Origin of the sequence: Pseudoalteromonas sp. PS5 (assembly GCF_004103255.1) — a bacterium.
GTDB lineage: Bacteria > Pseudomonadota > Gammaproteobacteria > Enterobacterales > Alteromonadaceae > Pseudoalteromonas > Pseudoalteromonas peptidolytica.
This window is the reverse complement of sequence record NZ_RCSQ01000133.1, coordinates 1-45,434: the sequence shown is the minus strand read 5'-3', so window position 1 is coordinate 45,434 and position 45,434 is coordinate 1. Positions and strand designations below refer to the sequence as shown.

Here is a 45,434-nt window from a genome sequence, read left to right as displayed (position 1 = left end):
GGACGTAGGTACCTCGGCGTGAGCAGGATGCGGAAGCGGTGTTATCGACAAGATCCCCTCACCTCAAAATAGGTCATTTAATTAAGATAATTGGTATATGATATTTTTAATCACTAACACGGTTAATTTAAATAACAAATCAAGGACAAGAAAATGAAACTTAAATTTAAAAAAACAGCGTTAAAACAATTAGACAAACAGCAGGATTTACCACAACAGCAAACCCCTAATGTTGCAGGTGGTGTGAGTGGTTTTCGTTGTCGCCCGCCAATGTCTGAAACAGGCAATAGATATTGGCAATGTGAGTGCTAATAGCTCGCTTTTATAACAAAAAGCTCACTCTGTGAGCTTTTTTGATGGTAAAAATAAAGGTGAATACCTCATTAACCTGAGCTGTAGATAACTAATATCTTTCTAGCAGCCAGTTTTAGCCGCCAAGTGGGTTGAATTTCTCTCAATATCCAGCCGATTCCTTATTCAGCGCTTTGATTAACTCATTTTCATATAATTTAAGGATTTACGTATTTTATAACGTCTAATCAAATTCAAGGGTTTGCGTTTTAAGCCTGTATCAATAACCGCTTCTGTAGCTGCAAGCACACGATTAGCACTTTGCCCGTCACGATAAGGATGAACTTGTAAGATATATTGTTCGATCCGCGCCTTTTGTGTATCGCAAAGGGTTAGTGCCTGCTTTACTGCGGCGGATAGTTGCTGTGGCTCAGTAATATTGATCAGTGCGTCTTGAGGCTGATGATTATTAAAGGTAATCACAGGTTTACCTATTAACAAAGATTCATCAACCGCGCTGGAGGTATCTGAAATCACTACATCGGACTGTTGAATAAGTGGGATCAAGTTATCATCACCCGCAATTTCAAAATCATCGATGGCTTCAAGTTGGGCATATAACTCTTGCCATTGCATTTTTGTTTTTGGGTGAAACTTGAGTTGGATTTTGTAGTCACCAGATTTGGCAAGCAGTTTAACCTGTTCGTATAGTGCCTCTAACGAGCTCAAATTTGGTGAGAATGTTGGCGCGTAAAGTAGCACTGGCTTTTCGTTATGACATTTGGTGTAATCAAAATAAGGATCAAGTTTTGGCCAGCCGGTTTCGATGACAGAAAAGTAGCCATGTTTTTTCGCTAATGCTTCAAACGGTTTGGTCGTTAGTGGACCATGGGTGCAATATAAATCAAAAAAGCCCCGGATCCCAAAATGCCCTTTCTTTTTGTACTCCAAACCATGGAAGACTTGTACTTTTGCCCCTGGGAAAAAGTCTGGTACAACGTTGCCTGGTACAAACACCGCCCTTGGATTAAACGCTTTTACAGCTTCTACAGTAGTGAGCTCAAGCTCATCATCATGCAGTGAACTTGATGCCACTTCTTGGCCTTTTAAAAACCACTTCACGATTGCACCATTTGCTCGGATCGCATCTTGTAGTGGTCTCAAGATAGCAAAGCTATATGGCTGTTCAACATAAAAAAGGTAGTGTTTAGGCATCGGAAGTCACTTTAAAAGATCAATTGATTAATGCAGTTTCGCCGCTGATGATACCGTTTTTATCACTTTATTACAAAGTTTTGACAGAGCCACCGTACTTGAAATCACGTTATATTCACGCTCGACTTTGGTCTTACTTTACCTCGGGTGTCCTTGTAAAACGCTGGTGTGTTTCTAACCCTACTTGAGCTGCTTCTAGCATAATTTTATCCATGAGTATCTGTACCGACTCAATCTCTCGTATTAGACCTTGAGATTGACCAATGAATTGCACACCGTGCTCTAAGTCACCATGGATTGTTGCTGCTTCAAGCTTTTCTGTGGCCGCGCCAAACAGCGAAAGCAATTTGATTTTGTCGAACTGAGACAGTAAACCTAAGAGTAGTTTCCAAAGTGGCATGTCGACCATTTTTGCCGCTTTAAATGACTTCATTACTGCGACGAGAAAGTGCATAGGGCGACGCGTTGCCTTTTCTGCCATGGGCGTTTTCATTACTCGAGCGTACAATCCATCAAAGTTTTTTGAGTAAATTGTTTGCTCTACATCTTTTTCCACAACTGTATTTTTAACATGTTGGTGTAACGGACTTTCTTTGGATGTTGCGAAGCGGGAGCCCATTGCTACACCACTTGCACCCAAAGCCAGTGCAGCGACTAAGCCTCTGCCATCAGCAAATCCACCAGCAGCGATAACAGGAATGTCAACAATATCGACGATACTTGGTACAAGACACAGAGAAGTCACAGCACCACCATGTGCTGCTGCTTCGTGTCCCGTCACAAGCAAGGCATCCACCCCAGATTTTTGCGCCGCAAGAGCATGCTTTTGGGTTACCACAGTGGCAATAACTTTCCCTCCATACTGCTTAGCAGCTTGCACTATCCAGTCTCCTTTACCGAGAGAAAAGTTAATAACAGGCACTTGTTCTTCGAGCGCGATTTTTGCGTTTTCTTTTGCTCCGGGCATCATTAAGGTAACACCAATACCAAATGGTTTATCGGTGAGTGTGCGTATTTTCTTGATAGCTTGACGCGTTTCGTCTTGACTGAGAGGGCCCGTCGCCAGAATGCCTAAGCCACCAGCATTACTTACTGCCGCAACTAATTCGGGTACTGAAATCCAGCTCATTCCTGGTAATATAATAGGTTTTTCAATGGCAAATAATTCGGTAATAGCGGTTTTCATTTTTCTTATTCTACTGGTCTGATGTGTTGGTGAGCATAGCTGGAATTTGCTGTAAAGTGAACATGCAGATACTCTCTTGTTGAAACTTTGAGGAGTAATACTGTTATGTTGCCTGAATACTTTGCGTTTTTATGGTTAATTTTTGGCTCGGAGGGATGATGAACGTTATAGTACTATTAGTGTGTTTAATCGTAGCCTTAGTGATTTTAGTGCCTTTATTAGAGAAGCATCAGCAACGTATGGGGCTGGATAAAATGCAGAAATACAGCAAATATGTATTTCCGCTATTGATGGTAACCTTGGTCATCAAGTTTATATATATGCTGCTGGTTGAGTAATCTTTTGTAATACCGCTATTTACGACGCTTGATGTTTTGTAGCTTTAGCCAGCCAGGCTTTTGTGAGCGATTGAGCTCATTTAAAATAGTAGTCGCTTTTTCAATGGTGATCCGAAAGTCTGCAATATCTTTGTAGATCTGCACTGCAATTTTTTTTCGTTTGACTGCTGCACCTGCATCTAAAAACGATTCAAGAAGCTTACTTAAAAAGTGTGATATTGCAGAGCGCTCACGAGTATCATTATGCTCTTCAAGACGCAATTGCTGTTGTGCAAGTTTGCTTTTTATTTGGCTCAATTCGGCTTGGCTATATTCACTTTGCGCATTTGGTAGATTTGCCAGAATGTCCACATGTTCCGCTAAGTACTGGCACTCAAGCACGCTCAGCTCCTCTTGCAGTAAAATTCGACTCAGTCCATGTCTAAATTCGGCTTGAGTAATATTATGGTGAGTTAAGCGCTCACAATGCTGATGGAACAGATGCCATTTTTGCCACATGTATACATACCCCAAACCCGCCCCTTTAATATTTTGCATACCAACGATAATTTGGTGTGTTTGAGGTAAGGCGAGTTGAGCAATGATTTGGTTCAAGCTATCTGGTTTAATATCACTGTTCTGAACTAAAGTACATTTGCGGGTTGCTAATTGCTGCGCGATGTCATGGGCAAGCGGTTTTTGTGTGGTGAGATCTTCACATGCTAAGAGCGACTGGGCCAACTCGTTTGCTTCAATCTTCTTAAACAGCAAATAATGATTCTGCGTTTCTAAGTCTAACTTGGCCTTCAAAGCGGAAATCTCAGAGGGTGATATGTCACTGCACTTGGGGGCAAACTTTTCAATTAAATCACTTAACGTTTGTGGTGATTGGATGAGGTTGAAACGTGTAAGTAGGGCATACAGAGCTTGTTTATCATTATTGACAAAAATGTTTTCTAACAGATTTTCTAGCGCGGTCAGAAAGTATTTAAAGAAGCCATCAATATTTGTACCGATAATGACAATCTGATCAATGTGTAAGTCATTGGCAAGAATATTTGCAAACACCTGAGAGCGAGCAACCCTATCGTTTCTATTGTTGATAAGGGCAATAACTTGGCCGTTTTTTCCTTGTTCTACAATATTTAAGCGTTTCCAATTTTCGATGGTTGCCAGTTTTTCATTCGCCGACATACTATTAATGAAGGTCTGGCTAACGTGGCCATATTTTGCGAGAGTAAACTGTTGTAATACTCCCACATCAGGAATAACTCGTGATGCGGTTTCTTTGTACACATAATCCTTATTGATGCCAATGTACTGCGCCATTTTACAAACCAACGCGATGTTGTCAGGATGTTCAACATAGGGATATTTTGCAAGAATATCGGCGGTGATTTGGTAGCCATCCCCCCAGTGGTTTTGGATCAAAGAGGTATTCTTTTGTTCTGCCGCCAAATTGAGCACTGATGCCATGTTCTGCTCAGAGGTAAAAACTTGGGTATTGTAGCCAAGAAATGCCGACATTTCTTTGGCCACATCTAGTCCAGTTGGCCCCAAAATATCCTCATGATCTGGGTAAGCATTGGTAATGGTGGCAAAATTGTCTTTCATCCATCGCACAAGAATTTTTACGTATCTCGGTGTTAATCCCATACATTCCCATAAGAAAATGTCTGCTTTGACTTGTTTGGCAAAGTGCAGCACATCGGCTTGCTCCCAAATACTGGCTTTATCAAAAGGTCGAAAGAGCGGGATTTCATATTGCTCACCAGATATTTTGGAATAGATGAGCATGGCTTCACAGCCAGTTGTTTTACTGACAACTTTAAGCGCCATACTGCTAAAAAGTGCCGATTTAAGGCGTTCTGTACCTGATTTTCCTCGAGTACCCCAGCCACCGATTGATACCGGAATATGTCTTCTATTACGCTTGATTTTTTGGCTTGCGACAATGTGTCGCGTCCAAAAATAGCTGATAAATGCCAGCACAAAAAATACCAGTTGAGAGATGCTATTTTGGTAAATGGCATCCATGTATTCTTTGAAACTACTCCATATTGTCAGAAAAACAGAGGTGATATTGGTTCGATTGTAGAGACGGTGAATGTCTTTAGGAACTGGAAACTGTGTCTCAGCTATATCTCCATAGCCAGTAAATTGCATGGTAAATCCCAATTGCTCGAGTGTTTCGAGGTACTTCTGCTGTTCAAGCTCATTACCTTTACGCAGTTGATCAAATTCAGAAAACTGCCATGAAATGACCCAATAAGCTTTGAGACGTTGCCACAGTGTTGGCGGCGGTAAGACCGATAGAATGCCATCTGGCGTGTAAGTTTTAGCGGCCTGTTTGTGATGATCGTTAATCAGTACGCTGAGCATAAAGTCTAACAGTGGTAAGTGAGGGCGACTCGATTGCTCTGTGATATTAAACAAAAGCTCTCCAGGCACTTTGGTTTCACTGATTTCAGCAGTGGTACAACTAGGTACATGAACATAGACACTGGGGTTTTTGGCCTTGGTATGTGAGTGGCTTTGCCTTTTATCTGTGCTTGGGTGTCTGATCTCATGAAGAATACGCCACAATCGACGCACCTGCTTATAACCCTGTTGGATCCGCCATCCGGTTTTTGTGCGGTTGGCGTTGAGACTCTGGCCATGTTGAGCGAGATAAGAAAGCGCCCGACCTAATTCATCCTGGGAGCAGGTAATTAATGTATCGCTTTGTTCATTCGCTTCAAGAGAAGCGTTGAGCTGAGCAACTAGCGCCTGATGGTAAAAGCTACTCAATTGCTCCCTAGCTCTTGTGATATACCGACACACTGCGATATTTTCTTCAGAGGCTAAACAAGCGTTGAGCGTGTCTATAAAGCGCTTAAAGCAAGCTTGTGGTTTTGACTCACCAAGCTGCATATTCAGCATGATCCTCGCACTTTGCTCAAGAGCCAAACGCTTTAAGGGTAATGGTTGCTTACTCATTAACGTTCGCTGCCACCAGTCAAATGAAAAATCATCCTGACAGAACCTATCAGCAGACAGCTGCTTGATTAGTGTAAATCGCACTGCGTTTTCAGTTTCTTGCTCGAACCGCTCCGTCAATAGTGACTTTGCAAACGTGTGAGGGTAAAACTCCACATACTCAATGGTGACCTGACGCACTCGAGGTAATACATGTTTGCTCAGGGCTGTGAGTATCTTAAGGTCTTGCTCAGTGAGGGTGCTCTGGCTCACGAGTATTTTTGCAAAGGTACTTACTATGTAGAGTAATTCAGCATCGATTTTTGACGGAGAGTCGACTTCGTTGGCTTCAGCTAACATTGACCACATATATGCGCGGCTAAACGTTGGGCGCTGATGGATGAGTAGTTCAAGAATGTCAACGACGGCTTGATAGGGCATGTTGTCAGCTTCAAGAAACTCAATGAGCTTGGCTATCAGCTCACCATCTAACTCAGGATCGCCCTCTAGCTTGTTGAGCGTCGCGACCATATTTACCAACGCTCGGATTAAGCCGTGGCGAATATGCTGATTTTGGCTGCTGGCTAATAAGGTTAAACAAAATGGTTGTAAATCTAATCGCTGCCAAGCGCTTTCTAGGTTTGTCTGGTGCATTTGTAGATAACGGTTTGTCAGCGTTCCAAGCTTGGCGATTAGAAACTTAATTTGTTGCCCCATTGTCGCTATTTGATGCTCATAACGAGCCACGACAGCACCTTCATCAAACCAACGTGAAAATGCTTTTTTATCTTGTGCTAGCATTGATTTAGTGGCACCCAGCTCTTTGGCATACGCTAAAATGTGGAGGGCTTTTTCCGCTGCAAATTCGGATTTAGCGATCCTTTGTACAAAGCTGCTATGGGAGACATCTAGCTGCAATATTTGCTCGTGTAGTGTCTCAATCTTATGCCTCAAAAAGGCAATGGATTGCAGGACGAGCCAATCGGTTTCATCTTCGCTTTCGGGACGATTATAGAGGAGCTCCCATGCACATAGCTCATCAATTAAAGCATTATACTTATGTTGATACAAATTAAGCCAAAACTGTTCAGTTTCGGCAAAAAATAAGGACTCTAATTGATTTTTTAACACATTACTGGTCATGTAAATCTTGCTCTAATAAATGGCCTAGCTGCAACGACTCAAAGACGATTTCATCATGCGCGTATGGTGCGAATCCGGTTTGTTGTAGATTGCCTAAATGGACTTGAAAACCAATTTGGTGAGTGTTGTTAAACCAATCTTGTGTCCACGTAAGGCTGAGCCAGCCTGCGGTATGTGTGCTAAAGTCAAAACCCGTTTGCCAACCTACCTGGGTCAAGTACTGCCAAGTCGGGTTTGGACGGTGTTGATCCGCAAATACGTATCTTGATGTCAGACCTAAACGGAAAATATGGCCTTCATGATATTGATTCCAATTAATTGAAAGTAACATATTATCAAAGGTTTGCCAGTCTTGATTAGATGTCAAAGTCGCACTGGAGTCAATATAACTATCGACCCAGGGTTGATAGCGTAGCCCTGCATGTGCTTGCCAACCGTGCCGGTGGTTGTTGCGGTAGAAGGTATACATATCAGGGCTAATTTGCGCATCGGCTATAAACTCATCTTTGTTGATACTGGTGTAAGTATAGAAAGGCTGCCACCACCAAATGCTTCTAAATCCTGAGTTATAGCGATGTATTTGTCCCAGTTTGCTAGATAAACGAGATGTGAGGTGACTGTCGCTTAACGCTGTGGAGTTTTGCCAGCGATTACGTAATTGAACCTCAGCAAACCAATTAGTGTACTGAGATAGCCAGTCATATTTGCCATTGATTGAAAATGTATCTTGATGATGATTATCTAAGGTATAAAACGTGTCCAGTCGATACCAACTATTTTCCTCTTTAAGTCTCAGCGAAAGGCCGAGATCTAAGGTGATGCGGTTGGGGGTTGGTTCTGTTGTTTGGACGATGTCGTCACTATCAAATACTAAAAATCCAGCGATACCCATTTGGCTTTCATCCATTTCGAGGTGAGGATTTTGGTATGGCGTAGGCATCGCGTTAAGATCAGGGCGCACTTGTGTATTGAGATGTACCTCCGGTGTTGGAGTTAAGTTTACGCGTGATAGTGTGGGACTTAAAGACCAAACTGACATCCGCACGAGAGCAGCGGCACCTGTCGCGGTGAGGCTTACTTGCCCCGCAGGGTGGAAGTAATTGGCCTCTTTTCTTGTTCCATTTTCCATGCTTTCGATTTTTATTAAGCTATCTTGCGAAAGCGTTGCAGTGACAGGCGTATGTTTATCTGAGCGATAAAAAATTTGGCGAGTATCTAATTCAATATCATGCCAGCGGCCTCCACTGTAATACTGGGGAGTGATCCCGACTATCTGCCCAGAGATTGGGTTTAGCCAGCGTAATTGTATGTGACTCGCTCTGGCTTCATCCGGTTTAATACCATGAGTAAAAGTCTCACCGGCCTGTAACGTTAAAACAGTGCCAGAGCCATGGCCAATAAGTTCAACTTGGGCGGGTGGTGTACTGACTTGCATTGCATCGGAAAAGCGCAATGTGATGCGAGTTTGCAAGTGTTGATACTGTGTAAAGTCAATGGTCAGTAGCTCATTTGCACGAAGCTGTAACCCTGAAAGCGGGGTTTGTGTGAGATGGGCTGTGATTTGATCTGCATAACTTTTTGCTAAGTCGGCTTCAGTGCTAACTTTTTGAGTCCCAAGGTAACTTGTATATTGCTGGACTGGACGCCACTGCCCATAGCGCAGCAGGCGAGCATATAATGCTTGATGCGTAATATTGTCAGTTAAGCTTGTGTGTAAGCGCTGTAGCGCTGAGTGATATTGCTCATTGTTCAGCGTTTGTTGGCTTAAATGGTATAGGGCGTTTACCGCGACTTCTATTACTGAAAATTCAGCACTGACAATGGATTGAGCATCACTGATAAGTTTCACGGCTTGGTTATCGGCAGGGGTTGCTGCCGCCAGTGGTGGTGTTATCTGAATATCAAGGAAAAGTTCACTATTGCTAAATAAGTGGATACTTTCTCCCGCCGCTAAGTTTATCTGCTGTCGTGTGGCAATAGACAAGCGAGTATTGTCAGACTGTAACTGCATATTAGCAGGAATATCGGCATAGACAGGCAGTAGATTTATTGCTTTATCCTGCTGGTAATATAGCCATTGCGTATTTTTATATTGTTGCCCCTGAAATGCTGTGCGTGCGCTTACTTTCAAAGTAAGGGGAGTATTTGCTGTTAACTGTACCGCTTCACCTCGATCTACACGATATAATTGCGTTGGTTTGTCTATGGTATGGGCAAGGTGCTGACCATGATGACTTAAACTATATTGCGGTGAACTAATCTGATTAGATTGAAGTGTAGCTAGCAGCTGAACTTGATGTTGTGCCAATGACATTGTCTGGCTCATCCACAGCGCTTCTTGATGCGCGCCAGATTGTATCAAGTAATCTAATTCAATGTTGTCACATTGATACTCAGTGATATAGGGGCTATACCCCGCACATAGCCCAGCTGCTTGTATATAATCTGTTGCTTCCACGTAGTGTGTCAGTAATGTATTGGCAGCATATTTCTTTAGCATGTCTGAACTGCTCAGTAGCAGTGACTTTAATAGTAACTCAGCATTTCCTGTGCGCGCCAATTGGTTCAACACATCAATATTAAGCTGCCATGCGAGCAGGGTAACTTGTTCGTTATAGCCATTAAGAAAGGGTTTAACTTTAGCCAATGTCTGTATCGGTAATGTGCTCGCCTGCATGCGCAGCTCAATAAGTGATTTGGTCGCATGAAACTGTGCAGCGCTAGTTAGCCCTAGATTTAGCTTTGGTGGTCTCAGAATTGTCAAAGAGAGATTGTAACTGTTAGCTCTATTGTTCCTGTTATGCGTCAATAATCGACTGATAAACTCACTACTACGTAAGCCTTCTTGAGTCATCGCGTTAAACTTGGGAAATGGTTGTAGTCTATTTACCGCAAGTGCAATATCACGCTTTAGTATGCTTCCTTGAACGGTTATGAATGTTGAAGCCGGATGGATAGGGAGCGTTAAGCGTTGAAAATGCGCACTTGGTGAAAGGTGTAGTCTGTACTGGTCATGTTCTGTGTGTAATAGCAACTGTTGTTGCTGCGTTGCACGAACAAAGACGGTGACGGCATTGTCGATGATAGGGATGTCATCAAGATGATAAGTGAGCGTACTTGAGGATTGCGTATAGGCAATATGTTGACTTCCAGTGACAACTTTAACATCATCGGTTACGCTACGACTACCCAACGTGACGGCGACGTTCGCTGCTTGGGTGGTGAGTTTGTTTGGGCTACTTGGGGAGACAAAGCTGAGTGAAGAGGTAATACCCCGCAGGGCTTGCTTTCTCGCAATTGTTAGCACTGAGTCAGTAGCTGCTGTCTCAACATCGGCTCGGTCATTGCTAAAATACAAGCGCTGAAGTTGACTATCTAATTGTTGGCTCCAGTACGGATTAAAAAGAGTCTCTAGTTGTTTTTGCCCGGCATTGTCATCAAATATCCCACGGTGCATTTGCACTACATTGAGGTAGACAGGTACAGAGCTTGTTATAGTTAAGTAGCTGCCTTGTGGTACTGCGATATAGTCTTGGTTAACTAGTCCTGCTTTTGGTTGTAAGTACTCAGCTGCATGTAGATCTGAAACAGAAATACGACTAATCACTTTACCATTAACCTTCACAGTCACGATACCGTTTTGGATTACTTCATGGAGATCCTTTCGCACTGTTATTTTTAACTTTTTAGCTTGCGTAAAAAAGACCGTGGTTTTGTCGGTTGGTGCAAGGTGATACCACCTCTGCGTACTCTGAGCGATTTGCAATACCTTAGTATCTAGACCTGGCAATGCTAAGGCGCGCCTAAAGGGATCGCGATGACGATGTACATTACCTTGCCAAAGAGCCAATGATTGTGCTTGCTGGCCATGATAAGTCACCTCAATTAAACGATGTTGCCGAGCACTGCCAAGTTGACATCGCTGTTCCATACACAACCACTGTGTTTTATCAATTTGACGCAGAAGCTTTGGTGTTTCGCCTATCCTAAATTGAAAGTTGTCAAGCGCCGCAGGCTTGATCACGAGCCAAGCATGGGCGGGCAGGGCTAGCCATTGACTTTGCTGTGGCTCAAAATGACGCTGAGCACTTGCTTGAAGGTGTGCCATACGTTGCAAGTCTATCCACTGTACACCAGTTTGCACAGCAACTTCTCCTGCGAAGGTGAGCTTGGCAAAGAGCAGTAAAGTGATTAGATAAGTGATCGCACGCATGAATTAAATTGCTCTAGCTGTTGATTATTTTTAGTTAATTGCTTTCTTACTTGATAGCTTAGTTCAATATGGATAAAGCTATATTTGGGCAGATCTAGTTGATGTAAAATATTTTTTGTACCACCGAGCTCTTTAACCTCTTGCGGATATACCATCACGCGATAACCTTCTTTGGCTAGACAGGTCTTTAAGTTCCATAGCGCGGCATTATTCTGTTTTCCTTGGCTGAGTATAATGTCACTGTTTCGACCAGCACCAGTTTTACGTTTCTTTTTACTAAATCCATGAATTTGAAATATCTTTGCGTCTTTGGAGGCTAACATGAAAGCAACAATAGCGGCACTGTGTAAGTTATTGTGCTGTTTTGCATAATCCATTGATTGTTGAGTGTCGTCACGGTCGTATCTATGTTTGGTATTCGCCAGTAGCAATTGGCACGTGCTTTCAAATAGAGACTGCCCGATGACTAGAGTATGTTTATCATGAAAACGGTGTGGTACAGATACAACACATGGCAGACGTTGTGGTGCGTAATAAAGTTCACCGTGCTGCTCAGCGCTTTGCTTTGGCATTAAGTGAAACTGTTCACCTGACTGCACCAGCTGCCACCCATTGAGCGCTTTAGGCTGAATAAGCCACTGCTGCATCGTGGTACTATTTGGTACGGCCGCGCTTGCAGGTAAAATATATAAAAAACAGATCAAAAAATAAATGTTAATGTGTTTCATGCTGCCACCAATTTAGTGTTGAGTTTGGATGGAGGTGCGCCTCTATTACACTTATCCAGACATCATCAGAGAAGGAGAGTGCCAGTGTGTGCGGCTCCTTTATATCATTGAACAAAGGTAAAGTTATACTTGGGTACTCTACCAATTCACTATATTCGGGATTAAAAAACAATCTGCTTGCATCATTACCTGAATGTAAAACATAGTGTTTATTGGTAATAGTGTATTCAGTGCTAGGCATAGAAAGTTTGGTGCTATCTAGTGTGGTTTTCACTCTAATTTCTTCTCTAAAACCCGTGCTAAATACTTTGATGATAACAGCCGAAGGTTGAGTATCAGCATCACCAATAGCAAGTCTTAGCGGGTCTGATTTATCGACCTTATACACTCTTACCTTGCGTAGTGTACGAGGAGATCCTTTATTGATATAGAGTGCTTGTATTGAGCTGTCTTGCTGTTCAAGGTTTAGCGTTTGTAAAGGCGCTTCAAATAGCTTAGGTTTACTTGTTTGTTTCACAATGACGCTGGTGGGGTAGCCGGTTGTATCCGCCAGAGTATAGAGCTCTGAGTGTGTTACTGCTCGATATTCAAACTCTTTATTAGGTACATCGGTGTCAAAGTACGCTTGTTGTATTGGCACCAAGACAATATCCGAAACGGGCAAAATATGGTCTAAATTTTTTGTCGCGTATTGTGGCAAGGGGCTTGGGATCTCGGGAGGTGCTTCAAATAAACGCACCGCGGTGATCTGCTCGTGAGAATGAAAGAGGTAATGATTGTCTGCTTTTTGACTAAACCACGCATCAACCCCTTGATAAGTCGTGTCGGTCGGATTGCAAATGGTTTCGCAGCGGTGTCTTACATAATTGAAGCTAGGGCTACGAGTTTGTAATTTCACCATGGCATTGTCTGCTTCTACCCTAATTTTATTCACTTTGTTAGGAAGAGTTAAATAGCGCTTCTCTTCTTGTGTGATAGGTAAGCGCTCTGTTGACTGCGTGATCAGTCGGTCGTATAAAGACAGTGTTGCCGCTGCGTTAAATGCGTATTTTCCCACCTCTTTGTCATTATGTAACAGGTAAAGAGTGATCTGTGTCCCCGCTGGGGCACGCCAATCAAGAGCAATCTCACTGTTTGGGGTGACATAATAGTACACTGGTAAATCAGCTCGCAGGTCATAATAATAGCTGTGTAGCAAAGGTATTGGGTCGACGTCATTACTAAATACACGTACATTCGTTGGCGCATTGGCACTGATTGTTACCAGCCCCGTGGGCAAATTGCTGAGCTTTAATTTACCTGATGTGGTGAGTGTTGGGTGGAGCTGGCTGGGCGCGCTTATTTGTCTTAAGTCATGCCACTCTAATTCAAGTTTTGCGTCTTCAAAGTTGTCTACTGTGTATGCTTCCCCTTCAAAAACCCGAAAGCTCAATTTCATCTTTTCGGATACGTGTAAGTTATCTAGATTCTGCTGTGCAGAGAAATCATGGTTGAGTACGTTGTAGGGGAGCGACTCATAGAGCAAGTCTGCACGAAAGTCGATATTAGGCACCCCTTGTGGAGCTAGCTTTTGCCAATCCAGCATAACGGAATTATACCTTTCTTCATTGGTTAGCGCATTTTCACCAATGGTATGGTAATTAGTCATGCGTTCTCGCCACTCTGTTGGCCTTTTCAACCATGCTTTTGCAGGATCAGTTATGCTATTGCTAGTTTGGGCATGGACGCGAACCACCACGCCCTTTAGTTGTGGATCCTCTGGAATTAATTTGAGCGTAACGCGACTGGCTTGCTGTAACTCTTCCTTATTGAGGTAAAAAGATTGCCCTGATGATACCGCCAAGGCTTCTCTATTTTCTATGAGCTGTTTAATTTGTTGCTCTGCATCATTTGCAGCGACCTTAGCTGCATGATGGTAAACCCCATGATAAACCAAGGAATTTCGGGCATCCAACAAGCGATATTCGATAGCATAATTTACCGGTGTATCATCACTTGGGGAGGACTCAAATATACCATTTGATAGCACTCTTACCGACATAGTACGAGAAGGTGAAAAGGAAAATGTCAGTGGTGCATCAGTATTTAGCCAGTGCACATTAGAGCGGATATTAAATAGCGTTGAGGTGTTTGTTGGCTCCGCGGATTTTAGCCACACATAAACATTAAACCCTTGCCACATGGCTGCCAACAGAAGCGCGATTAAAATCAAAAGACGTAAGGCAAGGTTAATCCAATACATAACGTCCCTCTTGTACTGCTGCGCTATAACGGGTGATATCTATGACTTTGTTTCGCCTTGGAAAGTAGAGCGCCAATATCAATCCATCTCGTGTAAACATAATGCCAAGTTCAGTGTTTCGCTGCGCAATAAAAGCATGTAGTTGGCAGGTATTTTGTCGAGCACATAATGCACTGAGAGCCGGTAAGTGCTGCGAATGCGTGTATTGTTTTTTGGCACTTTGTAGGGCGTTGATAAATAAGGCGTCTGGGTCATGCCAATCTGTCGGAGAAAGTGTCAGTAAATCAACCTTTTTGAGAGTTGGAGAATGTGATATTGCCAACAAGCGCTGTGCTAACGCATCGTCAGAGACGGCAAAATTTGACTTAAAGTCTGATGCTAACCACAGTGCAGCAAGTTCGCTGTTGGGGGCAAACAGTTGATAGCCAGATTGAGGAGTGGTTCCCAGCTCTAGCCCTCTTGTGGCGCGTTGACCCATGACAGTTTGTGTGTTCACGCCCAGCTTTTTGAGTGCGCGTTTTAACTGGCTGAGTGTTTCATTGTGAATGGGATTAGGTGTTGTAAATTGAAAAGCCAATGCTGAGGGTCTAATGCTTGATGGCGCGCTATGACTACGGATCTGTAAATTTAACAATGGTTTTTCATAGAAGTAGCGTTGAGCACTTTGGTAAACTACGTTGAATAACGAACGGATATTATCAGCGGCCATCACATTTGCCTCTACACTGGTATATGGATGAGCGCCCGCGATAGCAAGTAGCTTTGCCTGCGTGGAAATAAATAGTTGAGTAGAAAAGCCAAGCGTATTGCTCTCGAATAAGGGTCTTGGCACTGCAATTGTCAGAGCGGGTTTTGCGAGCACAGAAATAAAGTAAATTCCTTGTCCTAATTCATAAGCTTGGCTATTTTCAAGTGGTGAAATAGCGACAAATTGCCCTTGTGCACTGTCAATCAGCGCCAGTTGGTATTGGAGTAAATTTGCAATGCGGTTAATTTGGCTAAGCCTAACTTTAAAAGTGTTAGGTGTGGCTACGATATCTGGATTTTGTGTGATGGCAAACAATGGCCTTAACACTTCGTATTCCCAAAGTGCAGCACTGGTATCACTAAGAGGACTGAATGCTCCACTGCCTTTGGCGCTAATATGAGTTGAGAATTCATCGATGAGTGTATGGATGGGAGTATCTATAGTCTTAATCTCATCTTCCGTTATACCAGCATTTTGCATTCCATAAGCGCTAAGCAATGTTGAATAGCTATCCGAGCTAAGATAGGTCTCAATCATTGCGCCTTGGAACTGTTTATGTGGCAGAACCGTAGTCGCAGCAGTACCAAAATAGCTTTGCTGGATCCCCAATAACGAGGCCAATTCTGATTGTTGAACTGAGGCTGGTACGGTATTGAAAATCCACATTTGTTTACTATCTTTTAACTTGTGGCTGTGCATCATCTGACTAACCTGACGGTTAATTTCTCTCAGTTGAATGACTTCAGACGATGACATGGCGATAAAGAAGTCGTGGAAAAATTCACTTTGTTTGCTTTGGTTATCACTGTTTTGTATAGACTTGGCATTACCAAATGCCATGCCGCTACTTTGCCAATAAGAAAACAAAAGGTGTGCAGCTTCGCTTGCTAAGCGTTCAGTTGTGGGGTAAGGAACGCTGATTATATGATTTTTCTTAGCTGCTAGGTTAATGATAAACAAACCTCTTTTATAATTCTCCTGGGTGTCTTTTATTACCAATAACGCTGCGGTTTGTTGTAGTGAAAAACCCGCCTGTTGTAACAAAGCCGCCGCTTTTACAAAAGATGACTCGCTATTTTCTTTGAGTAGTATAATGGCCTGTTTAAATTGATTTCTCTGTTGCTCAGTGACGTACTGACTGACATTTATGTCGGTGGCACTTTGAGTATAAAGCTGACTCTTGTAGTCACTGACTACTTGATTCAAAGAAATATCTTCTATCTGTGAGACCACCGCGGAGCGTTCACTTTTTACAAATAAGCTTGGGATCACCATAATGGCAAAGCCGATACAAATCGCAATTAAACCGCCGACAATGGATGTTTGAAATGTTGCCCGTAACACCAAACCTAAGGCATTTTTTTGGTAGATTTTCAGCGCAAGCAAGGTCGATAACATATAACCAAAAGCAAAAGTATCTGTTACTTTGATGCTAGGAAAGTAAGCGACAACGGCATAATTTAAAAAAAAGTTTGTAGAAAAAACCAAGGTTGAAAAAGAGTAGCATCAACCTTGCGCCCTCAATATTAGCATGCTTTAAACGCGTGAAATTTAAAATGAAATAACCAAGCGTCAGTATAATCGCTGTTTCGGCAAAAGAAGTGAGTAGTTTTGTTGGTTGCATGAGCTGTAGAGCCAATAAAGCTGGCAACATAATGCCATTAAATTCCCAGCCATACTTTAGGTTAGCACGCGAAGCGATAAAGGCTGTTATCACCAATATAATATAGGCTTTAGGCGCGGCGATAATAGAAGCAGCAACAGCTTCATACATTACTGCTAGGTTTGCGATACTAAAGTTAGTGAAGGTCATAAGACCAAAGCGGATGACTACATAAGTGACTACAAGCTGGATTGCGGTTACTTTGATGCCATATCTAAACCCGCCATTCCACATAACGTTTGCTGTCAATGCGATAATGATAAGGCCTAGGCTGTATAGCTGAGCTGCATAGTCAAAGGTAATATCCCACTGCAAAAAGTAGCTTGCGACTTGAGGCCAAAAAAGCACATCCATACTGACACGTACGAGAATGCTAAGGAGCACAATAGCAAAAAATCTATCTCTGCCAAACATTTCTGCGTAGCCAAAGCGCTCAACTAGGGTTTTGGCAAAAAACCGCATTAACCCATATACCACAATGGCTTCAATAATAATTACCCAAGCAGAAGTAGGGCTGACGATAAATAACGGCACCAAATAGCCCGGCACTACGAGTCCCGTTAATGGAAAGCCAAACCTAAGATTAAAAAAGGCAACCACTGCTATGCCTATCCACACACAGGTGATAACCGATTGACCGAGTCCACCAGCGCTTGGAAATAGAGCGAGTGACCAGTCCACTACTGTTCACCCCACTTAAGAAACTGTACTTGGTCGTCTGATGAAAATTGTCGGGATAGTTGGGTTACAAACTCAGTACGATCATCGACTTGCTGAAGCAACTCCCCTAAGTCAATAAATTCAAATAAAACCCCACTGGTTTCGAAGGGAGCGCTTGTATTAAGCCCTGTAGAGCCTTTAACAAGGGTACGGATACAGAGTAGGTATGTATGATTATCGAGATAAATGGGCAACACTACCTTGCCGCGCTGCAAAGTTAAATAGCGTAATTTCCCTTTTGCCACTTCGTTATCCATTGAGGTACAAAAGCACAATAGATCAAGTGCAGACATATCAAAAACTGATAGTCCATGACGCCTAGCAAATTGCTCTAAAGACTCGTTTACCTGCACTATCTGACCAAACAAGTTATATAAAATGCTGGCGCTTTGTAGCTGGTTAAAAACATGCTCAAGCGAAGTCAATTTTTGATCCATCTCGCTCACTGCATCTTTGATTTTATGACTCAATGGTGCTTTAAGTGAAAAAGTTAAGGCGCGAGCCAGCATACCTTTTTGATTTTTACGTTCGGTCGTAAATACTTTATAGTGAAAAAGTAGCTCACCAATTTGATGAGCAAACAGGTTCACATTTTTAATAAAGGCTTGTTCGTCAAAGTGTTTTTGAGGTATTACCGTTAACGCCCAAAACCCTCTAATATCTCCTGCATACATTAAAGGGGCGATATATTGTTGTTCATTTTCAGCCAGATCTTTAAAGAATACCCGGGTAATTTTAATTGTACCAGACGCCTTTATTGCATCGGAATAGGGAACTCGCTCGTAATCACGTCGCATCTCGACAATGTCACTTAGCTGACAATTAAGTGCACGTACCTCCGAAACACGGTGATCTCCTTCAAGGCGGGTAAGAAATATACTTTTATCTAAATTTAATTGCTGGTTTACAAGCTGAATGATGCCATCCCAAGGTTCTGGGTGTTCAAGAAAGTGACGCGGCAGGTAGCGCCCTAACATCCGCTGCTGGATCAACGTGATAATTGATTGCAGGTTTTCTTCTTCCGACCATTTCAATGAAATGAAAACCCACAATAGAGTTGACCATATTAGCGTGATTAGTTCGCCTATTGGTAATAAGACTGCATACCAATAGTGGGCAGCGAACCCCAAGATCAGTAGCAGCCCACTCATACAGGCTGCGATTAGCACATTGATTAGCGTTGTATTTCTTTGATACCAAACTAGAAGTAGTAATGTGGCTATGAATACAAAAGTGATAACAATGCTTTTGTCTAACGGTTTGATAAAACTATTAGCAGCGAAGTTGTTGGCGATGAAAGCTTGCAGGTAAACTGGAGGAAGTGCCTTATCAGTAAAAGTGCGAGGAGCGTTAAGTAAAGCAAAAGGAGAGTATTGCGCAATTAAGACAACTTTATCAGTAACTTGAGAAGCAAACACATCACCATTTAATACTCGTTCAGCGGTAAACTTTGGCAGGGAATAATAAGATAAAGAGTAATCTATGATTTTGTTTTGGTAGGTTCCATGCTCAGGAAAAAGCACGTCCCATAGTACATCACACGGCTGTGGTGGAGGGATAATACTGACCGCGCTGCCATACCAGTTTTGAGTCTCTGGTAAGCATAGGTTTGGGTTATTAAGAGGATAGTAAACAGCATCATGCTTACTGCCTGTGTCTTGTGCTAAAGCTACATCGGAGTACACCACAATACCTTTCGGGTCATATGCAGACAAAGTATTGATTAGTGACTCATGTTGCTGCTGTAAGTTTTTTGCCTCAATGACAACAATCTCTGTGGCTTGTGTTTTATTAAATTTGGAAAACCATTGTAATCCAAACAGATTGATCTGCTTGTATACGCCAGTAAATGAAAGTAATGCTAAAAATGCAAATAAACCAAGAAATAGCCAAAACTCGCGCTGGCGTCTTACAAAGCTTATTTGGCTGAAAATAGACATGTATAATTACTCTTTTACTGCTGACTAAAAGTAAGCACCAATTCGGTTGGAGACGAGGTCGTTATTTTAATAAACTCTAATCCATGAATACCCCCGCTTTGCCATTGATTATTGGTAAGAGAAAGTGAGCGTTGCCAAGAGATCATCGCGACATCATCTAAAAAGAGTGCACTTTCGCCACTTGTAGGTGGCGTCATAGACAACCCAAATTGCACGCCTCTTGCCGGCAAGTTTTCATCGCCTAATGTAACTGAATCATCAGGAAGCGTTATGTCTTGTTGAAATACCTGCCAGTCGTAAGTGCCAGCAGGTAATAATTCAGGAGTGGACTCAGAAAATAGTAGGCTGTCCTCAGATGTCAAAATACGAATATCGGCATTAAATCTCCCTGCATTATTGCCCTTTGCATAGCCGTATAAAGTAAGTTCATGATAGGCCTGAGCTGTGCTTGGAGCAGGGGTAATGGGCATAGTACGAATAGTATGTTTGAAAGGAACTCGTGTTGCTGTCTCATCGAATTGTGTTCGCTGTAAACACAAGCCTTGAACACCACGATATTTTCCAACTAGACAAGGATAAGTATCGTCAGACTCGATAAGCCATCGTGATACTTCGCCTGTTTCAGCGTCGTTATCCCAATCTTCAAAGTCACCGAAAAAGAGTAAATCACGACCAAGAGTTAGCTGTGCCTGAGATTGATTTAGTGCGATGCGACTTACATACTCTGAGCTTTGCGCATATTGGCGCAAGTCAATAATGTGCTCACCTGCAGCTACAGAAATAACACGTTGCTGAGTAGTTTCTACTATTGATGGGGTATCAAAGTTAACTTCCGCAAAGCCTGAATGCAATGAGATACCAACGTCAGGAGAAGAAAACTCTGCAATACGCTTGAGTAGCGCATTTGCAAGATCGCCACTAACTAGCTTGGGAGTATAGTCTTCTAAATACACAGGATAGGCTTTTATTGCGTCTATTTTTGGTTCTCCTGCTGTTTCAAGTTCGACAATAGTGATTAGCCCTAAGAAGGTTTCAAGTCGGTTTTGCTCAAATACAAAGTTGCCTAACCCCAATATTGCTGGAACCCCGTTATATAAACCGAAGCCCTGAGCGACATGTGGATGGTGGGCTATCATTAAATTTGCACCACTGTTCGAGACGACATCGAAGCGATTTGCAATATAAGCAGTTGGGGCGTAGGAGTATTCATCTCCACCATGCAGCTGAGCAACAACAAAGCGACCGTCATTGCTTGCTTGGTTGACGCTTTCTCTTATGGCTGTGGTGTCGGTTAGATCAGCGGCTCCCCCTTTTTGATCTGAGGCTACGTAAGTGATGGTATGTTGATCGCCCGTGATAGAGGTGGCCGAGATAAAATCTATGGTCGTTTCCCCCAGCGTTAAGCTGTATGGCGCTAGGGCTGATTCGGTATCGTTTCCTGCGCCACTGTGGCTTAAGCCTGCTTGCTCAACATAGCGGATGGTATCGCTAAGTCCCTGTGCTTGATAGTCATACACGTGATTATTACCCAGTGCGACATAATCAATACCAAGATCGTTTAAAGCTACTAACGAGGCTGGTAAACTGAAAAATGCAAACTCTTTACTCGGGTGAACCGTTGTTGGATTTTGGAGAATGGGTGACTCAAGGTTTACCGAAGCAAAGTCGACACTGTTAAACAGCGCAGGCATATATTTCACTAGCGCTTGGGCATCAGCTCCGGCGCTTTGGGGTTGGATAAGTCCGTCGCTGGTGCTTGGCAACGAATTGCCCATCGTAATGAGTGAAGGGTTAAAGTAGCGACGGCCAAACATTGTGTCACCCGCGAATAAAAGCGTTTTTAAAGAATCTGAAGACGGCTTTAGCTGCAATTCTATGGTTTGTGGGTCACTATGTTGATTTGCAAAAGTAAATACCAAAGGTAAATAGTCTGGGTGCTGTATTGTCGCTACGTAGGCACCGAAAGGCAATGTGGCAAGATCAATTGTACCGTTTGCAGCAGAAGTAAATTGTAGGCTGTTAATGGTAAGCGTAGCGCCAGAGACAGCGTTACCGTCACGAGTTTGAATCTGAACACTTAGATTGGTCGCTTCATTGTCCCTGTCTTGTTGACTTTGGTCTTCGTTTTTATCTGTGTCAGAGGGACCCGTTTCATTGGGGTCTTCAACTGAACAAGCCGAAAGGGTGAGGAGTAACATCAGCGCAATTATCTTTTTCATTTTTATCGGCCTGCTTTCAAAAACGATACAATATCCAATTCTTTAGTATTGTATCTGTAACTGTTTAGCGGATGCAATCTTATGATGAAAATGTAAGCCACCAAATCAGGAGTTTAACAAATGTGGAAAAACACCTTATAAAACAAATTTTTCCTTACCGTATTAGTATAGGACAAGAATTTAATGCAGCCTCTAAAATTCTGTTCAATATTCTTTACGTTTTTCTAGTCGACTAGCTATTCTTAGAGTATGATCCCGTCAACCGTGTAAACCCGTTTTGAGGAACAAATGCGTCTAGAGATACATTGCGCTGACCGAATTGGTATTGCCCAAGAGATTCTCAACATCTTGGTAAGCTACCGTGTTGACTTAAAAGGTATAGAAGTCGATTCAGTAAATTGTCGGATGTACGTGAGTTTTCCACCGATAGAATTCGAACAGTTTCAAAAGATCATGCCAGAGATACGTTTGATTGATGGTGTAGAAGATGTTCGCACCACGGCATTTTTGCCTTCTGAGCGTGAACATAATGAATTAAATACACTGCTTAGTGCTTTGCCTGATGGTGTTATATCAATAGACGCAAAAGGTTGGGTTCGTCATTGTAATGATGCTGCTTGTCGCGACCTAAACATGGTTGAGACTGATGTTATCGGCGCAAATATTAACAACCTTTTGAAAGGTTTTAATTTTACCCGCTGGTTAGAAGGCAAAGAAGTATTAGGACAAACGACCCGTGTAGAAGTAGGCGGCGAAGACTTTATTGCGGATATTTTGCCGATTTCTGTGCCTCAAGGGGGAGACGGTGACGTTTTAGCCGGAGCGGTGATCAATATTAAGTCACAGTCTAGACTTGGGCAGCAAGTGAGTGCATTTCGTCGTTATGGCCAAGAGAGTTTTGCCACTATCCACAATCACAGTACAGCAATGCGCAGAGTGGTGCGTGAAGCGAGAAAAATGGCTCAACTAGAGGCACCAATTCTCATTACTGGAGAAACAGGAACAGGTAAAGAGCTCTTGGCACGAGCATGCCACTATGCTTCAAATCGTTCATTAAAGCCTTTTATTGCACTATCTTGTGCTTCATTACCTGATGATGTAGCGGAGTCAGAGCTATTTGGTTACGCCGGTTATGAAGAAAATGCGGCACCAAAGCGTGGGGTACTAGAGCAAGCAGATGGTGGTACCGTATTTCTTGATGAAGTCGGTGAGATGTCTACACAATTGCAGACTAAGCTTTTGCGCTTTTTGCAAGACGGTACTTTCCGTAAGGTTGGCGACGAAAATGAAGTAAAAGTGAATGTGCGAATTATCGCTGCAACCCAAAAAGATTTACCAGCAATGGTGCAAGAAGGGGCATTCAGAGAAGATCTCTACTACCGAATTAATGTGCTAACGCTAGAGATTGCACCGCTTAGAGATCGCAAGGCTGATATTGCTCCGCTGGCTGAGCACTTTGTGCAAAAATACGCGCAGCAAAATGGTCATCCAGCGCCTACTTTTGCTAGAGAGTGTATCGAGTTTCTAGAGCAATACCCATGGCCTGGTAATGTTAGGCAATTAGAAAACGCAATTTATCGCGCGGTTTCGCTATTAGATGATAAAGAGCTGCGTACAGAACACTTGAATTTACCTACCTTTACTCATGACTTGGGCTATTTAGAATCAGACTTTGAAGGGACGCTTGATCAGGCCGTTAAGCGCTTTGAAGCGACATTATTACGCAAGCTATATCCAGCTTATCCGAGCTCAAGGCAGTTGGCGAAGCGACTAGGCCTGAGCCATACTGCTGTTGCGAATAAGCTGCGTGAATACGGGATCAATAGAAAAACGGTAAAAGTGTAATATTAGTAGCTGCACGCACACAGCGAGTATAAAGGCTACAGGGAGTAGCCTTTATGATTTTGTGCCCATGTCTTTGTTAACGCCATCAACTTTAATACCTTCTATCCCATCTTCATCAAAAGTGAGCGTGATACTTACGTTATCTCTGGCAAAAAAGTAATCAATACCATTTACTGTGAGTATATAGTTGCCTTTTACGGTACCACTAAATTCCTTTTTCGTTAATGCAATATGATGGTCAGCAATTTGCCACGTAAATTCAGAAATAAACCCCTGATTAAACTCTTGGATCCACACTTTTGCGTCGTCTTTACTCAGCGTGATTGCAACTGAGTAAGACTCCGGAAGCTCCGACATATCATATTGGTTTGCACCAATACGAAACTTTTCGGCTTGTTTATTCCAAGCAAAACCAAACGTAAATGCTTTATCTGCACCGGTAGGGTAAGTTAATGTACCTTCGCCTTTGAAGTCGAAGTCGGCGTAGCAAAAGCTGGAAAAAGTAAAGATTACAGCGCTGACAATGAGGGAAAATATGTTCATGGGCTTCACACCTATTTTGTTTTTTACCTGAGGGCTGAAAAATAAATGGGCTAACTCATCGTATTGAAAGCATGCCTTACTTTTACAAAGCTCAGGTTAGTTAATCTAGTTTACTTGGATGGTTATCGCAAGATGGAGACAGTTCACATCGAGGACATTAATGCAGCGTAGGGTAACAAAATAATCTCTTTAGAATATGAATTGCTATGCTAGAATCGAAAAATTATTTACTGGTAAGACCATTGTTATGAATTTATATTTTCGTTTACTGTTACTGTTTTGGAAAATAAGAAAAAACCAACAACACGCTAACTCTATTCTTGACCCGATAGACATTACATACCGCGCGCTACCTAGTGATTGTGATATTAATATGCACCTCACGAATTCAAGATACTTAGCCTTTATGGATTTAGCTCGGACCTGGATGACTGAGCGAGTAGGTTTATTCGCTGCGGTGATGAAGCGTCGTTGGTTTCCAATCGTGAATGCTACCGCGATCACTTACATTCGTGATATTAAGCCGCTACAAAAGTTCACCATCACAACGAAAGTGGTTGGTTGGGATCATAAGTACTTTTATATCGAGCAAAGGTTCCACTCGTCCCGTGGTTTACATGCTATTGCTTATGTCCGTGGTGTATTCAAACGCAAAGGTGGAATAGTTACCATTGAAGAAATGCTAGAAATTGCAGGATTTAAAGGCGAAGCACCAATTTTATCGCCGGAGATTATGCACTGGAAAGCTATGCTAGAGGCGAAAAAGAGCAGTAATTTGTAACGGTGAACAAAAAGATAAAGGCCACAATAGTGGCCTTGGGGATTGAGAAAGTAACAGTAATTTATTGTCTATACCGCAAAGGTATTAGAATTTGTATTTGACACCAAACATTGCAACAACAGGGTCAATCTCTACATCTGAAGTCAGTGCTTTAGCACCATTTGCATATACAGTTGCGTCAGTATCAATGTCCATTTTAGATATCATACCGTGTAGACCCCACTTTTCATTCAAGTCGTAGTTAAAGCCAACTTGTAACGCAATACCGAACGAACTGTCTAGGTCTACTTCTACATCATTTGTACCCAAAGTTGCTTTTAATGCTGCACTTGGCTCTTCGTCAAAAAATACGGTGTAGTTTAAACCTGCGCCGATAAATGGACGGAACTTAGCCGTTGCATCAAAAAAGTGATACTGAGCGATTAATGTTGGTGGTAAATGCTTTATATCAGCTATCTCTGCACCTGCTAGGCCGCCTGCACCATCTACTGTATGAGAGAACGGTGTAGCTGCGATTAATTCAAAAACGATGTTATCGTTATAATGGTAATCAAGTGTGATACCTAGCTGTGTATTTGAATCAGCAACTAAGCCAAGCGCATTGTTTTCGTTGATTGCAGAAGCTGTGTTGTCAGGGTTTACATTAATTGCACCAACGTTAACACTGAAATTTGCCTGTGCAAATGGAGCAGCAACTAGCAATGTAGATAAAAGTGCAGCAGTTAAAGTTTTCATATTCTTCTCCTAACCCTATGTGAGGACATTTTTCAAACTGTGAAACAGTGTGTGTTTTCAATGAGGTCATCATAAAAGGCTTCAAAAAATGAAAAACTGTTCTAGATCAATTTTTAAATTGGATACGTTCAGAAATTTTTGAAAGTTTGATTTAGATTAAGTTTTGATGATGTCATGGCTCTGCATTAAAACTGCAATACTATGGTCAAAGTTAACGCTTTTAATACGAGTACGATTTTACAGTGTAATCGCTTCTATATATGTCACTAGCACCTCAGTATCTAAATACTTGCACATCTTATGCCATAGAGATCTTAACCCGTTTGATCCAAGCGCCTTCGGTAACACCTTGTGATGCAGGCACCATCGCATTTATGTCAGAACAGCTTGCAGGGCTGGGTTTTACCACTGAGCAGTTTGAAGTACAGGGAGTAAAAAATTTAATTGCGAGCTATCACTTTTCTGACGGCCCTATTTTGGCCTTTTCTGGTCATGTGGATGTTGTGCCTGCGGACAATCGAGGTTGGATTGTACCGCCGTTTAGTGCGCAAATTGTCGATGGTGTAATGTATGGTCGTGGCGCTGCGGATATGAAAGCGGGTATTGCCTCAATGCTTTCTGCCACACGTGAATTACTTAATTTTCGCCATAAACTCCATGGCACCTTTTACTGGTTACTTACCTCTGATGAAGAAGGGGAGGCTGAGTTTGGCTCAAAACTTATCGCCGATCGTCTAGTAGAAAAAGGTATCGAATTAGATGCGTGTTTAGTTGGTGAACCAACAGCTCATATGGCCGTTGGTGATACGATTAAAAATGGTCGTCGTGGTGCAATATCTGGACGAGTTCAGATTAAGGGCAAGGCGGGACATGTGGCATATCCAGAGCAAACTATCAACGCTGCACACATAGCTGGGCAGCTCGTAAGTCAGCTATCATTACTACCTTGGTGGAAAGATGAGGCAGGTTCACAAACGACACTGCAGGTCACAGGGATCACGGTACCAAACATCGTTGATAATTTAGTGCCCTCAGAGTGTGAAATTACATTTAATATTCGCTACAGTCACGCCTATAAAAGCCAAGAGGTTATGCGATATATACAAGAGTCACTAGCAAAGTCTGGTGCATCGTTGGCGTTGACATGGGAGCGTCCCTGTGAGTCCTTTTACACTGGAGCTAAGCAAACACAATGTTTTTTGACGTTGGTTGAACAAGCGATAAAAGACATGACAGGACAATACCCTGCATTGAGTACGGCGGGTGGCACCTCAGATGGTCGCTTTTTTGCAACAGCTAAAACACAAGTGATTGAATGTGGCGTGAAGAATGATTCCATTCATCAAGTTAATGAACATGTATCACTCATGGATATTGATACCATTGAAAAAATATACCTTTCTGTTTTAAAAAGATTTTTTATCAAAGATGAAATTTTTTGAAAAATTTTCTTGAAAATAAATTTGCTGACCATAAATACAGTTATGAAGACGCCGTAAGGGTCTGAAAAAGTAAATAACTATTTGTTTTATTTGTACTTATTGGTTCATTTTGAAGAGTAAGTACTATGTATAGCTTTAAGAGGATACAAATTATGCGTACAGTAGATTTATCACCACTTTACCGTTCATTTATCGGTTTTGACCATTTAGCTTCTATGATGGATGCCGCTGCAAGAACAGATAAGCAACCAAGTTATCCGCCATACAATATTGAAGCTCTAGGCAAAGATAAGTATCAAATTACCATGGCTGTTGCTGGCTTTACCGAGCAAGAGCTAACTCTGGAATCAGAAAATAACACCTTGACCGTAAAAGGTAAAAAGCAAGACGCTGACGAGTCGAAAGAACGTAAGTTTATTCATCAAGGAATAGCGCAGCGCGGATTTGAACGTAAGTTTCAGCTGGGAGATCATGTTAACGTGTTAGGTGCAGACCTAAGTCATGGTTTGCTGGTTATAGACCTTGAGCGAGTGGTGCCTGAAGCGTTGAAACCAAGAAAAATAGAAATTGCTTCGGGCAAGTTGCTAGGAAATAAGTAACTTTTGTAAACCTTCAAGTTTTCCAACCCGCCGCCGTAAGGCGGCTTTTTCTTTATGCGCCATGTCTACCAATAGCCAACCTAGTGTTCTTGCTAAATACCGAGTATGGTGAGTTCAGTACGTCCTACTCCCTGCTTAATTTGAAGAAGTAAACCTGACGCAACCGGTGTTCGACAAGATTTTCTTGCCTCAAAGTAGGTCTGCAAATTAGTATCAAAGTAAACACGATAGCGAGTAGCGATATGGAATTAAAAGATAAGCTTATTTTATTGCTAAAATCTGGTGGCTTGTCGCTTGGTATAACAACGATTTTTTATACGCTATTATTTGGCATGTCTGCACAGTTCCATCACCAGATCCCATTTTCACCTTTCTCGGGAGAGTCGGGTATCGATATGATGTTGGTTTATAGTTTTTTGATTTTTTTGTCGAGTAGTATCTTTAGCTATTTTTTCTTGAAAATACATAATGCTCGCAACCATATGCACGTTGATGGATTGGTGATCACCATAAAATATATGCACCTAATGTTGTGGCTTGGTGTTATTGGCATCGCTACCTATACGTTGCTACACATGAAGCAGCATACTTCTGTGTTGCAGCAAGCACAAGACATAAGCACCACGCCGACACAATTGGAAAAACTAGTCTCTTATTTACCAGAACATGGTGATGTGATTGATATCGCGGTTGCAAGCAACTCGAATACCTCTGCCGCGACGTTAACCTATTTAAGTTTGAGACGAGACTTCAGTACCCATTTAGCATTGGCATCTAACCCGAGTACACCTAAAAAGGTGCTTGAAGAAATCATCGGATATTATCAAGATGGACAACAGGATGTGGTCATAAATGCAGTGTTGCGCAATCCAAATGTAGCGAATGGCAGCACTAAATTACGCGTGCATTGACAACGCGGTGAAGGGTAATCTATCAAAGGTCAGTAGGTTCTAGCGTCTAGCTTCAGTTATCACTTAGCTCTTTTCGTAGTGTATTTTGCATATGCTGAAGTGCGGAGATTTTGTCTCTTGCTTCTTGTAGTTGTGCTTCAGGTAACCCTGCTTGAACACCTCGAGTGAGTAATGCGTTGAGTTGTTCTACTTTGCTATCCACAGCAGCAATATATGCCTGTTTTAACTGTACCTCTTTATCATCCAGGTATGCTTGGTACGCTTCGGGGTCAGTTAAATCACCTTGGTATTGAAGCTCATTTTTGGTGGCATTGTTGATGGGCGGTAAATACTGTGGCGGATGAATGGGGGCTATGGTAAACGTATCATCTTTTTTACTCGATGTCGGCTGTGAGGTGTCTTTCTTTGCGCGTAGCTCTGTGGGAAATTCAGCAGGCAGCAGATCTGCCTGTATTTCTCTTGATAGGCTGGGCTGGAGGGGCTGCCAACTGTTGTTGGCATACTTCAGCGTAAATAGCGCGATGATTAAACCAAGAAAAATAGCAACAGCTACCTGCCAATATTTCATAATATCGTTCCGTTATTTGTTCGCTTCCATTGTTGATAATCTTGTTCAAACTTACTTTTAGCAAAGCTTTGTGTAAGCGCGAGCAAGGCTTGATAGCGTACTGTCTCACTATTTATATCATAATATCCATAGACGGGAGAGGTGCTGAATAATACTAGCCACTGTCCGGTAGGGGTTCGGATACTGTGGGTCATTTGACCATGTTTATTGCTAAATGCTAATTGGGTTTCCCATTTAGGTTCACTTTGTCGTGTTAGCGGTTTGGGCGCCGACTTCCACACCAAAGAAGGGCTAAACTTGTCGATTGCTTTTTGCCACGAATTTGCCTTGGTATAAGCACTAAATTGCTCTGCATCTCGTTTGCTTTTGAACTTGGCAGCGATAGCATCGACCTGTTGTATATACCTAAAACGATCTTTATGCTTAGCGTAATAACTAGCGACTGCTTGCATCGGGATTTCAGCGCGTAATGCCTCAACATATTCACTCGTTGCCCCATGCATTTCTTCTTTGACGCCAAGGTAAGCTAACATGCTTGGTCTTAACAGCTCACCTGCCACAACTTGCCGTAATTGTGATAAGTTGAGATTGTGTTGTTTTAGATAAGCACGGGCCTGGCTGAATAGAGCTTGTTGATAGATACGTTGCTCCACAATGGCACGAAGCAACTTAATATCTCCTTGATGTAATTTAAACCGATTCTGCATAGATTGGCTGAACATGACTTGCTCAAGGGAGAACGCAGATGAGTTTGTCAGCTTAATCTGTTTCCATTTGAGTAATTGCTCGGTTGTATACTGGCCATCTGCTGGATAGGTTCCAAGCAGTGCTTTAATTTGTGAACTATCAATCGGCAATGGATTGGATTGCTTTTTTATTTTCTTTAACTCAGTGAACCAATCAAGTAACGCAGCTGCGAGAAATTTATCGATATGATACTCAGTGCTAAAGCCAACACTGGATTGACGGTCAAGTATGCTTGGGTTAAATCGCTTAGCCTGCCAGAGAAGGAATTGGTTTTCTAGCAATTGAGTTTCTGTTTGCTGCAAGGTGAATTCTCTACCTTGCTCCAAGTACAACTTATGGATCAAGGGCAGTAGTGTTGGCGGTAAAGTAGGTGATGCAAAGCTTGGTAAGCAAAAATTGCTTACCAAGAAAAGTAAGACAAACCGCATTATCTCACGTCCATGGCGTGATTTAACAGGTGAACAACCATAGCGATTGCATGAGGGATGACCTGTTTTGCTGTATTCACACGATCATAATGATCCTTAGAGTTGAGTACTATGCCACCTTGTGAGTATGAAAAAGCACCGCCTTGGGTTAGTAATGGACGGATATCAGTCGAATGCGTATCAACGGCACTAAAGCTTGTCATTGCTTGCTTTACCAAGCTAAAGTCATTTAGCGACTCTTGATCATAATAATCTTTTACCCAAGATTCCCAACCAGAGTGATTGAGATCTGAGGTTGTCCATGTGTGATGTGGTTGAAGTAAGTCGGTGGTATGAAAAACAAAACCTAATACTTGCGGATTACCGCTTTCTACATAGCTTTGATACCAATATTGACCTAAATTATCGATAGGTTGAAATGGCATTTCTTCAAAGTCATCATACATGCTATATGTTGAGTGACTGTCGATACGGTAGTTTTTTTCAGTAACTCCGTAACTGTTATATTCGCTGTCATCGGCATTAAACCAACCCGTTTCACCACCGTGACCATCATCTAGATAATCACCTTTTAACCAAGTCGCAGCCATGTTATCTACGGTTCCCCATACGGTCAGTTTTTGGTAGTTATAGCCACCAAAGTCATTGCCGTGAGTATCTGCTCCCTGTGTGTGGTTTTGAAAGTGCCAATAACTTGTATACTTTACGATACTTTCTGCAGCTCCCCACAGCGGTGCTTGCACACAATCTCCCGTGATAGCACCGCAAAAAAAAGTGTCTTCAAAATCATCTACATCGAATGCCGCTTGGCCTAAAACATTGGCAAGTTGCGAGACCGACATCCCATTAGCTTGGGCATACGCTTGTAACTTTGCGTACCGAGTAGTTGTAGGGTTTTTTGCCATGTAGTTAACGGCATCAATCACGATACGTTTGTGTGTTTCTTGACTGAAAGCTGCGCTGTGGCCAGCTGTAAAGAGCAGTGCAGCAGATAGTAGATAGTGTTTCATAGTTCGCCTTTCATTTATTTTAATTAGTTCTTCATTTGCTCGAATAAGCAAAGTGGGCTATTTGACACAATCTATGTGAAATAAATATTAAAATAAAGTTAAATGTGGATTCTGTTAAAAAGTATATTAAGATGCTTGTTGGTCACAAATGGGTCAGGTATGATCTCGGGTAGAATTTAGGCACATGTGCACTAAACAAAGAAACTATGAAAAAACTACTAATAATAATTAGTTTACTCTTGCCACTTTATGGCGTTTGCGAGGAACCAAGCGATGATCTTGAGGATGAGTTCGCATGGCAGCTGAGTGTGGGCGCGTTTTACGTTGATATGACAATGCCTGAATTGATCGGAACAGATTCGACGTTCAAGCATGGTACCTTTCTCGTTGATGCCAAAATAGAGTATAAAAACTTTTATCTAAATACTCACTCTGGAGATTTTTTTGGTGGCTCTGATGTGGGCTATCAAATTATTAATACCGGTGAGTGGGGGATCGATGCCATTTACGGTAGTTATATGCTGCCGTTTTCCGAGCGAGGCTACCATGATAGCGATGACGTGGTGCCAGAGCTTAGAGGAATAAAAAAAACGCGATCAAGATAACTCAATTGGTTTTTCCTATTATCGTCATGTTGGTGAGTTTTTAGCCGTTGCTGAAGTCGTTTACGATGTTTTTGGAGATACTGATGGTTGGGTATTTCACGTTGAGGCAACACGCAATTTTGAGTTAAGAAATTGGGATCTTTGGCTCAACTTTGGCGCTAACTATTACTCCAGCAATTTTCACAATTACTTCTATGGGGTCTCTGAGACTGAGATCAACCAATACCTTACGCTATACACTCCGGGCTCATCGACATCGGCGTTTATTCAGATGCAGCTCAATTACCCTATTGCAGAAGACTGGGTGTTTAGCTCCGGTGCTTCATGGTTGATTGGTTCGCAAGATACGCTAAATAGTCCATTAGTTCGTTCTCGTCATGCCAGAGTCTTCTTTACTGGGGTGAAATATGTTTTCTAAATTGATCACATGGATTGTGCTGTCTCTGAGTATGCTCTTGAGTTATCAATTGCAAGCGCAAGAGATAGAAACTGTGGGAATACTGCATGCTGTACCGAGCAAATGTGTTGCCCTAAACCAGGGGAGGACGTGCTATGCTGATGTTAAAGTGACAGTTAATGCGCCTAGTGAAGGTGACTACTGCATTAGAGAAAGCTTATCTAAAAAAATACTGCAATGTTGGGCTAAAGCTGACACCTTCAAGTATGAACTTGATTTTAGCTCCGATGAGAGCTTGAGTTATGAGCTGATCTCAAAGAAAAGTCGAGATGTGCTAGCCGTGACCACTATTGAGGTAAATTGGGTGCATAAAGTGAAAACGAAAAAGCGTCGTTGGCGTCTGTTCTAATCTTGTTATACGAGACCAAACGCTTTATTTATCGATGCTCTTTCGTTGTTTCTGTGGGTAGTCGTCAACCGACACGCTGAAGCTTTACGTGTGTCACTCCATAGCTGATTGTCAGCAATAAACCATTATAATGACTCTATGTTGTTCAAGCACCAGTCAGCTCTGCGAAGAGTCGCTTGTTGCGTTTGTTCATCTTGTTTATACCAATTGCGGTATATCATACCTATGCGATGGTTTTTGCCAAACTTATCTTCATGTCTAACCATAAAATGCCAGTAAAGGCTATTGAGTGGGCAGGCATTATCGGTTGACTTCTGTTTGACGTCATAATGACAGTCACGGCAATAATCGCTCATTTTGTGTATGTAGTTACCACTTGCGGCGTAGGGCTTAGTTGCAACAATACCATGGTCGGCAAATTGGGTCATACCGCGGGTATTTGGCATTTCTACCCATTCGATGGCATCGATATAAATCCCCAGGTACCAATCGTCTACTTGATTTGGGTCTATTCCAGTTAATAGACAAAAGTTACCTGTTACCATTAATCTTTGAATATGATGGGCATACGCATATTCAAGACTTTGGTTAATAGCTTCACTCAAGCAGCGCATTTTGGTTTTACCATGCCAAAAATACTCAGGGAGCTTGCGCTGTGCAAGTAAGTAGTTCTTATGGCTGTAGTCTGGCATGTTAAGCCAATATACTGCACGAATGTATTCTCTCCAGCCCAGGATCTGTCTTACAAACCCCTCAACTTGTGCAATATCAATGTTAGAGTTTTCTTGGTAGGCAGCAATTGCTGCGTCAATAACTTGTTTGGGACTAAGCATTTTAGCATTAATGGCAAATGAGAGCCGAGAGTGATAAAGCGTCCATTTGTGCTCACTATGACATGTCATGGCATCTTGGAACTGACCAAATAAAGGCAGCAAATGGTCGCAAAAAAAACTTAATAGTTCCTGGGCTTGTGTGCGAGTTGTTGGCCAAATTAATAGTGGCTGTGCTTTGCCTATGGTGTTGATTTGATGTCGTTCTAAGCGGTCGATAATGTCACTGACATTGTTTGCAAAGCATAGTGGCTCCGAGATTGAATCAAGGTCTGCTTTCTTTAATTTGTTACGGTTTTGGCTATCAAAATTCCATTGGCCACCGACGGGTTCACCTTCATCCATCAATACATTAAAGCGCCGCCTTAGTTTCCGATAGAAGAACTCCATGGTTGTGTGTTTGGCTGGCTTGAGATAGGTATCCAACTCTTCAAACGGTACTAAAAAGTGTTCAGTGTCTACGGTGCGTAACCGCAAATTATCGAGAGAAAGCTCGCCGAGTTGCTTTAAGAGTCGATATTCATCGGGTCTTTGATATTCAAAGCTTTCTACCTGAAACTTTTTGCATAGATGAGTAACGAGCGCCGGCAAATCATCATATTGTTTAGTGTCGTCGAGGGTTAAATGGAGAACGTGATAACCTGCTTTAGTGAGTGCTTTGGCAAAATTTTCCATTGCTTTAAAAAAAGCACACACTTTTTGAATGTGGTGGTTAGTATAGTCTGTTTCCTGTTGCAGTTCTGCAATCACATAAAGGTATTCGTTCTTATTCTCTTGTGAAAACCAGCTATGTTTGGCGTTTAGCTGATCGCCAAGGATAAGTCTTAGTCCTTGGTATTTACTGTTCAGTCCAGACATTATTACTCCTCCAACGGCCAATCTACATAATCTCGGGTATCTAATAGCTTATGAGATGTACCGCGCCAGCGCATTATATATTCACCGTTGGGGTCAAACATTGACCGCTGCTTTGCTAGATTAAAATGGCGACCGCCACGGGGATCAGCGCCAACTCCCGCAATATATTGCCAATTCCCCCAGTTTGCGGCAACGTCATAGTCGATAAGATTTTGTTCAAAAAAGGCCGCACCGTAGCGCCAATCCAGTTGCAGCTCATTGACAAAATAACTTGCTGTGATTTGGCGAGCACGATTTGAGATCCAGCCTGTTTCTCTGAGTTCGGTCATGATGGCGTTGATAAATGCACTGGGTGTTTTACTTTGACACCATTTTTGAAAACGCTCTGGATAAAAACTGGTTGTCGGTTTTTTATTTTTCACACCTGTAAATGCAAATAGCCGGTGTTGGTGTTTGAGTGCATACCACTGGAAGTATTCACGCCACAACAATTCAAACCAGATCCAATAGGTTGACTCATTCGCACCATATTGATGTTCAAACTGGTTAAGGGCGTGCTTAACCTGGCGAGGGCTCACTGCACCCGTTGCTAGGATGGGACTAAATTGTGTCGAAAACCCGTCGCCGCACAACGCATTTCTCGTTTCTTTGTATTGCTTGGCTGCGTCAGTTTGGAAATACTGTTTAAGCTTATCTTGCGCTTGCTTCTCTCCTGCATAAAAGTCCCCGCTGTAGTCTCCCGTTGCTGTGAACTTGACTAAAGTTGAAGTATTAGGTGGTTTTGGGGGTAACTGCGGGGCAGGTAACGGCTCGTTAGGCACTAACGCTTCAACGCGTTTTCTAAAAGGTGTAAAACTCGGTGGCAACTCATTGAGAGAAAATGGCAACATATCAGGCGTGAACAGAGTATGAGCGTACTCTGAAATGAATTTTACCTCAGGGCAGTGTGTTTGCAATCGTAGCCAGTATTTGTATTCATTTGCTCCTGAGTGTACCGAGCGGCCAATATGTGTGACAGCACAGTTGCGGATAATTGCTACCAACCCCTGCAATTTATTTGCCTCAGGCACAATATAGAGCGCTTGATGACAAGCGTCTAATTCCTGTTGTAACGCAGCCAGCGTCGCTTCTTCATAAGCATTAGCTGGAACAGATTTTGAACACTGTGCTTTGCTACTGCTCCAGATGTTGTTGTTGGGTAAATAAACACAAATAAGACGCTCAACCTGCGATGCTAGGGTAACAAGTGAGGGGTTATCTTTTAAACGACAATCATTATCAAAAACATAGAGTCCTATCTTCACACTTACTCTCGATCGATAGTAGAACAATAAGACTCTATACGGAAAAGGGGATAAAGTTGGTCAGTTATGCCAATTAATTTTAATACTTATCTCAATTTGAAGGGGAAATCTGACGCTAACAGCGTTAGAAATTCTCGTTTTAACTTGAAGTTTGTGTAAAGAATGTTCTAGCTCATTGTTGCTAAAGCATAACTTTTTTTCTCACCTCATTATAGAAAGCTTAATCAAACAAATTGGTATTATTTCTGGCAAGACTCAATTAAATACCGTAAGTGAGCACCTACATCCTGCGTTTTGGTCTGACCTTGCTCTAACAAAGCACTTGCTTGCTGCTTAAGCTCAGATAAGTCGTATTGTTCAAGCAAGGTTTTTAAATATCTGACTGTGTCAGCACCTTGCTGTAATAGCTCCGGAAACTGTTCAATCGAGATTTCTTGATCACTTAAACGCGCAATTGAATTAAGTAAATCGCTCAGATTGGCACTATCTTGTAGCGCACCTTCGACTGAAATAAGAGCTCCCATTGGGTCAGCGTCGAGATTATTAGTCACACAAGCCGCAATACTGCCTGCTGCGGCTGATGCTTGCACTGATTCTAAGCCTTTGTCTCTTATTTGTTCAACCACTTCCTGTAATTCTTGGTGTTGAGATAAATAGTTCGCCTCAACTTTGGCTTTTGAGTCTTCAAACACATCGCATGCTGTCAGTGACAAGACCAAAGTAGATGCAAATATAGCCGCTCTTAGCATATCATTTTCCTATAAAAATATTTTAAGGAAGTCTAATAAGCTAACGTCAAGAAGTCACGCTTAGTTTGCGCAGTTCCACACTTGATTTTGAGCGCTTTATCATGCGCAACTCTGAATTAAGCGAGCTAATTTGCTTGCTGTTGAGCCTTTTTGAACTCTTGTAACTCTACTACATTGCTTCGTTTAAAAAGCTCAGACCGAAGCATATTTTCTACTAACAGCAGTGCCTTGTTCCAAGCATTTTTTGCTGCGCTGGTAAAATGCCGACCAAGATGACATTTCAGCGTGTTAATAAAGGTGAACAATAACGCTGAAATATCTCGCTCCGATGTTCCCATAAACAGCAATGTACTTTTTTGTTGCCTTAAGTAATGTAGTAAGTTTGATTGTTGTGGCAGTCGCATTACGCAACTTTGAACAAAATCAAATATTTGATGCTCCCAAATAATCAATTGACCGGCGTTGTTCGGGATCTGCATCCGCAGATCATAATGTTGGAGCTGATTATACCAAGACGTACAAAAGCCATGAAAGTTAGGCCGGATACTCGCAAGAGTCTGAGTTAACAGTTGATACTGATATGGAGTAATGCTCATAGACGCCTCTTCAAATTGATGAAGAGCGGATCCTTTGCTCAAATTACATAATACCAATTGAGTATATTTCCTAACGATTTTAAAGTTTTAATGCGTTATTCGTTGCCTTACGTATTCTTATTTAAAATAACGGGTAGCAACGCCTTGTTTGGTTGGCAACGCGATTTCCAACTCCAAATCAGGTTATTTATTTACTGCAATTGGTATTAAACCTTGAATTGAGTATAGTCGATTTTAGAAAATGCGAGACTTTTTGATATTTTTTTGTGAGATTTTTCTTACTTTTTCTATGTGAGATGAGAGAACGATAAATTTGAACCATAGGTCATGTGAGCGAGTGTTGTACTAGCTCACATAAATAATCAAACAGGGCCTTTAGGGTTACCTAAAAGCGATCGGCTTTATTGTTTGCTCAGATTACTAGGCAAACCACTGAGCAACCTAAGTATACTATGCTCTATTGCTTGATGGGTGATAGCAGCTTAGGATCGGTGACTAATTTTCGAACCCCATGGGCATGATCTTCATCAAAAGCGTTGTCTTCACACCAACGTGCAAGGCTATTGATGTCAACTTTGGCACAACTTGGGCGTACGCTCCAGCTCACTTGTAATGGTGAACATTGCTGGTTGTTGTAGCTAGGGCCTGTTGTGGAACCCAAAAATTCAACTGGAGTGCCGGTATTAGTTGGTAGTGCGCCAGCTTGATGGTAGCCATTAACTTGGCCTTGGTAATCTAATTTAGTAAAGTCCTGTGCATTCTTATCGTTAACGACTAAAAAGACTTGTGTCTCTACACGTAAGTCAGGGTTTGCACAACTATCATTAAGACAAGCCCCGAGGGTTGGCCCTGGTTTTACATCACATGAACTGTGCACCCAGTGTACTTCTATTGTATCCCCTGGTTTGACGTTGTTACATACTTTTCCTTCAACCGGTGCTAACTCTGCCGCACTAAGGCTGGTTGTTGCATTACATTGAAAGCCTCCGTATTTTGGGTCATTAGACGCTATCGAAAAATCTTTCGCTTTGTGTTCTGCATTTTTATGGAAATGAATATTGCAGAGGTTTAGCTCCTCTTTTGGCGGTGCTAAAGAGAAAACGCGTTTGTTATCACCTTTAACACTGTCTATATCTCTGGGGGTTTGCGGGCCTGCTGATTCACACTGAGCTGCAAATGCTTCTAAGCTCAAGATGGACAGCGCTGTCAATGTGCTGGATTTTATGGCCATTCTCATTGGTTTTTTCCTTTATTTTATGATTTCATTGTCCCTGATTATGGATCAAATATGTCATTTTTGTTACATAAAAATATGTCAAAACTGAACTGGACGGATGAGTTGATAGGGCCTGAAAGGTTATTTGTGCTACGTATACGGATAATAAGGTGTGGCAGACGCAGATAGTTATAAATCAAGGTTGCTATCTAAGTGTACAGTCTCTATAATACGCAGCATATTTAAGCGATCGCATCGAGTCTTTTACTTTTCGGTATGATTGCTAGCATTATGGTAATTTTTATATATCCTAAAGCTAATATAGGCGTTTCTAAGCCACTTCTTTAAAATAGAAGTAAAACAATTTTATGTGTTGGCGCGGGATGGAGCAGCCTGGTAGCTCGTCGGGCTCATAACCCGAAGGTCGTCGGTTCAAATCCGGCTCCCGCAACCAAGTTAAAGATTGAGTTCTTTGATTTCGCGCATTCTTTGTAATGCGCGTTTTGCGTTTAAACATCTGCATTTATGTAAGTAGGTGGTTAATGTGGCTGAGATAGCTCGCAAACCAAGCACGGCCTTTGGCCACACAGTTTGTTATTCGTGTGACGCCCCGCTTGGTTCGGGGCGTTGTTGTATCTGGCGCAAGGTGTATGCTGAGCCCATGATCAAGCAGCTATGATTTGGGGCTTTAAGCCCTTTTTTTGTTTGTATGGAGGAGTTCTGTGTCAAAACTCGAGCAAGATTTGACTGAAATGTTGGAGCCAGCAGTTGCTGCATGTGGCTTTGAATTACTCGGTCTTGAGTTTGTGCAAGCTGGTCGTCATTCTACACTTCGTGTGTATATCGATCATGAAAACGGCATTAACGTTGACGATTGTGCTGAGGTTAGCCGTCAAGTTAGTGCAATTTTAGATGTCGAAGACCCGATTACGAACGAATACAGTTTGGAAGTATCTTCTCCTGGTGTTGACAGACCATTATTCAAACAAGCTCACTATGAGGCAGCAGTGGGAGAAGAAGTACGCTTGCGTACAAAGCTTCCGCAAGAAGGTCGCCGTAATTTTAAAGGCGACTTAGTAGCAGTTAATGGCGATATGATCACGTTGAAAGTTGATAACCAAGATTTTATCTTGATGTTAAGCAACATTGAACGTGCCAATATCATCGCAAAATTCTAACTTTGAGTGCGAAGGAAAAGGGCAAGCGAGGCATTACCTATGGCAAAAGAAATATTGTTGGTGGCAGAAGCTGTTTCCAATGAAAAAGCAGTCCCAAGAGAAAAGATTTTTGAAGCATTAGAGTTCGCACTAGCGACAGCAACAAAAAAGAAGCACGACGGTGAAATCGAAGTGCGTGTTTCAATCGACCGAAAAACAGGTGAATACGATACTTTCCGTCGTTGGAGAGTCGTTGAACCTCAAGAAGATGGGTCTCTAGAGAACCCATATGCGGAAATTACGTTTGAAGCGGCGCAGGTTGACGAGCCTGAAATTCAGCTAGGTGACTTTGTTGAAGAGCAAATAGAGTCAATCAAGTTTGACCGTATTACAACTCAGATGGCAAAACAGGTTATCGTACAAAAGGTGCGTGAAGCTGAACGTGCACTTGTTGTTGATGCTTATAAAGATCAAAAAGGTGAGCTTGTAACGGGTGTTGTGAAAAAAGCAACACGTGATGCAATTGTTATCGACCTAGGTAACAACGCAGAAGCGGTAATTTATCGCGAGGATATGTTACCACGCGAAAGTTTCCGCCCAGGCGACCGTGTACGCGGTCTATTATATGAAGTGAAGCCTGAAGCGCGTGGTGCGCAGTTATTTGTGACACGCTCTAAGCCAGAAATGTTGATGGAATTATTCCGCATTGAGGTTCCAGAAATTGGCGAGGAAATGATTGAACTCAGAGGTGCAGCTCGAGACCCTGGCTCTCGCGCTAAAATCGCTGTAAAATCAAACGACAAACGCATTGACCCAGTTGGAGCGTGTGTTGGTATGCGTGGTGCTCGTGTACAAGCCGTTTCTTCAGAGCTTGGTGGTGAACGTGTTGATATCGTGCTGTTCGATGATAATCCTGCACAGTTTGTTATCAATGCAATGGCACCAGCTGAAGTTGCTTCAATCGTAATGGATGAAGATACACGCACCATGGAAATTGCTGTAGAAGCAGACAACTTAGCACAAGCAATTGGTCGTAATGGTCAAAACGTTCGTTTAGCAAGCCAGCTTACAGGCTGGGAACTAAACGTAATGACAGTGGAAGAGATGGAGCGCAAGAGCGCAGAAGAGTCAGATAAACTGGTTAATCTATTCACTGAAAATCTAGACATTGATGATGATTTTGCGGCGCTACTGATCAATGAAGGCTTCTCTTCACTAGAAGAAGTGGCTTATGTACCAGTCGCTGAGTTTTTAGAAATTGATGGTCTGGATGAAGATACCGTAGAAGAGCTACGTAGTCGTGCGAAAGATGCGCTGACCACAAAAGCGCTTCGCGATGAAGAAAGCTTAGAAAATGCAGAACCTGCAGAAGACCTACTTGCATTGGAAGGACTTGAGCGTCACACCGCTTTTGTTTTTGCTAGCAAAGGCATAGTTACACTTGAAGACCTTGCTGAGCAGGGGATTGATGACTTAGTTGAAATTTCTGAGTTATCTGAAGAGCAAGCTGGTGAGTTGATCATGGCTGCACGTAACATTTGCTGGTTCAGCGAAGAGTAATTTATTAACGGAGGTAACATCACGTATGGCAGAAGTGAGCATTAATAAACTAGCCGAGAGTATTGGTACAACTGTTGATAAATTACTACAACAGTTAAAAGATGCAGGGATCACCAAAGCCGAGGGCGACCAAGTTACTGAATCCGAAAAGGCGACGTTGCTTGATCACTTGAGCAAGCAACACGGTGGCACTGGTTCAACCGGTCCTGAGCGTATGACTCTACAGCGTAAGAGTAAAAGCACATTGAGTGTTAACTCGTCTGGTAAAGCAAAGTCTGTATCTGTAGAAGTCCGTAAGAAGCGCACTTACGTTAAAAAGAGCGCAATCGAGCAGCAAAAAGAGCAAGAACGCTTAGCTGCAGAGGAAGCTGCGCGCAAAGAAGCAGAGTTAATGGCTCAGCAACAAGCAGAGCAACAGGCCAAAGAAGAAGCGGAGCGCAACGCGCGCGAAGAAGCGGAACGCAAGGCCAACGAGGAAGCCGAGCGCAAAGCTAAAGAAGAGGCGAAGCGAAAAGCGGATGCTGAACGTCAAGCCAAAGATAAGCAGAGTAAAGAAGTGGATAGCGCGCAACAAATTAAAGAACGTCAAGAAGCTGAACGTCTACGTCAAGAAGCAGAAGCAGCAGCCCTGAAAAAGGCAGAAGAGGAAGCAAAACGTCAAGCAGAAGAAGCTCGTCGTTTAGCTGAGGAAAATGAAGCTCGTTGGAAAGCGGAAGAAGAGGAACGTCTTCGTCGCGAAGAAAGCGCAGATCACCACCTGACAACTTCAACTTACGCACGTGAAGCGGAAGATGAGTCTGATGCACGCGAAGAAAAGAGCGCACGTCGTAAGAAGAAGAAAAAGTCAGCAAAAGATGAAGCCGCTGAAGCAAATGCTAAAAAGCTCAAAGGCAAAAAAGGCCGCTTGAAAGCGCCTACATCACTGCAACACGGCTTCCAAAAGCCAGCTGCAGAAGTGAAGCAGGAAGTTCGTATCAGTGAAACAATCACGGTAGCAGAGCTTGCGTCTCGCATGGCAGTTAAAGGCGCTGAAGTTGTTAAAACAATGATGAAGATGGGTGACATGGTTACGATTAACCAAGTGATCGATCAAGAAACGGCGCAGCTAGTTGCTGAAGAAATGGGTCACAAAGTTGTTCTAGTAAAAGAGAATGAGCTAGAGGAAAAAGTACTAAGTGACCGTAACGAAGAAGGTTCTCTTGAACCTCGTGCGCCAGTAGTAACGGTGATGGGTCACGTTGACCACGGTAAAACGTCAACACTTGACTATATCCGTAAAGCGAAAGTTGCAGACGGTGAGGCAGGCGGTATCACGCAGCACATCGGTGCATACCACGTTGAGACAGACAGTGGCATGGTTACTTTCCTTGATACTCCTGGACACGCGGCGTTTACGTCAATGCGTGCTCGTGGTGCGAAAGCGACAGATATCGTTGTACTTGTTGTTGCAGCGGACGATGGTGTAATGCCTCAGACGAAAGAAGCGGTACAACACGCAAAAGCTGCGGAAGTACCTCTAATCGTTGCTGTAAACAAGATGGATAAAGAAGGTATTGACCCTGACCGCGTTAAGAATGAGCTAGCTCAGCTAGATGTTATCCCAGAAGACTGGGGTGGCGAAACTCAGTTTGTTCATATCTCAGCGAAAACAGGTCTTGGTATTGATGACTTACTTGAAGCTATCTTGATGCAGTCTGAGCTACTAGAGCTACAAGCATCTAAAGAAGGTATGGCATCGGGTGTGGTAATTGAATCTCGTCTTGATAAAGGTCGCGGTCCAGTTGCTTCAGTACTGGTTCAATCTGGTACCTTAAATCAAGGTGATATTGTACTGTGTGGTCTAGAGTATGGCCGCGTTCGTGCAATGCGCGACGAAAATGGTAAAGAAATCAAGACTGCTGGTCCTTCAATCCCTGTAGAGATTCTAGGCTTATCAGGTGTTCCTGCGGCTGGTGATGAAGCAACGGTAGTTCGTGATGAGCGTAAAGCACGTGAAGTAGCGCTATACCGTCAAGGTAAATTCCGTGAAGTGAAGCTTGCTCGTCAGCAAAAAGCGAAGCTAGAGAACATGTTCTCTAACATGACTGAAGGCGATGTATCTGAAGTTAATATCGTTCTTAAGGCAGACGTTCAGGGTTCAATTGAAGCAATCGCTGATTCATTGACTAAACTGTCTACAGATGAAGTGAAAGTGAAGATTGTAGGTTCTGGTGTTGGTGGTATTACTGAAACTGACGCAACCCTTGCCGCGGCTTCAAATGCTATTATCGTCGGCTTTAACGTGCGTGCAGATGCGTCTGCTCGTAAGGTCATTGAAGCTGAAAGCCTAGATCTACGTTACTACAGCGTTATCTACAGCCTAATCGAAGAAGTGAAACAAGCAATGACAGGTATGCTTGCACCTGAATTTAAGCAGGAGATCATTGGTCTTGCTGAAGTTCGTGATGTGTTCAAGTCACCTAAGATCGGTGCTGTTGCAGGTTGTATGGTAACTGAAGGTGTAGTTAAACGTAGCGCACCAATCCGTGTACTTCGTGATAACGTAGTTATTTATGAAGGTGAACTTGAGTCACTACGTCGCTTTAAAGATGACGTTTCTGAGGTTCGTAGCGGTATGGAATGTGGTATCGGTGTTAAGAACTACAACGACGTTAAAGTCGGTGACCAAATCGAAGTATTTGAAACTGTACAGGTAGAGCGTACGCTTTAATTGTAAGTTATTAAAATACTTGAGATGGGGGCACTAGCCCCCATTTGTGATCTCATAGATTTTGAAATTTTAAGTGGTGAAAATGAGAGAATTTTCTCGTACAGATCGCGTCGCACAGCAGATTCAAAAAGAAATTGCGGTGATATTACAACGCGAAATTAAAGATCCAAGACTGGGCATGGTAACAGTATCAGCTGTTGAAGTATCCCGTGACCTGTCCTATGCAAAAGTATTTATTACTGTATTAAATACCAATGATGAAGACAAAACGAAACAAAGCGTTGCGATTTTGAATGAAGCAACTGGTTATATTCGTTCACTGTTAGGCAAGCGTATTCGTGCTCGTATTATGCCGGAACTGAAATTCGTTATCGATAACTCGTTAATGGAAGGTATGCGTATTTCTAACTTGGTTGACTCTGTGATCAGAGAAGACAACGCAAAGCGTGGTCCGGAGTCTGGAGATAAAGACCAAGAGGAAGAATAATGGCGCGTCGCACCAAAGGCCGTGCGATTGACGGCATCCTGTTATTAAATAAGCCGCAAGGCATTTCCTCCAATAAAGCGTTACAGCAAGCGAAGGGCATTTTCTTTGCACAAAAAGCGGGTCACACCGGCGCTTTGGATCCTTTGGCAACCGGTATGTTGCCAATTTGCTTTGGTGAAGCAACTAAGTTCACTCAGTTTTTACTAGATACCGATAAAACGTATGTAGTGAGAGCACAATTGGGTGAACGCACAACGACATCAGATTCTGATGGTGAGATTGTTGAAACGCGGCCAGTGGACATAACGCTTGAACAGCTAGAACGAGAGATTGCCAGTTTCTTGGGGGAATCTGACCAGTACCCTTCAATGTATTCGGCGCTCAAATATCAGGGCCAACCGCTATACAAATACGCCCGAGAAGGTATTGAAGTTCCGCGAAAATGCCGCAAGATTAATGTCTATCGCTTTACGTTAGATGAATACGACGAGCAAACTCAACAAATCCAAATGACAGTACATGTCTCTAAAGGCACTTATATTCGTACTATTGTCGATGATTTAGGAGAAAAGCTTGGGTGTGGTGCCCATGTAATTATGCTGCATCGCAGCGAGGTTGGTCATTATCCTAGTGATAAAATGATTACTTTAGTTGAGTTGGAAGCCTTACTTGAGAAAGCTAGAGCACAAGAGGTAGCACCTTCAACCTATTTGGATGAATTATTACTGCCAATGGATACGGCTTTGGTTGATCTGCCGGTTGTTGATATTACCGCTGAACAAGGTATTGCTTTTGGTCACGGACAAACGGTTACAGTCGCTAACTTACCTGATGGCATTGTAAAAGTAGTTGCCGATGGTAAATTTGTTGGCATTGGTGAGCGCAATCCACAAGGGTTATTGAAAGCAAAACGGGCGCTGTCTTCGGCTCAAACAGAATCATAGTAACATTCCCCTATGCAATGGAAGTTTATACTGATATAATCCGCCAGCTTCCGCTTTGGCTGAATTAGTGATCGGCTAAAGCATTACTAAACTTATTTTGGAGTTATTATGTCACTAAGCAATCAAGAAAAAGCAGAAATCGTAGCAAAGTTCGCACGTGCAGAAGGTGATACAGGTTCACCAGAAGTACAAGTTGCACTTCTAACTGCTGACATCAACAAGCTACAAGGTCACTTCGCTAACCACAAGCAAGATTTCCACTCACGTCGTGGTCTTCTACGTAAAGTTAGCCAGCGTCGTAACCTTCTTGATTACCTAAAAGGTAAGAACGTTGAGCGTTATGCTGCACTAATCAAAGAGCTTGGCCTACGTCGCTAATATTTTTGATTTCTTGTTGGAAATTTGTCCAACAGCAAAAAA

General features: G+C 42.5%; 36 protein-coding genes and 1 tRNA gene. 17 read left to right on the top strand and 20 right to left on the bottom strand.

Annotation, left to right across the window (positions count from 1 at the left end):
- The first annotated feature begins 153 nt into the window (after window positions 1-153).
- Complete coding sequence (locus D9603_RS21855) at window positions 154-312, top strand: hypothetical protein (protein WP_167508223.1); 159 nt, start codon at window positions 154-156, stop codon at window positions 310-312.
- Window positions 313-489: 177 nt separating this feature from the next.
- On the opposite strand, the gene D9603_RS16000 is transcribed toward D9603_RS21855, so the two are convergent.
- Window positions 490-1,506, bottom strand: coding sequence for a CDP-glycerol glycerophosphotransferase family protein (locus D9603_RS16000; RefSeq protein ID WP_128732059.1), 1,017 nt, complete (start codon window positions 1,504-1,506; stop codon window positions 490-492).
- Window positions 1,507-1,639: 133 nt separating this feature from the next.
- Window positions 1,640-2,701 carry a nitronate monooxygenase gene (locus tag D9603_RS15995; protein WP_277750225.1) on the bottom strand — a complete coding sequence of 354 codons (1,062 nt, stop codon included), beginning with the start codon at window positions 2,699-2,701 and terminating at the stop codon, window positions 1,640-1,642.
- Window positions 2,702-2,850: 149 nt separating this feature from the next.
- Between D9603_RS15995 and D9603_RS15990 the strand changes: the two genes are divergently transcribed.
- Window positions 2,851-3,030 carry a hypothetical protein gene (locus tag D9603_RS15990; protein ID WP_128732058.1) on the top strand — a complete coding sequence of 60 codons (180 nt, stop codon included), beginning with the start codon at window positions 2,851-2,853 and terminating at the stop codon, window positions 3,028-3,030.
- A gap of 15 nt (window positions 3,031-3,045) precedes the next feature.
- On the opposite strand, the gene D9603_RS15985 is transcribed toward D9603_RS15990, so the two are convergent.
- From D9603_RS15985 to D9603_RS15955, 8 genes are read right to left on the bottom strand one after another with little or no spacing between them, the layout of a single operon-like run.
- A complete protein-coding gene (locus D9603_RS15985; RefSeq protein ID WP_128732057.1) occupies window positions 3,046-7,110 on the bottom strand; it encodes a poly-gamma-glutamate synthase PgsB in 4,065 nt (1,354 codons plus the stop codon).
- Window positions 7,100-11,323, bottom strand: coding sequence for a hypothetical protein (locus D9603_RS15980; RefSeq protein WP_128732056.1), 4,224 nt, complete (start codon window positions 11,321-11,323; stop codon window positions 7,100-7,102). Before D9603_RS15980 ends, D9603_RS15985 begins: the two co-directional genes overlap by 11 nt.
- Window positions 11,302-12,051, bottom strand: a complete 750-nt coding sequence (locus tag D9603_RS15975; RefSeq protein WP_128732055.1) for a hypothetical protein — start codon at window positions 12,049-12,051, stop codon at window positions 11,302-11,304. Before D9603_RS15975 ends, D9603_RS15980 begins: the two co-directional genes overlap by 22 nt.
- Window positions 12,038-14,293, bottom strand: coding sequence for a hypothetical protein (locus D9603_RS15970; protein ID WP_128732054.1), 2,256 nt, complete (start codon window positions 14,291-14,293; stop codon window positions 12,038-12,040). The genes D9603_RS15975 and D9603_RS15970 overlap by 14 nt, the downstream gene beginning before the upstream one ends.
- Window positions 14,280-16,439, bottom strand: a complete 2,160-nt coding sequence (locus tag D9603_RS15965) for a hypothetical protein (protein WP_241651683.1) — start codon at window positions 16,437-16,439, stop codon at window positions 14,280-14,282. Before D9603_RS15965 ends, D9603_RS15970 begins: the two co-directional genes overlap by 14 nt.
- A gap of 34 nt (window positions 16,440-16,473) precedes the next feature.
- Entirely contained in the window at window positions 16,474-17,385 is a 912-nt protein-coding gene (locus tag D9603_RS22170) for a poly-gamma-glutamate biosynthesis protein PgsC/CapC (protein ID WP_241651682.1), read from the bottom strand.
- The gene (locus D9603_RS15960; protein ID WP_125252204.1) at window positions 17,385-19,364 is read right to left on the bottom strand and encodes a hypothetical protein; all 1,980 of its coding nucleotides are present in this window, start codon (window positions 19,362-19,364) and stop codon (window positions 17,385-17,387) included. Before D9603_RS15960 ends, D9603_RS22170 begins: the two co-directional genes overlap by 1 nt.
- Window positions 19,365-19,378: 14 nt before the next feature.
- Complete coding sequence (locus tag D9603_RS15955; RefSeq protein WP_128732053.1) at window positions 19,379-21,583, bottom strand: CapA family protein; 2,205 nt, start codon at window positions 21,581-21,583, stop codon at window positions 19,379-19,381.
- Between the two features lie 288 nt (window positions 21,584-21,871).
- Here D9603_RS15955 and tyrR point away from each other — a divergent pair, with 288 nt between their 5' ends.
- Window positions 21,872-23,428 carry a transcriptional regulator TyrR gene (tyrR, locus tag D9603_RS15950; protein WP_125252202.1) on the top strand — a complete coding sequence of 519 codons (1,557 nt, stop codon included), beginning with the start codon at window positions 21,872-21,874 and terminating at the stop codon, window positions 23,426-23,428.
- Between the two features lie 51 nt (window positions 23,429-23,479).
- Here tyrR and D9603_RS15945 read toward each other — a convergent pair whose 3' ends face one another.
- Window positions 23,480-23,971, bottom strand: a complete 492-nt coding sequence (locus tag D9603_RS15945; protein ID WP_176032960.1) for a hypothetical protein — start codon at window positions 23,969-23,971, stop codon at window positions 23,480-23,482.
- 247 nt (window positions 23,972-24,218) lie between these two features.
- Between D9603_RS15945 and D9603_RS15940 the strand changes: the two genes are divergently transcribed.
- Window positions 24,219-24,752: an acyl-CoA thioesterase gene (locus D9603_RS15940; protein ID WP_125252200.1), complete on the top strand. Its 534-nt coding sequence runs from the start codon at window positions 24,219-24,221 to the stop codon at window positions 24,750-24,752.
- An 84-nt stretch (window positions 24,753-24,836) separates the two neighbouring features.
- Here the strand turns inward: D9603_RS15940 and D9603_RS15935 are convergent, their stop codons facing one another.
- Complete coding sequence (locus tag D9603_RS15935; protein ID WP_125252199.1) at window positions 24,837-25,487, bottom strand: OmpW family outer membrane protein; 651 nt, start codon at window positions 25,485-25,487, stop codon at window positions 24,837-24,839.
- A 260-nt stretch (window positions 25,488-25,747) separates the two neighbouring features.
- Between D9603_RS15935 and dapE the strand changes: the two genes are divergently transcribed.
- From dapE to D9603_RS15920, 3 genes are all read left to right on the top strand, one after another.
- A complete protein-coding gene (dapE, locus tag D9603_RS15930; protein WP_128732052.1) occupies window positions 25,748-26,929 on the top strand; it encodes a succinyl-diaminopimelate desuccinylase in 1,182 nt (393 codons plus the stop codon).
- A gap of 152 nt (window positions 26,930-27,081) precedes the next feature.
- Window positions 27,082-27,528: an Hsp20 family protein gene (locus D9603_RS15925; RefSeq protein ID WP_128732051.1), complete on the top strand. Its 447-nt coding sequence runs from the start codon at window positions 27,082-27,084 to the stop codon at window positions 27,526-27,528.
- Window positions 27,529-27,770: 242 nt separating this feature from the next.
- Window positions 27,771-28,439, top strand: coding sequence for a hypothetical protein (locus tag D9603_RS15920; protein ID WP_128732050.1), 669 nt, complete (start codon window positions 27,771-27,773; stop codon window positions 28,437-28,439).
- Between the two features lie 52 nt (window positions 28,440-28,491).
- Here the strand turns inward: D9603_RS15920 and D9603_RS15915 are convergent, their stop codons facing one another.
- The 3 genes from D9603_RS15915 to D9603_RS15905 are packed head-to-tail and all read right to left on the bottom strand — an operon-like array spanning window position 28,492 to window position 31,192.
- The gene (locus tag D9603_RS15915) at window positions 28,492-29,007 is read right to left on the bottom strand and encodes a hypothetical protein (protein ID WP_128732049.1); all 516 of its coding nucleotides are present in this window, start codon (window positions 29,005-29,007) and stop codon (window positions 28,492-28,494) included.
- A complete protein-coding gene (locus D9603_RS15910) occupies window positions 29,004-30,182 on the bottom strand; it encodes a peptidyl-prolyl cis-trans isomerase (protein WP_128732048.1) in 1,179 nt (392 codons plus the stop codon). The genes D9603_RS15915 and D9603_RS15910 overlap by 4 nt, the downstream gene beginning before the upstream one ends.
- On the bottom strand, window positions 30,182-31,192 hold the full coding sequence (locus D9603_RS15905; protein WP_128732047.1) for a phospholipase: 1,011 nt from the start codon (window positions 31,190-31,192) through the stop codon (window positions 30,182-30,184). Before D9603_RS15905 ends, D9603_RS15910 begins: the two co-directional genes overlap by 1 nt.
- A 206-nt stretch (window positions 31,193-31,398) precedes the next feature.
- On the opposite strand from D9603_RS15905, the gene D9603_RS22165 reads away from it, so the two are divergent.
- Genes D9603_RS22165 through D9603_RS15895 form a run of 3 tightly spaced genes read left to right on the top strand, consistent with a single transcriptional unit; the run spans window position 31,399 to window position 32,603 of the window.
- Window positions 31,399-31,797 carry a hypothetical protein gene (locus D9603_RS22165; RefSeq protein ID WP_241651681.1) on the top strand — a complete coding sequence of 133 codons (399 nt, stop codon included), beginning with the start codon at window positions 31,399-31,401 and terminating at the stop codon, window positions 31,795-31,797.
- A 4-nt stretch (window positions 31,798-31,801) separates the two neighbouring features.
- Window positions 31,802-32,215, top strand: a complete 414-nt coding sequence (locus D9603_RS22160; protein WP_241651684.1) for a MipA/OmpV family protein — start codon at window positions 31,802-31,804, stop codon at window positions 32,213-32,215.
- Window positions 32,205-32,603 (top strand): DUF3019 domain-containing protein, encoded by a 399-nt coding sequence (locus D9603_RS15895; RefSeq protein ID WP_125252191.1) that lies wholly within the window; start codon window positions 32,205-32,207, stop codon window positions 32,601-32,603. Before D9603_RS22160 ends, D9603_RS15895 begins: the two co-directional genes overlap by 11 nt.
- Before the next feature lie 125 nt (window positions 32,604-32,728).
- Here the strand turns inward: D9603_RS15895 and D9603_RS15890 are convergent, their stop codons facing one another.
- From D9603_RS15890 to D9603_RS15870, 5 genes are all read right to left on the bottom strand, one after another.
- A complete protein-coding gene (locus D9603_RS15890) occupies window positions 32,729-34,291 on the bottom strand; it encodes a cryptochrome/photolyase family protein (protein ID WP_128732046.1) in 1,563 nt (520 codons plus the stop codon).
- A 2-nt stretch (window positions 34,292-34,293) separates the two neighbouring features.
- Window positions 34,294-35,595, bottom strand: a complete 1,302-nt coding sequence (locus tag D9603_RS15885; protein WP_128732045.1) for a DASH family cryptochrome — start codon at window positions 35,593-35,595, stop codon at window positions 34,294-34,296.
- A gap of 239 nt (window positions 35,596-35,834) precedes the next feature.
- Complete coding sequence (locus tag D9603_RS15880) at window positions 35,835-36,344, bottom strand: hypothetical protein (RefSeq protein WP_128732044.1); 510 nt, start codon at window positions 36,342-36,344, stop codon at window positions 35,835-35,837.
- A 125-nt stretch (window positions 36,345-36,469) separates the two neighbouring features.
- Entirely contained in the window at window positions 36,470-36,940 is a 471-nt protein-coding gene (locus D9603_RS15875) for a hypothetical protein (protein ID WP_125252187.1), read from the bottom strand.
- A 457-nt stretch (window positions 36,941-37,397) separates the two neighbouring features.
- Window positions 37,398-38,177, bottom strand: coding sequence for a delta-class carbonic anhydrase (locus D9603_RS15870; RefSeq protein WP_128732043.1), 780 nt, complete (start codon window positions 38,175-38,177; stop codon window positions 37,398-37,400).
- A gap of 356 nt (window positions 38,178-38,533) precedes the next feature.
- Between D9603_RS15870 and D9603_RS15865 the strand changes: the two genes are divergently transcribed.
- The 7 genes from D9603_RS15865 (at window position 38,534) to rpsO (ending at window position 45,392) form a co-directional block, all read left to right on the top strand.
- Window positions 38,534-38,610 (top strand) — tRNA-Met (locus tag D9603_RS15865).
- Window positions 38,611-38,878: 268 nt separating this feature from the next.
- Window positions 38,879-39,334, top strand: a complete 456-nt coding sequence (rimP, locus tag D9603_RS15860; protein ID WP_099642059.1) for a ribosome maturation factor RimP — start codon at window positions 38,879-38,881, stop codon at window positions 39,332-39,334.
- A gap of 39 nt (window positions 39,335-39,373) precedes the next feature.
- Window positions 39,374-40,873: a transcription termination factor NusA gene (gene nusA, locus D9603_RS15855; RefSeq protein WP_128732042.1), complete on the top strand. Its 1,500-nt coding sequence runs from the start codon at window positions 39,374-39,376 to the stop codon at window positions 40,871-40,873.
- A 25-nt stretch (window positions 40,874-40,898) separates the two neighbouring features.
- Window positions 40,899-43,583, top strand: coding sequence for a translation initiation factor IF-2 (infB, locus tag D9603_RS15850; RefSeq protein WP_125252184.1), 2,685 nt, complete (start codon window positions 40,899-40,901; stop codon window positions 43,581-43,583).
- 82 nt (window positions 43,584-43,665) lie between these two features.
- A complete protein-coding gene (gene rbfA, locus D9603_RS15845) occupies window positions 43,666-44,070 on the top strand; it encodes a 30S ribosome-binding factor RbfA (RefSeq protein ID WP_128732041.1) in 405 nt (134 codons plus the stop codon).
- Window positions 44,070-45,014, top strand: a complete 945-nt coding sequence (truB, locus tag D9603_RS15840) for a tRNA pseudouridine(55) synthase TruB (RefSeq protein ID WP_128732040.1) — start codon at window positions 44,070-44,072, stop codon at window positions 45,012-45,014. The genes rbfA and truB overlap by 1 nt, the downstream gene beginning before the upstream one ends.
- A gap of 108 nt (window positions 45,015-45,122) precedes the next feature.
- Window positions 45,123-45,392 carry a 30S ribosomal protein S15 gene (gene rpsO / locus D9603_RS15835; protein WP_125252181.1) on the top strand — a complete coding sequence of 90 codons (270 nt, stop codon included), beginning with the start codon at window positions 45,123-45,125 and terminating at the stop codon, window positions 45,390-45,392.
- Window positions 45,393-45,434: the final 42 nt, after the last annotated feature.

What these genes read in the sequence shown, in the direction of transcription:
- D9603_RS15915 (WP_128732049.1), bottom strand. Translation starts at nt 29,007, where the DNA reads ATGAAATATTGGCAGGTAGCTGTTGCTATTTTTCTTGGTTTAATCATC.
- D9603_RS15945 (WP_176032960.1), bottom strand. Translation starts at nt 23,971, where the DNA reads ATGAACATATTTTCCCTCATTGTCAGCGCTGTAATCTTTACTTTTTCC.
- rbfA (WP_128732041.1), top strand. Translation starts at nt 43,666, where the DNA reads ATGAGAGAATTTTCTCGTACAGATCGCGTCGCACAGCAGATTCAAAAA.
- D9603_RS15920 (WP_128732050.1), top strand. Translation starts at nt 27,771, where the DNA reads ATGGAATTAAAAGATAAGCTTATTTTATTGCTAAAATCTGGTGGCTTG.
- D9603_RS15955 (WP_128732053.1), bottom strand. Translation starts at nt 21,583, where the DNA reads ATGAAAAAGATAATTGCGCTGATGTTACTCCTCACCCTTTCGGCTTGT.
- D9603_RS15965 (WP_241651683.1), bottom strand. Translation starts at nt 16,439, where the DNA reads ATGTTATCGACCTTGCTTGCGCTGAAAATCTACCAAAAAAATGCCTTA.
- D9603_RS15970 (WP_128732054.1), bottom strand. Translation starts at nt 14,293, where the DNA reads ATGTATTGGATTAACCTTGCCTTACGTCTTTTGATTTTAATCGCGCTT.
- D9603_RS15925 (WP_128732051.1), top strand. Translation starts at nt 27,082, where the DNA reads ATGCGTACAGTAGATTTATCACCACTTTACCGTTCATTTATCGGTTTT.
- D9603_RS15910 (WP_128732048.1), bottom strand. Translation starts at nt 30,182, where the DNA reads ATGCGGTTTGTCTTACTTTTCTTGGTAAGCAATTTTTGCTTACCAAGC.
- D9603_RS15960 (WP_125252204.1), bottom strand. Translation starts at nt 19,364, where the DNA reads ATGTCTATTTTCAGCCAAATAAGCTTTGTAAGACGCCAGCGCGAGTTT.
- D9603_RS15940 (WP_125252200.1), top strand. Translation starts at nt 24,219, where the DNA reads ATGAATTTATATTTTCGTTTACTGTTACTGTTTTGGAAAATAAGAAAA.
- tyrR (WP_125252202.1), top strand. Translation starts at nt 21,872, where the DNA reads ATGCGTCTAGAGATACATTGCGCTGACCGAATTGGTATTGCCCAAGAG.
- D9603_RS16000 (WP_128732059.1), bottom strand. Translation starts at nt 1,506, where the DNA reads ATGCCTAAACACTACCTTTTTTATGTTGAACAGCCATATAGCTTTGCT.
- rpsO (WP_125252181.1), top strand. Translation starts at nt 45,123, where the DNA reads ATGTCACTAAGCAATCAAGAAAAAGCAGAAATCGTAGCAAAGTTCGCA.
- D9603_RS22165 (WP_241651681.1), top strand. Translation starts at nt 31,399, where the DNA reads ATGAAAAAACTACTAATAATAATTAGTTTACTCTTGCCACTTTATGGC.
- infB (WP_125252184.1), top strand. Translation starts at nt 40,899, where the DNA reads ATGGCAGAAGTGAGCATTAATAAACTAGCCGAGAGTATTGGTACAACT.
- D9603_RS15975 (WP_128732055.1), bottom strand. Translation starts at nt 12,051, where the DNA reads ATGAAACACATTAACATTTATTTTTTGATCTGTTTTTTATATATTTTA.
- D9603_RS15905 (WP_128732047.1), bottom strand. Translation starts at nt 31,192, where the DNA reads ATGAAACACTATCTACTATCTGCTGCACTGCTCTTTACAGCTGGCCAC.
- D9603_RS15890 (WP_128732046.1), bottom strand. Translation starts at nt 34,291, where the DNA reads ATGTCTGGACTGAACAGTAAATACCAAGGACTAAGACTTATCCTTGGC.
- D9603_RS15875 (WP_125252187.1), bottom strand. Translation starts at nt 36,940, where the DNA reads ATGAGCATTACTCCATATCAGTATCAACTGTTAACTCAGACTCTTGCG.
- truB (WP_128732040.1), top strand. Translation starts at nt 44,070, where the DNA reads ATGGCGCGTCGCACCAAAGGCCGTGCGATTGACGGCATCCTGTTATTA.
- D9603_RS15880 (WP_128732044.1), bottom strand. Translation starts at nt 36,344, where the DNA reads ATGCTAAGAGCGGCTATATTTGCATCTACTTTGGTCTTGTCACTGACA.
- D9603_RS15985 (WP_128732057.1), bottom strand. Translation starts at nt 7,110, where the DNA reads ATGACCAGTAATGTGTTAAAAAATCAATTAGAGTCCTTATTTTTTGCC.
- D9603_RS15980 (WP_128732056.1), bottom strand. Translation starts at nt 11,323, where the DNA reads ATGCGTGCGATCACTTATCTAATCACTTTACTGCTCTTTGCCAAGCTC.
- D9603_RS15990 (WP_128732058.1), top strand. Translation starts at nt 2,851, where the DNA reads ATGAACGTTATAGTACTATTAGTGTGTTTAATCGTAGCCTTAGTGATT.
- nusA (WP_128732042.1), top strand. Translation starts at nt 39,374, where the DNA reads ATGGCAAAAGAAATATTGTTGGTGGCAGAAGCTGTTTCCAATGAAAAA.
- D9603_RS15935 (WP_125252199.1), bottom strand. Translation starts at nt 25,487, where the DNA reads ATGAAAACTTTAACTGCTGCACTTTTATCTACATTGCTAGTTGCTGCT.
- D9603_RS15870 (WP_128732043.1), bottom strand. Translation starts at nt 38,177, where the DNA reads ATGAGAATGGCCATAAAATCCAGCACATTGACAGCGCTGTCCATCTTG.
- D9603_RS21855 (WP_167508223.1), top strand. Translation starts at nt 154, where the DNA reads ATGAAACTTAAATTTAAAAAAACAGCGTTAAAACAATTAGACAAACAG.
- D9603_RS15895 (WP_125252191.1), top strand. Translation starts at nt 32,205, where the DNA reads ATGTTTTCTAAATTGATCACATGGATTGTGCTGTCTCTGAGTATGCTC.
- dapE (WP_128732052.1), top strand. Translation starts at nt 25,748, where the DNA reads ATGTCACTAGCACCTCAGTATCTAAATACTTGCACATCTTATGCCATA.